The organism is Bradyrhizobium sp. URHD0069 (genome assembly GCF_000701345.1).
In the GTDB taxonomy this organism is placed as follows: domain Bacteria; phylum Pseudomonadota; class Alphaproteobacteria; order Rhizobiales; family Xanthobacteraceae; genus Bradyrhizobium.
The window spans coordinates 1-56153 of sequence record NZ_JNIJ01000024.1; the positions used below are offsets into that span (position 1 = coordinate 1).

A 56153-nucleotide genomic window follows, 5' to 3' on the forward strand; every position below is an offset into this window, starting at 1 on the left:
CGTCTCGGCGCTGATCAAGCAATCGCAGCGATTGCCCAGCGAGCTTTACCGGTCGCTGACCTGGGACAGAGGCAAAGAGCTTGCCGACCATCAGCGCCTGACATTGGCCACCGAGGTTGATGTCTATTTTTGTGACCCTCGGTCTCCCTGGCAGCGCGGCTCAAACGAAAACACCAACAGATTGCTGCGCCAGTATCTTCCGCGCGGCACCGATCTGTCCTTGCACAGCCAGGCCAAGCTCAGTGCCATCGCAAGGCAGCTCAATGAAAGGCCGAGAAAGACCTTGCTCTATCAGACGCCGGCTGAGAAGTTCGCAGAATGTGTTGCAGCGATCGGTTGAACTCGCCGCCATAAGCGGTCGGTCGGGATCGTCCGTTGGGTAAGATCAAGGCGCATCCATCGCTATAATACCGTGCTCGCCGTAGAGCGACGCGGCGGGCGGGTTGGCGGAGGATTCGCCATGCTTGTTCGTCCTGTCGGCCACGACCATCCACGACCTTGGAATAAGGGATTACTCGTCGGGCAGAAAAAGCCCCTCCAACCCAAGAACGTTTGGTCCATTCCCGTTTGGCTAGAAATCGCACGCATGTGGCGCGACCTCGCGCTCTTTAATTTGGCGATCGATAGCAAGCTCCGCGCCTGCGATTTGGTCAAACTTCGCATCGACGAAGTCTGCTCAGATGCAAAGGTCCGGGATCGAGCGGCAGTCGTTCAAAAGAAAACGAGCCGACCGGTGCAATTCGAAATCACGGAGCAGACGAGGACGTCCCTTGAAGTTTGGTTACGAATACTCCGGACGACTGGCTCTCGATATCTCTTCCCGAGTCGAATTCATGGGCGCCCTCACCTATCCACCCGACAATATGCCAGGCTGGTGCATCGCTGGGTCGAAAGTATTGGTTTGGAATCGGTGTCTTATGGTACGCATTCGATGCGGCGGACAAAGGCCACTCAGGTCTATCGCAAGACTGGCAACCTGCGCGCGGTGCAACTCCTTTTAGGCCATACGAAGCTGGAGAGCACCGTCCGATATCTTGGGATTGAGGTGGACGATGCTCTTCAAATCGCCGAGCAGATTGAGCTTTAGTAAGCGACGCCAGCATCACCCCCGCGATAGCTTATACGCCAACTGCGGACGTTCCCTCAAAATAGCTTTTGGCTGCTGCCGGCGCAAAGTCGCGTCAGATCAAGATGCCGACATTCGTATCAAGAAATTGACTCCTTCTGCGCAGCGCCACGAGCAATTTTCGCGCGAGCGCTACGACGGCAGCCTTCTTGAGACGGCCGCGATTGCGCACAGCTCGTTCTTTAAACCACAGGGCAAGCGCAGATTGCGGTTGATGGCGCAGCCATATCCATGCGAGTTGGATGAGGGTGGTTCGCAATCGTGGATTGCCTGCTTTAGACACGTGTGTGTACCGAAAACCTTATCCGCGTTGATGACGTGATGGAATCACCTAAGCTTGCGGAATGATTGGGCTGTTCTGTTTCGCTCTGGCCGTCCTGGCCTCGCCATTCAAGTCGAAGTTGCGGCTTGAGGCTGAGAACACGGTGCTTCGACATCAGTTGATTGTTTTGAGGCGTAGGCTGCATGGTCGCGTCCGGTTCACGAACCATGATCGCTGGTTCCTTATCCAGCTGTATTGCTGGTTTCCATCAATCCTGCAGGTTCTCACAATCATCCGGCCCGAGACGCTTGTGCGTTGGCACAGGGCCGGCTTTCGCTGCTACTGGCGTTGGAAGTCGCGCCCATTGGGAGGGCGACCGCAAGTCGACGAGGAGCTGCGCGCATTGATCCGGCGGATCAGCGTCGACATCCGCTTTGGGGCGCCCCGCGCATCCACGGCGAACTGCTCAAGCTCGGGTTTAAGATCGCGCAGTCGAGCGTCGCCAAGTACATGGTCAAACGGCGGGGGCCACCCAACCAGGGATGGCGAACCTTCTTGCGCAACCACGCGCCGGACATTGCCGCCATGGACCTGTTCGTTGTTCCAACTATCGGTTTCGACCTGCTCTATGCCTTCGTCATCGTCCGGCTCGGCCGCAGAGACCTCGTCTGGATCAACGTCACAGCAAACCCGACGGCAGAATGGGTTGCACGTCAAATAACGGAGGCATTTCCTTGGGATGAGGCCCCACAACACCTCATCCGCGATCGGGATCGCATTTATGGCACCATCGTCACACGGCGATTGCGCGCCATGGGCATCCGGGACAAGCCTACCGCGCCAGCTTCGCCTTGGCAGAATGGCTTTGCCGAACGGCTGATCGGATCGATCCGGCGTGAGTGTGTGGACCACATCATTGTCTTGGGCGAGATGCATTTGCGTCGGGTCCTGAAATCCTACGCCGACTATTACAATAGCGTCAGAACGCATCGATCCTTGAACAAGGATGCGCCGGTTTCTCGCCCGGTTCAGCGAACCGGTGTGATCAGTTCACGCGCCATCCTGGCCGGATTTCATCACCACTACGCCCGTGTTTAAGTTTTCGGTACACACACCTCGGTGAGCTGGCGCGAAATCCATTCAGCCGTTGGGTGCGCGGTCACTCCCAGCAACAGGATTTGGCGGCGATCGTGATGGAGTATCAGCAACCCGTAGAGCAGTCGGAATGAGATGGTCGGAACCACGAACAGGTCCATCGACGCGATGCCGTCGGCGTGATTATGAAGAAACGTCTTCCACCCCTGGGACGGCGGTCGCCTTCCCCTCGCCATATACTTTGCAACGGTGGTTTGTCCGACGTCGATGCCGAGCTTGAGAAGCTCGCCATGGATCCTCGGTGCTCCCCACAACGGATTGGCGACGCTCATCTGGCGGATAAGCTGGCGTATTTCTACCGTCACGGCCGGTCGTCCGCAGCGGTGCTTCGATTTCCATCGCCAATACGATCTAAACCCCGCACGGTGCCAACCGATTACGGTCTCGGGTCGGACGATTGCAAGTGCGCCATACATCTTGGGAAACAGTCGGCAGACGCCTCCCAATATCAACCTGTCAATCGAAACAAATCGAAGTCCTTAGAATTGGCGCGTCGCAGCACATTGATTTGCTGCCTTAGCACCAGAATCTCTGCCTCAAGCGCAACTTGCGACCGCAACAGGTCGCTGGCAATCCCAAAGATCAATCGACACAAATCTAGCATCGGATACCAGCATCGCGCGATTCTCAGTCAACCGCCAGCACGATTGAATTTACGACAGGGACACGTGGCCCAGGGCTTGCCTGGACAATACCGTTTCGCTGTCATCGAGACGATCCTGCGTCTGGGTGTAGCCAACGGTCATGCGCCGAATTGACTCGGCTAGCTGTTCGTCGGCGGTGCTCATGGTTTCTCTTTCGATACGGCCGCAAGCATCTCGGCGATTGCCGCGCTCGCTGCAGGTCCGTCAAAGGGGTTAAGCTCTTCAGGCGCTTCCGAATTCGGTCGCACGAAGTTGGCGGTCATGGCCTTGGCCATGTGACGCGATGCGCCGTGAGCGCGACAAAACGCTTCGAATTCGCGAGGGGTCATGTGTTCGATGGATTTTGTCACGACAGCTTCGCGGTGGCGCCAATTGGCAGCTGGTGATCACGAAGTCTGCGACCAATCCCGCGTCCCGCGGCTGAAGTCATGGAGCTTGTCAGGTTGGGCGTTCGCGTCCCGCGTCGGGCCAAGCTGATTTGCTGCAAACGAATCCATGTGATTTGGAATCATACTGTCAACTCATTTTGATTTATCAGGTTGCGTTTCGATGCGTGCGAGCCGTCGCCACCGTCTCAGGAAGCCTGCCGCGGCAACGCGTGCGAGCGGTTCGAGCCCTCTACTCCCGACGCCCAAGTCGCCGGCAACAGGCCCCATCGCTTCGCGCATCACGGTGAGCAAACCGTCAGTCCTGAACCGGGCTTTCGGAATTTCCGGAAATGATCGGCCGCGATCTCGGCGCCGAAGGCGCGGTGCCGGGCGATCGCTGTGGAATCCGGTGTCATTGGTGCTCCCCCTGGTCGGCTGTCATAGAAAGACCGAGCTCTCGCCCGAGCCGGCGGCTCAGCGCGGTTGTCGCGTCGAGTTGGCGGATCATCATCGCGGCATGGCGCTGATCCGGCGGGTAGCCGTTGGTTCTTCCGCCGGCAAATTTGTCCCGGCATTCTGCGATCGCGCCCTTCACAAGCCCGCGGAGCGACGCGACGCGACTGCGGCAGGACACGTAGTCGCAAACAGCGTCGTATTCTGTCGCCAAAACTGGATTATCGACGCTATTTCTTGCTTCGATGACGCGAGCAAATTCGCGTTTTTCCACCCTCGTCATCCACCGCGGCGGCGGAATTGCTGGGGTTTTTCGGTCGATCCCGTCTCGGATTGTCATGGGTAAATCTCGAAATGATGCGAATTTCGTTCACTTATTCGCGCGGCGGGGTTTTTCGGTCGTCTTGCGATTTCCGGCGAAAATTTCCGGCCGAAAAAAAATTGCGTGAATGCGGATCGGTAAGCGCCTTTTTCATCGGTTTGGGATGGAGGCCCCCTACCCCTCCGTTGGCTGGAGCCCGGCTTAACCCGTCACACGTCACACCCTTTAAGGGGGTGTGACTGTGACGTGACGCTATGCCCGGCGCGTCACAACCGGGGATGTGACGGGAGGGTGACGCTATGTGACGCGCCATACAAAATCCTCGTAGATGCCTATGATTGCAGCGTTCTGGAGCGTCACACGTATTCGCTTGAACTCTTCGCGATGGCTGCCCTTCCGATTGATGAGCGCGGCCTTGAGCAGTTCGTCGCGCCACTGGTCGAGTGTGACGCCTCTTGACGCTTGCGGGGCTCGACTTCCGGCGGGCGGCTGGCTCCCTATTTCGGCTATGCAGTTGTGCAGCGCGCGAAGAGCCGCCACGGTCTTCGGCGAGAGCCTTGGGCGATCTTTCGAATTGTCAGCGTCGTCGTCCTGGTCGGCAGCAACCACGACTCCGGAGGTGATGGCGTCGCCGTCCTCGTCCGTGCCAACCTTGATGAAGTGTAGCTTGCTCGTCAGCGTCGTGCCGGCCGCACTGTCCTTGGCGGCTTCTACTTTCACAACGATATTGTCGTTGCTGTCGAGCCGGACCGCGAGTTGTGCGTCGGCGGCACCGGTGAGCGACGTGTGTCCTCTCGGTCTTGTGCCATCGATACCGCAGTGATGGACGATCGGGACGGCGCATTTAAAAGCATCGCGGACCGCGTCGGCCGCGCCGACATACGCGCTCATGTCTTCGTCGCTGGACTCCGATCCACGCAGGGACCGGTTGAGCGTGTCCAAGGCGACGGCCACGGGGGCGGTCTTGCCGAGGGTCTCCCGGATAACCTTGATCAGCGCGGCATGGTCGCGCACGAGATCGATTGTGACCGGCTGCAGGTAGAATGGGACAGGTTTTAACGGGGTTTCTTTGAAGTGATGCAGCCGGAAAGCTTCTACACGCGCCTCAAAGCCGGATTGTCCTTCAAAGGCGCAATACACCACGGGGCCTTGATGAACTCTGCGGTCGCGATAAGGCCAACCCATCGAGACGTGCATCATGCAATCAAAGAGCCAGAACGACTTGCCGCATTTCGGCGGCCCCCAGATTATCGACAATCCCTCCCGCGGGAAAATTCCCTTGACGAGATCGCGCCGGCGACGGCCCAGTTTGATCTTGTCGAACGGCACTAGGCGGATACGGCTGTTTCTTGCGGGCTGTCCGACCGCCTGCCTCTGATCCCATGCCGATACGATTTCATCGATAAAATCTGTTGGACTGCTGACGTCCCCCGCCTTTTCGATGAGGATCTGAAGCACCGCCTCAACCGAACCAACGCCCTCCCACTCTTCGGGGAGTCGGGATTCCAGAAGCGAGATACTGGGCCCGGCACCCGCCTCGCAGGCGCGCGCAACGGCCGAGAAAATGTCGCGGTGATGCGGCCGCGTGAAATGATCCGCCGTAATCTGGCCAGCTATCGACCAATACGCGCCAGCGTCACCGATGATCTTCCCGATGATCGCCTCTTCAGCGCGGACGTTGGTCAGAGCGCGCGGCGGTGCATGCTCGTTCACCGATCACCTTCCGTAGTCGATCAGTCCGCGTGCTAATGCTTCTCTGCGGGCAGCATTGATACCGTCGCAAAGGGCTCGGAGGTGCTGAAGCAACAAGGTGATCCCGACCCGCCCAGGTCGGAGCGGTTCCTCCTCATCGCCCGCGAAGAAACACCTGGCGTCGATGCAATCGTGGTCGAGCGTGACGCGGATGGTTTCCAGTTCGCTCCGCCGCCACTGCGCAGCGACGATAGGAAGATTTGCCGCCGCAACCTTGAGCGCCGCGGTCATTTCAGGCGACCTCGGTTTGCGCGCGACCGATGGTCGGCATCGATTGCACCCATCGCCGCAGCTCGTCTGCTTCGATGAGGGTCGCCCGACCGTCCTTCCGTGCCGTGAGTTCCTTGTCCTTAATGGCCTTGAATATCCGGCTCCGGCTACGGCCCGTCACAACGGCGGCTTGGACGGGGTCATAGGAGATATTTGCGCCCAGCCCGGCCGGCCCGGTTTGCTGTGGATACTTGTCCAGTTTGCTCACGATGATCATCCCATTGTGTCCTGCTCTGTTGCAGGGGATGATTCGCTTATCAGTTCGGTTTCCTGATTTGCCTAGGTGGTCAACCCACCAAAAAAGACGCTATCAACGGTCGGTGTTGCGAACGCATTTCGCAACTAGCTCGAAGGGCGGCCTAGAATTCGGTTTAGTTCTGCTGCCCAAAGCTCTACGGTTGCACGCTTTTCCTTCGCACGCTCATAGAGATCGTAGTGCTTCGAGCCGACGTCAGTCGGGATATGGTTCATACAGGCATCCCGGTCTTCCTTGGGGACTCCGAGGGAGGACAACCGCGTCGAGAACGTCCGCCGGAGGTCGTGCGGCGTCGGCGGCTCTGCTTTCCAAGTATTGCTCCCCGCCCCTGTCAGCTTGTCGCTTTCCGCGACGCGTCGCATGGCCACGGCGAGCGCGTGGCCATCGATCGCTGAGTCCTTGTTCACGGGCGACGGAAAGAGAAACTTGGCGTCCTCGTCGACCATTTCTAAACCTGATTGAACGGTCTGCAGCGCCAAGCCAGATAACGGAATTAGATGGTCGAGCTTGTTCTTCGTCCGGGCACCCGGGATTAACCAGGCCGCCTTTTCCGGATCTTCAAGGCTGCTAAATTCAGCGAGGGCCGGCTCGGCCGCTTCGCTGGGTCTTGCGCCGGTTACCAACTGCAGCCGGAGCGCCAATCCGGTACCGCGGCTGACAGGTGACAGGACTGATCGCTTCCAAAACAGCCTGATCTCCTGGTCGGTCAGAACTCTGGTTCCGACTCCCTCCTCGCCCCGTTTCTTTAGCCGGGCGCACGGGTTGGCAGCGACGATTTCGTTGTCCAGGGCGAAGCTAAATATGGACGAGATTAGCGCCTGCACCCGGTTGGCCAGGACCGGCTTACCCTCCCGAATAAGCTCCTCGGCCAATGCAATGACGTCGGCGCGCCGGATGTCCTCGATCTGCCTGGATCTCCAACGCGGCAGGATGTGGAGATTTAGATTGCGGTCGTCACCGTCTGATGACCGTTTGTGCCGCCGGCTGTGCTCCGCCATGAAGCGCTCGGCGACAGCGGCAAAGGACCGCTCCGTAGCGCTTGCGCGTTTGACCCGTTTGCGCTCGATGGGATTGGTACCTTCAGCGACCTCGGCCCGCAGCCGATCGGCTGCGGCACGAGCGGCGCTGAGGCCGATGTCCGGAAACGCCCCGATGGTTGCTCGGAGCGCTGCGCCGGTCGCGGGGGACTTGAATCTAAATGCCCAGGACCGCGCGCCGTTGGCGGTGATGCGATAGGTGAGACCGGCGCACCGCAGATCGGTGAATTCCAATCGCCCTTCAGCGGGTGGTTTCTGTGCCTTACAGAAGCTATCCGTCAGGAGCTTGCGCATCTTCTGGGGACCCCGAACCACGGCGCCGCCAGCGTTGGGGACCCTTGAGGGACCCGAATTTGCTAGACGCCTCGGGACGCACTAGAACACGGAGGGATTGATTTGCCAAGTAACATAGGCATTTCATGCGGGACATGGTGTCCCAGAAAGTCCCAGATCGTATCGAAAAGGTGACTTTTAATCATGGGGTCGAGGGTTCGAGTCCCTCCGCGCTCACCATGAATCCCCGTCCGGCCCGGAGACATAGGTAACAGGTCGTACCTAAGACATGGGTGACGACCTGTTACCTATGTCTCCGGTTCGCTCACTCTCTCCTGCAATTGCTTCTTGGATAACGGGAAGTGCTGATGCCGGAGAGCAGCGCTAGAAATAGGAACTAGATTGCAATTAGATCGCACCGGGAGTTCCGGGCCGTGTCGCGACTTCGCGAAACGTGACGGAGGGGCAACCGCCGCCCCTTCCCACCATCTCGGGCGAGCGCCTCGGCGCTGGCGCTTCGGCGTAGCGGCGAGCCCGCCCGATGTCCTAATCGGTGAGCCCGGCGCGGATGCGCGCCCCAAGCCGCCCCTGAACTTTGTCTTGGAGTCGTCGAGGCTGTCGCCCTCCCGCTGTCGTCGCCGATCGACGGCCTGCCGTAGAGGTAACAATTCCACGACCATCGCGTTTTACCGACGACAAGCCGCTGGTCCGCATGATCCGGCCGATCGACATGACGCGCCAAACCACCTGATAGTCGTCGTCGTGGCGCTGGCCGCCGATCACGGTGGACGCATAGCCAAGGGTTTCTGAGTCGGGCATGCGCGGGTTGTTGTCAGGAACTACCGGCACGAGGTGGAATTACCAAGTTTATAATCCAAGAGAGATTCTGATGCGCATTCTGGCTTTGGTGATTTTGACGATTGCGACGCTTTCGGCAGCGCCGTCGGCTCGCGCCCAGACGTATGATCCGAAGTATCCGGTCTGCCTGCAAGTCTACCAAAGCTGGAGGGACTTCTACTTCGAATGCGCCTACACCTCGCTGGCCCAGTGCAATATGTCGGCATGGGGCCGCGCCGCACAGTGCGTCATCAACCCGTATTACGCGGGTGGAAAAGCGTCGCCGGGGCGACGAGACCGGCGGCATCGCCGCGTCTTTTGAGCTAGTCCAGCGCGCCTTCTAGATCGGATTTGCGACCGGGCATCGGGTCATCATGACTTCCCAAGGACGTCCTTGGGCGACTAGCATCCTTACCGTCAGTTGGGGGCACAAAAGATGCGCTACGCGCAAGATCGGCATATGCCTGATGGCAAATGGGTGCACCACGCTCGCCCAAAGCATCCGCGAAAGGGTGAATCCAATTCAGTCGCCACATAACGTATGCGGCTAGGTGCACCGGAGATGAAGTTTCCCAATGGGAGTTCACATAATCGCACAAATCTTCTACGAGTTCCGGCACAAGATGCGCGCCAGGCGGCACATGTCGACTGTGCTTTATTTCGACATCGCCAGGTCGAAAGTTGCCCGCGTAGGCGCTAATTCCCTGAAGCGCCTCACGCTGCAACGAAAGTATTAAGGAGAGCCGGAGCTTGAACGGCTTGCGTTCGATTGCTGTTTGAACTGCCTGAACCGCTAGATCGTATTGCCTGAGGCCGTTCGCGGCCTCAGCTTCCGCTTTTAGCGTGGGGTCTTTGATCAGTTCCGGCTCAAGCGCCTTGCTGTGACGCCTTTCAGCTTCCTTTTCGGTCATGAGCCGTGCGCGCCAGTTTCTCGGCTTGCTGGTTGACCATTTCGCGGGTGATTCGACCGTTCTCGTACGCGGTATTGCCATACGCAAAGCTACGGCGCTGCTCTTCCCTATGCTCCGGCGTGGGCGTTACGCCCTTTGCGATCTCGATAAGCTTCTGGAGTTCTTCACCCATAACACACGCTCCTCTGTGGCTCCTTACGGTGCCTTCTGATTCCTTAACGCCTATATAAGCCCGTCACTCAGGTTTTGGGGCGGCGCGGCCCGCCTCTAGCAAAAATATTTTACGGCATGGTTCCATTGACTTTGTGGATCAACCGCCAAATCCGGCCTCATTTCATCCCAGCTCCAATGCATCACCGCTCTTCATCCGGATGCACCCACGGCTAAGTCGCAATCTCCCGCGTCGCCGTCAGCCTGATCAAATTGCGCGATTGGCGCCGTAAGCAAGACGACTTCGAGGAAGGCTCGAAGCCATCGGCCGGCTGGTCGAGCTAGGGCTGAAGGCGAACAAGCGATATGAACATGCGCAGAGGGCTTTTTAGGGTGTGGGTTGGACCGGCGTTACTTTGGGCCTATCTGGTCGGATTCATCGCCTATGAAGATGGACAGAAATATTTTCGGCCTATCCGATTGACCGTTGAAAAATACGAATTTGAGTTTCCGGGAACAACCTCGCGAGAGACCGTGAGAGCGGCAATGGCTCTCGGTCGGCTTGCGCATGACGAACTGACCAGGTCGATGACCTGCGAAAAGTCCCAGCTAGCGCTTCGGCTTGGGGAGCACCATCCTGCCCTGTGAAGCAATGCCACCCCACCTGGCGGACCAACCGACTTCCGAGGCTGCAGGGTGCTCGGTGCCTTTCTCACCCCGAGCACCCTGGAGCGCGAACAGGGCGCCTTGGGGATCGGCACATCGCACGATCCAGCAACCATCAGGCAATTCGATCGGACCCTGGAGGATCCGGCCTCCGCCAGCATTGACGCGCTTGGCGGCCGCGCCGATGTCGTCGACATTGAAGTAATAGAGCCAACACGGCTGAGATACGCTCGGAAGCTTGGTGAGCATGCCGCCGATCGTCTGCCCGGCCGCCGAAAACAATTGATACAGGTCTGCCGGATCGGTTTCCGCGTAGGCCTTCTGCCAGCCAAAAAGCTCGCCGTAAAAATCAAAGATCCTGTTTCGGTCTTCAGCCAGCAACTCGTGCCAGCCCACGCGCCCGGGCTCGTCCAACCCGCTGGGTTGCCGTTGGCCATATGTCAGTCCAGTGACCAGCGCAAAGGTCGCCTTTTGCGGATCGGCGACCACTGAAATTCGGCCGATATTGCTGTCTGTCGGCGGCAGCAAGATCGTGCCTCCAAGACGCCTGATCCGTGTGGCCGTCGCATCCATGTCATCGACTGCGACGTAGCCGACCCATCTCGGCGTTGCCCCCAATCGCCGCCCCTCTTCCGGGAGATCCATAAGCCCGCCTGCCGGAACGTCGCCGGCAGTAAGCACCGTGTAGGCCAGTTCCGGAGTCGACGCATCCTTCACACCCCAGCCGACGACCTTGCCATAAAAGGCGCCTGCTGCCGCGAGGTCCGTGGTCAGGAGTTCATACCAAGCGAAGTGTCCGAGTTGATTGACCAAGCAAATTTCTCCGTTCAAGCTTGGAGACGATTACGCACTGCATCAAGCCGCACTCGTTGCCATCTGCGCTACGGAAGCGGACCGTCGTTGCCATGGACGAAAATGCGGCGGACGAAAATGCGGCGATGTCGTTCATGAAGATGAATGCTATCTGAACGAGCGTCATTACATTTTCGTGTGTGCATGAATCTTGCCTGCCTTATTTGCTCGGCGTAGGATCACTCTTACGGAGATCCTTCTTTGCAACGTTGGAGGATGCGACCATGCAGCGGGTGAAGCAAGCTTCGAAAAAGAAGCGAATAACCAAAACCGCCGTACCGGCGTTGGGAGCCGCTGGACTAACTTTTTCGCTAGCGGGAGGCGCATCGACATCGGTCGTGCCGGCGGGTGATGTTCAACAGAGGCCGAATTCGGCACCTGCCCTGGCGATCACGCTCGGTGAAGAGGAACTTGCCGACGTCAGCCTCGCCACCTTCCATCTCTTCGACAACGAAAATGTCCTCTTCGACGACGAAAACTTCGGCAGCGGCGTGCAGCTGGCCCAGCGCGGATGCCGCGGATGCGGTGGCGCCCGCGGCTGCGGTGGCTTCCGCGGATGCGGCGGTTGTCGCGGCTGCGGAGGCCGTGGATGCAGAGGCTGTCGATGCGGCATCGGTATCGGATGCGGCGGATGTGGCGGATGTGGAGTTGGCATTGGTTTAGGATGGGGCTTAGGATGCGCAGGTTGCTGTGCATCGTGGGGCCGCTGCCGCTGGTGCTAGGCCGCCGCGCTTTCTGATTGTGTATCGACAAGCCATGATTTTATTGGCCGGGCTGGCGATCGACCCGGCCAGTTTCTTGTTTTCGTTACAACGTTCGCCTGCCAGCGTGGGGCGGCTTTGCCGGTGACAAGCGAGTGTGTTCCAACTCAATCGAAGAATTTCAGTGGGCGAGCCCGGCGCACAAGTCCGGCGGGGCGAACGGTTCGCCGTGCGCTGGCGATCTGAAATGACAGGCAACAATTTCCGCGTGCTGAGCCGATGAAAGCCAATCGCAAGAGCCGCGTTGCGAGGCAGACCCGCAAGGACATTTTGCGATTCGCGCCGAACTTCACGGCCTACGTGCTGTCTCCCAATGCGGTCTGCCTCTATTCCGAGGATCGCAAGTTCTTCCTGCACGGCGAGCTGTATTGTGCGGTGGCCACGGCGATCGGAAAAAATGGAAAGGCTGCGCCAGAGATCGTTCGCCAGCTTTCGAAGAGTTTTCCGGCCGACAAGATCGAGGAATCGATCAATCGGCTGCTCGAGCGCCGATACGTCGTTACCGGAGCATCGCGCGCATTCGCAGGCGCCGTCGCTGGATATTGGGCGAGCCTCGGCCTGCCTCCCGAGGTCGCGGAACAGAATCTCCGCAATTGCGCCGTGCAGGTGGAAGCGATCGATGTCAAAGGCGCCAGGGAACTGAGCGCGGCCTTGAGCAAACTCGGCGTTCAAATCACCAAGCGGTCGCCTAGGCTCATCATCACGCTGGTGAACGACTATCTTGACCGGCGGTTGGCTGAGGTGAACCGGGAGCGCGTGGCCGATAAGACGCCCTGGCTGCTGGTGCAGCCGTCCGGCGTGTTTCCGCTGGTGGGGCCTGTTTTCAAACCGGGCGAGAGCGCCTGCTGGACTTGTCTGTTCGATCGCATGATACGCAATCGGGAGATCAAGGGATTTCTCGACCGCGGACCGGCGCAGGCGGTCGCCGTATCACCCCTGGTCAACGACACCGTTGGACAGACGGCGGTTCACTTCGCCGCCATCGAAATCGCGAAAGCGATTGCCTCAGGCTTTCGCACCGATCTGCGCGATCACATTGCAAGCTTCGACCTGACTGGTGCGGTCATCGCCAAGCACTACGTGGCGAGGCGCCCGCAATGTCCCACTTGCGGCAGCAAGAAGCTGCAGAGTCCTCGCCGCGCGGCAACGCCGATCGAGATTGCCGAGGGCAAAAAGCTCATCATGACCAGCGGCGGATACCGCACCGTGACGTCTGGAGCCACCGTAGCGCGCTTCCGCAAACATGTAAGCCCGTTGACCGGCGTGGTCACGCAGCTCGAGCGGATCGAGGCCGATCTGCCGATGAACACCAATTTTTTCGCCCAGCACAATTTCTCTGCGCCGGCCTGGAGCGTCGACCAGCTCAGATCCGGACTGAGCGGCGGCAGCTTCGGCAAGGGCTCCACAGCCGAACAGGGCGAGGCCAGCGCGCTGATGGAAGCGATCGAACGCTATTCGGGCATTTTCCAGGATGACGAGATCAGGACGGAGCGCCGCTTTACCGATTTCGCTCCCGGCGACGCCCTTCTTGCCAATGACGTCCAGCTTTTCAGCGAAACGCAGTTTCAAAACAGGAATATCCAGCAACCAGAAGGTTCGCATCCGGTTCCTGAGCCGCTGGATCCCTCAACCAAGATCGAGTGGTCGCCGGTCTGGTCGTTGCGCGACAAGCGTTTCAAATATCTTCCTACCGGCCTGCTGTACTTCTTCTATGGCCACTTTCACACGGATTCCAACGGCTGTGCGGCCGGCAACACCCTCGAGGAAGCCATCGTTCAGGGCTTCCTCGAACTCGTCGAACGCGATGCCTATGCTATCTGGTGGTACAACCGGCTGCAGCGTGCCGAGGTCGACCTCAAACAATTCGACGATTCCTATGTGCGGGATCTGCAAGCCCAATTTGCCGAAACCGGGCGCAGGCTCTGGGTGCTCGACATCACCAGCGATCTCGGCATTCCCACCTACGTGGCGATCGTGCACTGGATGCAGAATGGACACGAGAATATCGAGTTCGGTTCCGGCGCGCATTTCGATCGTCGCATAGCCCTGCTGCGTTCCCTCACCGAGCTGACCCAGTTCATGTCAATTGGCATGATGGGCGGCGCTAGCGGTGAGAAGCCGACGCTTGACGGTGTCAAGCCGCTGCGCCTGGAAGATTATCCGTTCCTGATTCCCAGCGACAATCCGATCGTTCCGCCGGCGCCGGATCTTAAGGTTCACGACAATACGCGCGACCAGGTGAATGCCTGCGTCGAGATCGCCACCCATGCGGGTTACGATTTCCTCGTGCTCGACCAGACGCGCCCCGACGTTGAGGTCCCCGTCGTCCGGGTGCTGGTTCCGGGCTTGCGGCATTTCTATCGCCGCTTCGCCCCGGGCCGACTTTACGATGTTCCGGTAAAGCTTGGATTATTGAATCGCCCGCGGCTGGAAAGCGAACTCACTCCGTTCCTTCCACACACCTGAAAGGCTAGCCCCGGTGCGCGCTCCCCGGAAAAAGCCGACGAGGAAGATCGCGCCAGTCATTGCCGCACGATTGAACCGTTATTTCTCCCTTCAAATGCAGGCGGACGGAAACATCGCGGCGTCCGCGGGCGACTATTCGGTCAGCCTTGGACAATTCAGCGCCGCCGCGATGGACCGCGCACGGAAACTGACCACCGGCCTGCCGCTCACGTCCTTTGCCCGCCAGAGCGCCGTCGCCAAAGAAGTCGACGCCCTGGCGCATCGGCTGGCGCGGCACGGGCTACTCGAATATCGCCTGTCCACTCCGCGTGACGAACAGGACCTCGTGGTCATCGAACCCCAAGTCCCTGAGTACTGGCCGCAGCGCGCAAAGCTCGGCGAAGGTGACACCGTCGTGCTTTCGCGCTTTGCCTATCTGCGCCGGCGTGGCAACGAGATGGTGCTGGAATCGCCGCGCGCCGGCGCGCTGTTTCGGATTAGCGATCCAGCCATCGGTGCCACCCTCGCCGCGCTGTCACGACCTCAGAAGATCAGCAGGCTTCGTCGCCACGCGGCCTCCTTCAACCTCGATCTGCTCGAACTGCTGCTGGATAGCCAGATCCTGCTCAACCTCAATGCGCAAGACGGCGACGGCCTTCGGGTGAATGAAGGCGACGGCAATCTCGTTCTCTGGGATTTCCACGATCTCGTGTTTCACACGCGCAGCACCGAGGGCCGGCAATCCAATCCAATTGGTGGCGCCTTCACGTATGCGGACGTCGTTCCACCGCTGCCCGCGGTGCGTCCGCCTTGGCCCGGCAAGAAGATCGACCTGCGCAACTTCTCCACCTCGGACCCGATCTCGCCCTTCGCGAAGCTGTTGCGCGAACGCCATTCAATACGAGATTTCGACGACCAGCATCCGGTCACGCTCGCCGAGCTCGCGCAGTTTCTAGACACCGCAGCCCGAGTCCTGTCGGAATGGAAGAGCGGCGCGAATTTCGAAGGCGGTCCTGAGATCAGCTACAGCACAAGACCCTATCCGTCGGCCGGCAGCGCGTACGAACTGGAATTGTATCTGGCGGTCTCGAACTGCGAGGGGCTTGCACGCGGACTTTACCACTACGACGCGGGCGGCCACGCGCTGGTAGCGATCGGGGTCTCCGGACAGCAACTCCAGGCGCTTTCGGCGGCAGCCGAGTTTGCCATGGACGCACCCGGTCCGCCGCAGGTCCTGATCACGATCGCCGCGCGTTTTGGGCGGATCTCCTGGAAATACAGCTCAATCGCATATTCGCTGATCCTGAAGGATGTCGGCAGCATGATCCAGACGTTCTACCTGGCGGCGACCGATATGGGCCTTGGTGGCTGCGCCATCGGCACCAGCAACATCGCTCTGTTTGCAAAAATGACGGAGCTCGAATTCCATGTAGAGGGCCCGGTCGGTCAATTCGCGCTCGGACGCGGCAAGAAACAGGTGATCCCAAGCTAGAGCACGATATTTCTAGAGCACGATATTTTTCGAAAGCCGGTACCCGCTTTTCCGCGCCAGCGGTCAGGGGCCGCAATCTCGCCAGTTGCAATCGATCCTAGCCACGTCCGGGTATTTGACACGAATATTCTTTTTGAAGAATATCTCGGTCTATGGAATTGATCGTATCAGCCCTCGCAGACGGCGCACGGTGGCGCATCTTGGAACTCCTCGCGGAGCGGCCCCGGTCTGTCGGTGAACTGGCTGAACTGACCAGCTCTCGTCAACCGCAGACCACAAAGCACCTCCAGACCCTCGCCCGCGCCGGCCTCGTCACCGTATTCCCGCTCGGGCAACGTCGTGTCTACGCGGTAGAGACGGCTCCCCTGACAGCTCTCCAACGCCGGTTGTGTGAACTGATCGAGACCGCCGAGGCGCACGAAGGCGAGCGAGACGTCATCGCGCGGTACCGCGCTGCCATCGAAGCGGATTCTGCGGACGCAGACCGGGAACGGTGGGCGGACGGGCGCACCTTTTCGTTCGAACGCGTGCTGGCCGTGCCCCGTGACGTCATCTGGCGCCATTGGGTCGACGCGGACTTGCTCGCTTCCTGGTGGGCCCCGCCGTCGATGCAGGTCACCGAGTGCGCTCTTGAGCCGAACCCCGGTGGCCGCGCCGTTCTTGAGTACCGCGACGCCGAGGGGCGGTATCGCTCCGAGGGGCGGGTTCACGCCGCGAAGGACTCTGAGAGCCTCGTGTTCGACCTTTCGGTCCTGGACAAGGCCGGGGCGATCTCGTTCACCGGCCACTACGATCTGACCCTCACGGAGGTCGAGGATGGCACCAGGCTTGGGCTTGGCCTGCGCATCACCGAAACGACCGTCGAGGCCGTGCCCTACATCGCCGGGATCGAAACCGGCTGGGGGGCAAGTGCTCGACAACCTCGCGGAGGCCGTCGGCGCATTCCAGCGCACTAACAATGCAATTCAGCCTAAGGGTAAGGCACCACGATCATGACCAACTTGACCAGCCGCAGGGTGACGGCGAACATGAGCCTCACCCTCGACGGACGCTACAACGGGCCCGACGGACCCGGTGATCTGGGGGCCATTGTCCCGTACGCGACCACCGAGGTCGCGCGAGACCACCTCAGCCGCATCTGGGAGACGGCGACAACGGCGGTGCTCGGCCGCCGCAATGCCGAGGGGTTTCTGGGGTACTGGCCATCGGTCGCCGGCGACGAGAGTGCCGATCCACGTGATCGCGGGTACGCAAAGTGGCTAGTGGGGGCCGAGAAGGTGGTCTTCTCGAGTACCTTGACCGAGGCGCCGTGGGAGCGCACCCGTCTGGTGAATGCCCCCGCCGCCGATGTTGTTGCCGAGCTTAAAGCAACCGGCGAGGGTGACATCCTCATCAACAGCAGCGCCGGCATCATCAAGGCGCTCCTCTCGGCGGACCTGCTCGACCGGCTGTTTCTCATGATCTGCCCCGAGATTGCCGGGGGTGGGCAACGGCTGTTCGGCGACGGCCTGCCAAGTTCGAAGTGGACGCTTGCGCATCAGGAGACCGGCGAACTGGGCGAGATTGCCCTTGTCTACGACCGCGCACGCTGATCGCCAGCGCGGCTAGGTCGGCGGGTTCAGTGCGGACGAAGTACCAGTTGAAGGGGCGCCTATTGAGGCGCCGCTCCAGCGTCCGGTTAGGGTCACGGTTTCCATTTCATCTCCCGCGCGGCAATGTCTGGAAGGGTCATAAGCCGAAATTCAAATCGACGGCGTCGTCATCGGCTCCCAGCTCGGCACCGCGGAAACCGCGGCCATCGTTACCCCCGTGCGTTCACCACCGCCGTGATGGGCGCTGCGCAGAGCCACGGCGCCGAACTGCGCCGAGGACGGATCACCGGCATCCGGGGGGAGTTTTTGTGCGCTGCGTCGCCTGTTCGCCGTTTGGTCGTGGTGTTAGCGTGCGCCCCTCGGAATCGGGACCGGCATGACTTTTACTTCGTGGCAGTTCGGCATATTCGTCGCGGTCGTATTCGCGCTCTATTATTCGCCCTCCATCCGACCGTTCCAAGTTCACCTGTTGGTGCTGTCGAGCCTGTTTTTCTACGGCTACGGCCAACCAGAAATGTTGCCGATGCTCGCCGTCGCGGTGCTCGGCACTTACGTGTTTCTGATCCTGGCGTTCAAGGAGCGGCGCATCTGGCTGCCGGCCGGCATCGCGTTCAATCTCGGCCTGCTTGCCTTTTTCAAATACAAGTTTTTGTTCGTTGATCCGGGAACAGCCCTAACCGGCTTTGGGGTCGCTGATTTCCTGCTGCGGCTACCACTTCCGATCGGCATTTCGTTTTTCGTTTTCCATAACATCAGCCTCCTGGTCGACCTGACTAAGGGCAACGCAAAAGATCACCCCGATCTAAGCAGTGTCTTCCTCTACATCATCTTTTTTCCGCAGCTCGTATCAGGGCCGATTACGCAGGCCGCGAATTTCATGCCGCAAATCAAGCCGAAGCTCCTCGGCGACGTTCCTCTTGTCGAGGCCGCAAAGTGGGTGCTGACGGGATCCTTTTTCAAGTTGTACGTGGCCAACAATCTCAATGAAATGACGGCCTATATGGACTTTCCGCTTTTCGAGACTGTGCGGACGCAAGACAAATGGCTGCTGGTCTTCCTCTACAGTTATCAGATTTACGCCGACTTTTTCGGCTACACCGCAATCGCGATCGGCCTTGGCCTGTTGTTCGGTTACCGTCTGCCGGTCAACTTCAATCTGCCATATGTCTCGGCGTCGTTCTCCGAATTTTGGACACGCTGGCATATGTCCCTGTCAAGCTGGCTGCGGACCTATCTTTACATCCCGCTCGGCGGCAATAGGCACGGCACCGCTCGGACCTACCTTAACGTCATGATCGTGATGGGCCTAGGCGGTCTCTGGCATGGCGCGGGCCTAAGCTATCTTGCCTGGGGCACCATGCACGGCATACTGCTCGTGCTGGAACGCGCGATCTTCGGCAGTGTCGATCTAAATCCTCGCTGGGAAGCCATCGTTCGACCGGCGCGGATATCGATAGTATTCTTCTGCGTCTCAATGCTCTGGATTTTCTTCAAGCTTCCGAACCTAGATCACGCGCTCGCGTTCTTGTCGGGGATGTTCACGGTTAACATCAATCCGAATCAGGCAAAACTGTTCAACAGTTTGGCGCTTCTCTACTCGCTGCCAATGATTATCCAGCACCTCGCGCCGCGCTCGCTTTTTGAGACCTCGCGGCGAAAAGCGGAACCGTACCTCTACGGTTTGATGACGGCCCTGATGTTCGTCGAAGCGGGGCCGAGCACTTCATTCATCTATTTTCAGTTTTGAAAAAAATGGAACCGATGTCCGCGAGCAGTTGGTTTGTCAAATGCGGGGCCGCGATCGCGCTCCCCTTGCTCGTCTATGCAGCCATTGCCGCTGCCGGACCGAAGGCGCCGCCGCTACCGACAGGTCGTGACGGAGCATTGGAGGTTTTGGACCGCTACAGCCAAGGGCCGGTCCCCGACATTGTTTTGGTCGGAAGCTCCATCACAACGCGCTTGAAAGAAGAATATTTCGACGCCCCGAACTTGAAGACTCTCGGCTTGGCCGGGGGGTCGTCCATCACAGGCCTAAAAGTGCTGATAGGGCGCGAGCGATTGCCGAAAATTGTTCTTATCGAAATGAACATGTTGGAGCGCGGGGAAGATCCGGCTTTGGTGCAAAGATTCACCGCCAACACGTCCACGCTTCCCTACCCGATCAGGGCAGCCGTCGCCTTTTACGAGCGCTGGCTTCATGCGCCGCCCGACCGTCACCAGGCCGACTCGATGGTTGCCGCACTGCTTCAGGCTCGGCCGAGCGATTTCGACAACCGCGTTTACCTTGACCGGGCAATGCGAGAATGGAGCGTTCCGGCGTCAACTGCCGACATGACCAGGAACGCTGCGACACTGGTGAGACTCGTTAAGCAGATCGAGGCGCGCGGCAGCTTGGTCTATTTCTACAGCCTGCCCTATGCCGAGGCCTTGCAAGGATCGGACTACGCAAGGGCGACAGCCAACATTGCCCATGCAACATTCACAAACGAACTTCAGTGGCTGCGCCTAGAATTGCCAATCCATGAATTACGATGGGCGGACGGTGTACACCTAGACGAACGATCCGCGATCGTCGTTGCGAAGGAACTCCAAAAGCAACTGTTACTTAGAAATAGGCCACTCCCGACACAGGATAATTGAAACCGGCGCGCTAAAATGTGGTCGAATAGGAAAAACGCGCTTCAAGGCCGGTTCTCGGACGTCCGCGATGAGCAGCGTCACCGCCGGTGCGGCTCAGGGCTGCGCCCGCAGCCTAATTCACCGGCGACGATGTCATCACTGGGCCGTGCGACGTGCGGGCGCGGTGGCCGGCCGCAGCTCCATGCTGGATACGCCCGCCGCAATGTTCATGCCGGTCTGCATCTGCACGGACACCGGTTGCAAGGCGACCGTGCGGTCCGAGCCTCCGACCAGAACGTTGGCACTCGCTCCCATGCCGACCGTGCCGCCGGCGGTCGCACCCGCATAGGTTCCCGCCAATGCCGCCCGGCGCAGTGTGGTCGGCGCAAAAACCGCCCAAATCAGCTGGCCGCCGGACGTGGCGCCGATATCGAGCCCAAGCGTGCTGACGGTGCCCTGATAAGCCTCGCGCCCCCTGCCTCTCGCCGATGCATAGATGCAGCTCAGTTGCCGCTGTCCCCCGACAATGAGGCCGACCCCGGGCGATATGTTGCAGGTGAGCGTGCCAACCCTCGTTCGCCCGGCTTCCTGCGCCGTGGCCGGAACCATGGCGAGGGCGAGCGCCAGGGCGGCGCATGCGGTTGCGAGACTGTTCAGCTTTGTTCTGTTCAGCGTTGCTTTGTTCATGGGCGGCCCTCCATTGACGCATTCTGATGGTCCCTCAACGCGGACCGACATTCGATGTTCCTGTTCCTCGCACGGGCGAAGCCCAAAAACGGACTGAGCGCCGGAACCTGTCTCGGCAAGAGACGCCACATTTCGTCGTTCCGCCGGCGAGGTATGACGACATCCCCCGCTACAACGATCCGTCTAAGTTTGGCGGCGGCGAAGCGCTACCGATCGACCCATAGCGGCATTGCGTGACCCACCTGCCCTACCTACACTGGCGCGGGAAGCGGCAATGGTGCTCAACGGTTGGAATTCAGTCAGGATGCCCTCCTCGATCGCGCTGATGAGCGTCATTCTCATAGCCACGATCGTCTTCTTGCGGCCAGCCGAAGCTGGGGTGAAGGAAGTGCGCCAGCAGCTTAACTTCGGGAAAGCGAAACCAAACTGGACATGCACATCGCTCACGCAAGTCTGCCTCAGGAGAAATGCTGGCTCAGCGCGGTGCGGGGTTGCTCGGGCCGATTGTATGAGGAACGGCATTTTCATCGGCCCGCAGGGTGCCCGCTTCAAAGATGTGGCTACACGGTAGTCAACGCTGGCGGTTGTATCCGACGCTGAGATCATCCCTTCTGGGCTTGTCGCTGCTTACGCAGGGAATTGCGCCGCATAATTCGCGCTCTCGCGATGCCAACCGCGTCGGTCCTCGCTGACTGTTTTTTCGGGAAGGCCGTATTCGGCTTCTTACCGGTGGTTGGCATCATCGGCTGCGATTGTGTCGGCGTTATCGAGCCGTGCTCCATAGGCTGCACGGTCATCGGGCCGGTCACTGGTGACTTGCGTCGGGGCATTTACCCATAACTCTTTGCTGTCGGGATTGTTCAATCTACCGAGCGGGGCCGCCCCTCAGCGGCGTAGGCAGCCTGATCACTGACCTTCGGCCAGATGCATCCAAAGATAGGGCGTGATCTCTCGCTCCATCGTTAGCTTGATCATGCACGGGCGGAGAGTCCGGCATGCCGCACCACCGGCAACGGATCGCCGCGCCAATTTCCAGATCGGCGCGGCGGGCGGCGGATAGCGTCGAGGAGCAGGCTCGCGCGGCTCGTAAAGGACTAGGCTGCGATGCCCTGCTTGGGTACGACCGAGACGATCCAGCGCGTCGGAGTGCTGGATCTGTCTTCCTTAACCGCACGGACCGTCCCCGTGACAGGCAATCCATTCAAGATCAATCGCGCCCTTTCGCCCCGATATTGGGCATAGCGGCAACGTCGGGCCTCTAGTGGATCGGTAATTTCGATGGTTTGCATGCATCACCAATGGTCGCGGTACGCGAAACAATTCCGCGATGATCCGCACCATATCAGGGAAGCGTTAATCAAAAATTTCCCATGTGAGTTACGTGCGCGGCTGGCGCGGCCTCGATCACGCTAATTGGGCGGCTCCAGCTCTTTCGAGGCGACCCAATTTTCCATTTTAGCATAGGACGCATATTGCCGGGCTTTTTCCATCAGAGCATCTCGCTCCCGGCTTGGCCGCATTGCATCGGCTTGCCGAGAGCATTCTTCCGCCATGCGCGCATAGTCCGCTGGATTCATTTCGTCCCCCTAAATCTACCGTTACGAATTTCTACAGTGGGATTCGGGGCGAAACTTTGCCAAAAATAGAGCGGTCGTGCGCGAATGCTTCGGATGCACTTATTCGGATGCACTTTATCGTATGGCGTTACCGCTCGCTGCTTCGTAAGCCTGATCATATGCAACGAGCGGCATGTAGCGCGGCGCTCCGCGTGAAGCGACATTTCAGCACCGCGATGTGAACCTGCTCACATCTGTTCGCCGCGAGTTAGGCTATTCATTAGAGACGGTGCGTGCTCGGGGTGCGTACGATTCATGGCACCACCGATGGACAATCACACGAGGCCAATGCGTGGGGTGATTTATAGGTGCACCATGCGTGATGAATTTGTTTCCTACAGTTTCCTGTTCGCAGTCACCGTTGCCGGTCTTGGACTGCTCATACTCGGCTTCGGCTAGCGCGTGCCACAACTGTCGCTCACCTCGCTTCGTCCGGATGCACCCAGACGTCAGGCGTAAGCTCGCGCGCCTCGGTCAGCTTGATCATGTGAACTGAAGGCACGTACCGGCCCTTTTCGGCACAATCGGCATATCGGCATATCGGCATTGTGACACCCCACCGGTCAGAGCATCGTTCTCGACATTATCGGGCCGTGTGTTGCAATTCGGATACAGCCAGGGGTCGAGAATCTGCATAGGTAGTGGGCTTCACAACACGTTAAGTAGCAATTTAAGGGGTATTAAATGAAGAAGTTTTTGCTGGCCGCAGGCCTTATTGCACTGGGACCGGCATCCGCAATGGCTGCGGATCTCCCGGCCCGGACCTACAGCAAGGCACCGGCTATCGTTAGCCCCGCCTACAACTGGACCGGCTTCTATGTGGGCGTGATGGGCGGTTATGGCTGGTCGGACAGCATCAACGTCGCGGGTTTCACAGCCGGCACCAATGACATCAAGGGCGGCTTCGTCGGCGGCACGATCGGCTATAACTGGCAGGGCGCCGGTAGCCCGTTCGTTGTCGGTATCGAAGTCGATGGTGCTTGGTCGGATATCAACTTCTCCGAGACTCTCTTGGGCGAGACGTTCGAAGAGCGGATCCGATCCTTTGGCAGTGTCACCGGCCGACTTGGCTACGCCGTCGACGCCGCGCTGTTCTACGTAAAGGGCGGTTATGCCTGGGCCAACAACCGGCTGTCGGTCACTGATGTGGGCACCCTGTTCTCGGAAAGCAGGTTTCACTCTGGCTGGACCATCGGTGGCGGCCTTGAATACGGCTTCGCCCAGAACTGGTCGGCGAAGGCCGAATACATGTTCGCCAGCTACGCCAACGAAGACTACCTGACCGCCTTCGTTCCTGGTGGCATCGGCTTTGGTTTCGACGTCCACACGGTCAAGGGCGGCATTAACTACCGCTTCGGCGGGCCGGTCGCCGCTCGATACTGATCTACTGCGAGACTTCGAGAATCCTAATGCCCGGGCTCAACCCCGGGCATTTTGCTGCGCCGTTGTGCAACGTGACATGGCCTTCCTGTTCGAATCAGGGACCAAAAAGCCGATTCCGAAATCTTTAATAAATTCGGACCAGCATCCGCGGCGGCAGGTGTACCATGCGTAATCATGACTTCGTGTCCGACGGATTCCTGGCGCTGATCGCGACCGGCCTTGTGCTGTTGTGCTCGAGCTTGCTCGTTATCGCATTCATCTAGTCTGGGCCGGACGGGTCCTCACCGCTCCTCGTGCGGATGCACCTAGACGCAAGGCGATATCTCCCGCTCTTGCGTTAGTTTGATCATGTGAACCGGCGGCGAGTATCGCGGCGGCCGGCAGGGTTGAAATGCGTAAGTACTATCTCGCCGGTACGTCAATGCCATGGGGGGTCGGAAGCGGATTTGCGGCGTCATGTTTTTTGGGCGCCATACTGCTCGCGATGCCGTGAAGCTGTTTTGCCGGTGCGGTTCCGAAGAAGCATTTTTTCTTCCGCGCGAAATCGTGCCGAAACAGAGTCCCGATATTGTGACGTGGAAACGCATTTTTCATCGGAGGGTACGTCATGCAATTGCCCGCAGAATGGATGCCCGTTTCAATTGCGCCATTTGACCGAGATCTCGAAGTCTGCGTGCTGGACTATGATGGACTGGTCCACGCGGTCGCTTTCCCATGTCACAAGGACGGGGCCCGATGGGTCGATGCTTCAAATAGGAAGCACGTCGACATTCAGCCGACGCTTTGGCGCAAATGGATCGAGAGCCACTAGATCGAAAGCCTAAGCATTGGGAAGCGCACTGACATCCTCGCCGATCATCGTCGTGGGGATCGACCCAGACGCAAGACGCGATCTCGCGAGTGAACCCGCTGGCTCCCTCATCGAGACCCCGCGATCGGCGGCGGCCCGGAGCTTTCAGGCGGACACTTTGACTTGCGCTGAGCGCGCTTTTGCCGGGCCTGGGCTCGCGCCCATTAATTAAATAGAGGGTACGGAGTTCAATCCGGACTGTCCCGCTTTTCCAGCGAGCGATAGCGGGTGGCATGGCCCGTCGCATGGGCCTCGTCGAGCGAAACCCAATCGAGGGCGAGGCTCGTTCACGCGATTTCGATGCGCCTTATTAACCTGACTTTGACCTCTGGCTGGTACCTTCCGAGGGTGAAGTGTGCCGCCTGGCGTAATTTGTGAGTAAAGCGTATGAAACCCGCACGCCTTATCGTTCTGGCCATCGCTTTAGGCGCTGGCGGCGTCGCCGCCTATCTTGCCAGCGGGTCCTCCGAAAATAAGCCTGCGCCGACCAAAGCCGTCGTGCAAATGCCTACTGTCGATGTCCTCGTGGCTAAAAACGAGATCGGCCTCGGCCAGACAGTTACACTCGAAAATTTACAGTGGCAGACGTGGACCGAGTCGACGGCGAGCAGCAGCTTTATTCGCCGCAAAGAGCGGCCCGAAGCGACAACCGAACTCGCCGGCTCGATTGCGCGCGCGCCCTTCATCGCCGGGGAACCAATCCGCGAGCAGAAATTGGTCAAGGCCAATGGATCAGGTTTCATGGCCGCCATTTTGCCCACCGGGATGCGCGCTGTTTCAACGGAAATCTCGGCGGAGACGGGCGTGGGCGGCTTTATTCTACCCAATGATCGCGTCGACGTCATTCTGTCGAAGCGTGAAAAGGTGACGTCGGACCCTGACTCCCCCGGAGGAGCCCCCGATGTCGTCGTATCTCGGGTCATTCTAGCCAATGTACGCGTGCTTGCCATTGATCAGGCTCCCAAGGAGAAGGACGGCCAGAACGCGGTGCTAGGAAAAACGGCCACGCTGGAAGTGACGCCTACCGACGCAGAAATGCTGGCGAGGTCGCGGCAGAGCGGGACGTTGTCGCTGGCGCTGCGGAGCATCGCGGACGCTAAGAGCAGCGACGTTGTTCAGACAGCCGACAACAAGATGATCACCATTTACCGAGGTGTCGCCGGTCGGGAAATGCTTAGCTGCACGCCTTTGTGCGAGAAGCGATAACTCGACGGCTTTTTACGCCCGCTCAGCATGAGCGCTACGGGATTTTTGGAAGTCGTTCCCGCGAGATTTGAAATGCGATACGTGTCGCTCTGATCTGCGGTTCTATGGCCGTTCCTCATCGTCGGGATGCACCAAGGATCGGCCGCGATTTTCCGTTCTTTCGTCCACTTCATCATGTGCAGGTGCAAGGTTCCGGAACCCTTGGCGAGGAACAACGTTTTCCTTTTCGCTCTTTCCGGAAAGGCCTATCGCATGAAAATCCTGGAGCACACCGAAAGCCATATCGTCAAATTGGATGACGGGTCGACGTGGCGGATTTTCCCCGGCGATATAGACCGCACGCTAATGTGGCTGCCGACGACAGAGCTGAAGCTGTTCGAGATAAACGATGAGGTCGCCTCCCACGCCCTTATCAATTCCGACGACGGAACCTTCGTCCGCGCTCGCCCTCAACACGAGCAATGGCCCGCAGAAGAGGTCAAGGATAGTTTGAAGCAGGGCTGACAAACGGATTCGAAGCGCGCCATGTGGTGCGCAGCACTCATCAGCATTATCCTGCGAGCATTATCCTGAGCCTGCCGTTCAGGTAATTCTCCCCCCGTTGCTGTTTCCCGTGGTCGCTGATAACCGATGTCAGGTGCACAACAGTGCGTGCCGCGTCCTGTTGATAACCAGCCGCCCCCTTCCCCGGCGGCGTGAAAGATGCCTGCGACGTGTTATCGACGGACCAGATGCTCACATAACGGATAGAACGACCATGCGGATCACCCTCGTCGGCTCCCGCCATTTCGGCGTGACGATGCTGAATATGCTGCGGCAACACGGTGTCGAAATCGCCGGCGTCGTGGTAGCCGACGCCGAAGACCGGCTCGCCGCCGCCGCCCGTGCCGCCGGTATCAAAGTTACCGTGCAGGCCGATCCCAAACTTGTCACGGCTTCCGAAATTGCTGGCGGTACCGACCTGATCGTGACGGCGCACAGCCACGCACGCGTCAGCCGAGAGGCGCTGGCGGCGGCCAAATTAGGCGGCATAGGCTATCACCCCTCGCTGCTGCCGCGTCACCGCGGCATTGCGGCGGTGGAATGGACCATCCGGGAAGGCGATCCGATCGCCGGCGGCACCGTGTACCATCTGGCCGACCAGATGGATGCCGGCGCGATCGCAGCCCAGGAGTGGTGTTTCGTCAAAAAGGGCGAGACCGCCCGGGAATTGTGGGAACGCGCGCTGGCGCCGCTCGGGCAGAAACTTCTCGGTGAAGTCATTGACTACGCCAAAACCCACAACAGCCTGCCCGCGAAACCGCAGGACGAGCAATTCGCTACCCTGGCGCCGAAACTTCCGCATTAAGGGTAAACGACTCGGCGGAGGCGGCTCCATTAACCCCTGCCCCGCCCCAATGTGGTTCCAATCTGGAACTAAATCTGGGATCAAATGTTTGATTCACAAGGAACTTTTTGCCCTGTCGCGACGCGGCAAATTTTGAACACATTGTGACGGAATAAGGCCTTGTAGCATTACGCAATTGGGAATTGATTCATGCGCCGCACTCGCATTCGTATGGCATTTTTTACTTCCGCCCTTACCGCCGCCGCCCTCGCCGCGGCTCCCGCAACGGCCCAGACGGCGTATGACGGGCTTTGGAATGTCACGGTTGTGACCAAGACCGGTGGCTGCGAACCGTCGACGCGCTCGACGCTGACCGTCACGGACGGTAAGGTCTCGGCCGCAGGCGCCGATGTTACCGGCAGCATCGGGCGCGAAGGGCTCGTGCGGGTTTCGATCAATGGTGCATATGCAAACGGTCAGCTCAGCGGCAACGCCGGATCGGGCAAATGGAATGGGGCATCTGCAGGCATACCGTGCAGCGGCCGGTGGGAAGCCTCCCGCCAGTAAATCGAGCCGGCCGGCCGGTTCGTTCACGGCCGTTCGACGACTGATATTCGCGCTGGCCACTTTGCTCGTGGCGACTGTGGCCGGCTCCGCCAGTTACGCGCAATCGGGCCCGTTCGCCGGGATGGCCGGCAACTGGGCCGGCGGAGGCAGCGTCACGCTCGATGACGGCTCGTCCGAGCGAATTCGATGCCGCGCATCCTACGCCGTTGGCGCTGGCGGTAACGGCCTCAATCTGAATCTGCTCTGCGCCAGCGCCAGCTACAAATTCGATCTCCAAGGCAATGTCATCGCCGAGCGCGGCGCGCTTTCCGGGACGTGGAGCGAAAGCAGCCGAGGCATCAACGGCACCCTCCAAGGACGCGGCGGCGGCGGCCAGTTTCAGGTGGTGGCGAGCGCAGGCGGATTCACCGCGAACCTTTCATTGACGACGCGCGGCAACAAGCAGTCCATCGTGATCAGAGCCGACAACGGGTTCAGGGGCGCATCCATGTCGCTGTCCCGCAGTTAAGCCCGTTTCGCTGCAAGCCGTTTTGCTTTAGCTCTCGCGCTTTGGCTGGGTCAGGCGCGCCGCGGTCTCTTTCATGGTTTTTGCAATCAACAGCGCCTGTTCCTTGTTGAGCGCAAAATCCTGCACGCCTTTGTGCGTGGTCAACGAAAGCACCATGATATCAGGTTGGTTCTCGGGCCAGCCGGTGGCGAAGGCCGTCACAAAATCCGCGGATGTCGATCGATTTGTCATGGGGTGGATGTCCTATGCAGCTGGTACGAATGCGGTGACTTCAATCTCGACCTTCGCTCGTTCGTCGACCAGGCCTGAAACGTAGAGCAGCGTCGACGGCGGGAGATTTCGCCCGAGCGTCTCGCGCCAGGCCGCCCCGATGCCGGCGCCCGCAGCTTGATATTCGCTGCGGCTGGTCAAGTACCAGGTAAGCCGGACGATATGCCCGGGGCCGGCGCCGGCCTCCGCAAGCAGCTTGATGATCCTTTGTAACGCGATGGCGACCTGCCCGCCCAGATCGGGTTGATACTCCCCTTTCTCGTCGCCTCCGGTCTGCCCGGCAAGGACGATCCACTTCCCGGGACCGTCGACCGCAACGCCGTGCGCGAAGCCGCGTGGCTTCGACCATTCGGCCGGTTGCAAGGTGCGCATCAGCAAATTCTCCAAGTTTACTGTCGTTTCCCTCGCGCCCCCGGAGGGGCCAACTAGCGTGTCCGGCAACGACGGCCAGGGACGACCCTTAGCACCGATCGCGCGGATACTCCCACCTCGAAATTGAGGTCGGCGCATCACTGCATCGGCACATTTGCGCGTTGCAAATCCCTTGGCGGTCGCCGATACCGGCGGGCCCTCCGCTCAATTCCGCGCGCGCCATGTCTGAGACTCCCTGATGGACCGAACTCCTTCCAAACCAATGGCCGCGCTGTGGATGGCGGGCTGGCTCGCCTTGATGCTGATCATGGCGATCGCCGGGCGCGAGACGACGCGCGAACTGAACGTATTTCAAATCATGGAGATGCGCTCGATCTTCGGCCTCCTGATGCTGTACCCGCTGATCCGCCTGAACGGAGGCTTCGCGACAATGAAGACGTCGCGGCCGCTGCAGCATATCGGACGCAATCTCATTCACTATGCAGCCCAGCTCGGCTGGTTCTTCGCGCTTACGCTCATTCCGCTGGGTCAGGTGGTGTCAATCGAATTCACCATGCCGATCTGGACCGCGATTCTTGCCGCGAGTTTTCTCGGTGAGCGAGTGACGGTCTGGAAGATTTCGGCGATCGTGCTCGGCATCATCGGCGTCATCGTCATCGTTCGCCCCGCGGCCGGCGAGATCAATCCGGGCCAACTGATCGCGCTGGGTGCCGCCGTCGGATTAAGCATTTCCCTCGCCATGATGAAGTCTCTGACTCGCACCGAAAAGACCTTGGCGATTATTTTCTGGATGCTGGTGATTCAGGGCGCAGCCGGGTTTTTGCCGTCGCTCTACGTCTGGAGATGGCCCTCGGCCTATGCCTGGGGCTGGATCGTCGTGATCGCATTCTGCGGCACGTTTTCCCATTATTGCATGGCGCGCGCGATGCTGTATGCCGATGCAACCGTGGTGGTGCCGATGGATTTCTTGAGGGTTCCGCTGACCGCCGCCGCCGGCTGGCTGATCTATTCGGAGCGGCTGGACAGGTTCACCGTGCTCGGCGCGGCGCTGATCCTCACCGGCAACCTCTTGAACTTGAAGGCGGCTGATCCGGTGCCCGCGCCTGCGATTGATCGAGCAACGGGGTAACCGCGCAGACACGATCGGGACGATATTGTTTAATTCCAGCTACATCGGCACATGGCTTAGGGATCGCTGATACCACATCAGCGCCCGCGCAGGATCTTTGGCAACTCCGCGACCGGATTCAAGTCCATCAATGAAAACTACGTCCGCCATCGACAGCCATGGAAATCCCGGTGATGAAGCTCGATTCTTCCGCACAGAGAAACATCACGGCCGCAGCGACTTCCGACGAAGTGCCGAACCGTCCCAGCGCGTACAGCGCCTCGGCCTTTTTACGGCTGCTTTTAGTCGGATAGGTATCGCGGATCATAGGCGTTTCGATTGGACCGGGACAAACCGCATTCACGCGGATCGTTGGCGCAAGTTCCTGAGCAATGACCTTCGTAAACGACAACAATCCCGCCTTCGACGCCGCGTATCCTGCATAGTTCGACAAAGGCCTCAAGGCGATTCCCGAAGACACGTTCACAATGGTGGCAAATTCCGCCTTGCGCAGATATTCCACCGCTGCGCGGCACACAAGGAATGGTCCGGTCAGGTTGACCGCGATCAGTTGCTCCCAATCTTCAATCTGGCCTTGGTCGAAGGGTCCTACCGACAACACCCCAGCTGCGTTGATCACGCAGTCCAACCCTCCTAACCTTTCGGCGGCCGTCCGCACCGCTTTGGCGACCTCATCCGACTTCCGCAGATCGGCGATCAACGGCAGCGCCTCGCACGCACGCGCGACTTTCGTGAGTGCCTCGTCCGATCGGTCTATGAGAGCTAGCTTCGCTCCCTCCCGCGCAAAAAGTTCCGTTATGGCCGCTCCAATCCCTGACGCTGCTCCTGTGACCAGGACGCGACGGCCCAGCATCCGGCCCGCTCTTCGTCCTTCAGACAACGCATTCATTCAAATTGCCCCCAAATAGGCTCGCCTGACATCCGGATTCGAATGTAAAAAGCCGCTGTCGCCTTCGATCACCACTCGTCCATTCTCCAGCACGTAGGCGTAGTCAGCCAACGCCAACGCCTGACGTGCATTTTGATCGATCAGCAGGATCGTGATCCCTTCGGAGTGAAGCCGCTTTAGCGCTTCAAAAATTTGCCGAACCAACAGCGGCGCCAAGCCCAGCGTCGGCTCATCGAGCAGAAGCAATTTCGGTCGGGACATCAGCGCCCGCCCGATGGCCACCATCTGCTGTTGACCGCCGCTCAGCGTGCCCGCATACGCTGACTTCCGTTCTGCCAGCACGGGAAAGAGATTGTGGACCCGCTCCATATCCTCGCGGACCTGACTTCGATTCTTGACCGAATATGCGCCCATGGTGAGATTGTCGGCGACGGTCATATCGGGAAACACATCTCGCCGTTCGGGAACCATGGCGATGCCGAGCGTTACGATCTTGTGGGGTGCGGTCGCTCCGATTGGCTTGCCGAGAAATTTGATATCGTTCTTTGTGCTCCGATGGAGTCCGACGATCGTCCGGACAGTCGTGGTTTTGCCGGCGCCATTGGCTCCCAGCAGACAAACAATCTTTCCTTCCGGCACGCTAAGACTAACATCGTGAAGCACCTGAATGCGGCCGTAGGAACTCCGTACTCCGTTGAGCTCAAGCATTGGAGACCTCACCGAGATAGGCGTCGATGACGGCGGCATCTTTCTGAATTGAGGCGGGCGTTCCGTCGGCGATCTTCACGCCGTGATGCAGAACGATCACCCGGTCCGACAAGGCCATCACCAGGTTCATTGTATGCGCGATCAGCAAGACTGAGGCGCCGTAGCGGGTGCGCACCAGCCGAATGATGTCCGCCAGCGCGCCTACCTCCGTTGAATTGAGACCGGCGGCGGGCTCGTCAAGCATTAGCAGCTTCGGCCGCGATGCCAGTGCGCGGGCGATTTCAAGAAGGCGTTGATGCCCGAAGGACAGGCTACCTGCCCGCTCCTCCGCATAATGAAGCAAGCCGACAAACTCCAAAAGCTCGAGCGCCCGCGACCGCTGCTCGGCTTCGCGCCTGCGCTCGCCCGGCAGCCGGAAAGCGCTTTCGATTGGAGAATTGGTGATCTGCCCATGCGCACCGACCAGCACGTTATCAAGGGCGGTCATGTCCTGGAACAATTCGAGATTCTGAAAGGTCCGGCTGATGCCCATTCGCGCACGCTGATGGGCCCGATATCCCATCACCGGTTGCCCCGCGACCTCGATCGCCCCCTTGTTCGGGCTGTACAGGCCGGAGATCGTGTTGAACAGCGAGGTCTTACCCGCCCCATTCGGGCCGATGATGCTGACAATCTCGCCTTCGTTGACTTCGAGGCTGACATTCTTCAGCGCCGCGAGCCCTCCGAACGACAGCGAGACATCCGTGACGCGGAGAAGTTCGCGGCTGGAATCCGGTCTCACGCTTTTGTCGATGGCATCGGTTTTGATCGACTTCACCTCTCGAATCACATCTGGCCGCACCGAAAAGCGGTCCCACAGCAATCCCACCAGACCCCGGGGCAGAAAAATCAGAAGCATCAAGAGAACAAAGCCAGTCAGGAGTTCCTTGTACTCGGCCGCGCCACGAAGAAGTTCTGGAAGAACCGTCAATGTCAGGCCGCCGACGATCGGCCCTGCGAAAAATCCGGAGCCGCCGAGGATCGCCATGGTGACGTAGCTGATTGACACCCCAAACACGAACGAGTCTGGATTGATGAACTGCGTGAGACCGGCAAACAAACCCCCGGCGATGCCCGCGTAGGCAGCGCCCAATCCAAAGGCCAATGTTTTGGTAGCGGCGACATTCACGCCCATGGCGCGGGCTGCGACTTCGCTCTCCCGCAAGGCCACGAATGCTCGTCCGACGCGCGAATTGATGAGGTTGCGGGTCACAACAAATAACGCGACCGCGACCACTACAACAAAGTAGTGGAATTGATGCGGCGTCAGATCATTTCCGAACAGTTGCGGTGGCGCGACCGCCATTCCGTTCGGGCCGTTGGCCAGTTCGTACCAATTCTGCAGGATAAGGACGACGACGAAGCCGAAACCGAATGTCACCATCGACACATACAGCGGGCCTAATCGAAGAGCAGGAAGACCAAGCAGATAGCCGAACACTCCCGCCAACAGCCCGCCCGCAGGCAATGCGGTCCAGAACGCCCAATCTCCATGGGCCATTAACAGTGCTGTCGTATAGGCGCCGATCGCCGCAAATCCAGCGTGTCCCAATGAAATCTGGCCGGCGTAACCCATGGTGACGTTCACACCGAGAACGGCAATGATGTTGACGACGGCGAGACTGAAGACGAAGAGCGGATAGGCCGGGAGCACGGCCGGAGCCGCCAAAGCGATCAGGACAAATCCTGCATATAGCGCGATGGATGCGGACGCGAGTTTGAACTTCATGCGCGTCGCGCCTCCTGGCGTCCGAAAAGCCCCTGAGGACAGGCGATAAGAATCAAAAGCAAAAGCCCGAATGAGACGACATCCTTCATCGCCCCAGAGATGTAGTAGCCAGCCAAATTTTCGATGATGCCGAGCAGGAAGCATCCCGCGATCGCACCGGGAATTGTCAAAAACCCGCCTAAAATCGCGCCGATGAAGCCTTTCAGGCCGATGATGCCCATATCGGGCGTGATAACGATAAGCGGAGCTATCAGGATTCCAGCCGCCGCCGCGAGCGCAGAACTCACCGCCCACGTCAGCAGAAATGTCTGATTGATACTGACGCCGCTTAGCGTCGCCGCATCACGGTTCTGAGCGGCGGCTTCCATGCCGCGGCCAATACGAGTGTAGCGGATGAACAGCACCAGCGCGCCAACGAGGAAGATGGACAGAATGACGGTGCCCACCGTCAGCGCCGTCAACGTCACTCCGCCAACCGTGAACGGCGTTGTCGGAAACAGCGGCGGGAAGTGACTGACTTCCGACCCGCGCACGATGCGCACGGCCGAGCGGATCATCTGGCCGACCGCCACTGTCGCCAGAATCAACGTAATGACCGGAGCGCGTTGAAGTGGCCGAAACGCGACGCGTTCCAGGAAGGCCCCGAGCAGTCCAACCGTCACGCAAGAGCCGACGAATGCCAGGCCATAAGGCAGCTTGAGGTCCTGGTAGAAGTACAATGCCAGGATTGCGCCCAGCATCAACATCTCGCCCTGGGAAAAATTGACCACCCGCGTTGAACGATAAATGAGCACGAATCCCAAACCGACCAGTGCGTACAGACTGCCGAGCATCCCGCCACTGACGAGAATTTGCCAGAATAAGTCCACTTACCCCTCCATTAGCCCCACGCATATTTTCACGCGCTCAAAACCGGTTACCGGTTCTGAGCGAGTGAATAAACAAGGCAGCGATTTAGTTGGCGCTGGACTGGATCATCTTCCAATGGAGATCGTCGCCGACTTGTATGATCGAGGCGCGTCCGGTTGCCTCGTGACTTTCGGCTGTGTAGCTGATGGGGAAAGTCAGTCCGGTATCGAATTTACGAGTCGCTTCGAGTTCTTGCACGAGCTTTTCGCGATCTAGCGTGCGGCCTGCCCTCTCCAGTGCCTGCCCCACGGTTTTGGCGGCGGTGTACGCCAGAAAATCATACTCTGAAGGCCGGCCGGCAGGCATCCCGCCGGGATAGAGCTTCTCAAGCTCCTTGCGATAGGCGAGCACCGCGGGCGCGGTCGACGTTTCCGTCAATTCCGGCAGCGGGTAGACCGCTACGAACCCGCGTGCCGCATCGCCGGCAGCCCGCTGGAAAAGCGGGGTCGCAGTCGCAGCACCGCCAAACAACGGCACGTTGATGCCGAGTTCTTTCGCCTGACGCACGATGATGCCTGCCTCTGCGGCAAACGAGAACACCAGGATCGAGTCGGCCCCCGCCGAGCGAATTCGCAGCAATTGCGCCGAAAAATCCTGATCATTGGGATTGTAGCGCTCCGCCGCGACGAAATCGATGCCATAGCTTTTGCGCATGAAGTCCCGGATCGCATTGTAACCGCCGATCCCGTAGTCGTTGCTCGTGTAGATAATGGCGGGCTTCTTGGACTTCATATCCTTGACGGCCCACTCCACGAGATGCTCGGAAAGAGAAATTTCGTTGGCGTAGATGCGGAACAGGTAGCGCGAAAACGGCTGCATCAGGTTTATGTTTGAGGATATAGATGCCAGGAAGGGAACCTTCGCGCGATCGATGACCTGGCGCACCGGCAGCGTCGATCCGCTGACCGATCCGCCCAGCAACATAAACACGTCGTCCTGGGTCAAGAGCCGCCGCACGGCGGCTTGCGCTTCCTGCGGCGAGCCCGCGTCATCGTAGGCAATGAATTTTATCTTTCGACCGTGGATTCCTCCACGCGCGTTGATGTCGTCAGACCATATTTTAACTGCATCGCGTGTGGACGTTCCGAGCAGTGACAACGGGCCACTGAGCGGGGTCCACATTCCGATCCGGATTTCCGTGTCGCTGATTCCGGACTGCGCGATAGCCCGACCATGCGCAAGCATGCCCAAGGCTATCGCGACGGCTACGGTCGAAACACGCTTAAAGTTAATCCTAACCAAGGCGCCCTCCTGCGATTAATTTTTTTTAAAAGTCGATCGTAGTCGCGATCCATCAAGCCGCTTTTGTGGACTTGACCTTGCTTGTGTCGATTTTCCAAAGCCGGGCCGTGTTACGCCACATGATCTTTTCCATGTCGTCCTTCGCTATGGGGCTCATGTGAAGCTGCGGCGCGAGTTTCTCAAAGCTGCGGAACATGTCCGCCGCCATGTGGGTGTGCGAATTCTCGGAGCCGAAAAGAAGCTTGTGATATCCGCAAATATTTCCGAAGTCCTTTACGGTTCGCAGCACCTTTTCCGCGCCAAACCATCCCCAATACGCCATATCCGCATGGACGTTGTCCCACTTGGCAATGAGGGCCATGCATTCATCGACCCATGGCCAGCCGACATGCGCGACGATTATTTTGAGATCAGGAAATTTCGCCGCAACGTCATCAAGCAGGTAGGGCTGCTGAAATTTCATCGGAGCGTTTTTGCACGGCGTCCATCCCATATGAATTTGCATGGGGATGTCGAGATCGCTGAGCGTTTTATAGATTGGATCCAGACGACTGTCGCGAGGATCGAAATGATCGTAGGACGGATACAGCTTGCAGGCTTGGAAACCATGTTGCTTCACGCAACGCTTGATCTCTTCGACCGATGCAGCAACATCACGAAGGGGATCCACGCTGCAAGTCAATGCGAACCTGTCGGGTGCTGCGCTTTTGACTTCGAGCAAATAATCATTCGGAGTGTAGGGTCCGCCGTCGTTGGGATAGACGCGCCGGTGGTCAGACGTCATGATGCACGCCATGTCCACACCGGTTCGATCCATTTGATACACAAGCCTTTCGCCGACCGTCATAGCGGGCTTGTCGTACGTCCAGTTGTGCATCCCGCCCCAGGCAGCATAGAGCTCTTCAATCCACCATTCCGGGTAGTGTTTTCCCAGTTCGCCCGCGTGAATATGGCAATCGATTATCATTCACTCTCTCCTTGTTTCGTTTGAGCCGGGCCGCGCATGCGGCTACCTTCTATGGCGATGTTGTGGCAACAACTCCCAGTCGTATCGATTCCTGCCTTTCAGTCACCCGAAGCCGATCACGATTTATATCTTTGATATTGCTATATATTAGTACACTGATTAGTGTGATCACAGTGAGGCTATCTGCTGAGTTATGGCTATGTCAATCCCGTCTGCATCAAAAATATCTGCGCGTCCGACTGTCCGAAGAAAGCCTCTCAATCGAGCGACTATCAGCGATCAGATCTATGCGCAGCTGTGCCTATCACTCGCATCGGGTGAGCTTGCGCCAGGCGAAAGGCTTTCAATCCGGAAAGTTGCAGCCACACTTGGCGTCTCGATGATGCCCGTGCGTGAAGCGATCACGCGCTTGATTGTGGACAACGCCTTGGAGATTTTGCCGAACAAGGCCGTTCGCGTTCCAATCATGACGACTGAAATTTTTCGCGAGCTGACGAGCGTTCGAATTCACATCGAAGGGTTCGCCGCGGAACAGGCCGCGATTCATCGCACCGATGAGGAGCTCGATTTAATTAAAGAGCAAGAGGTGGCTTTCCGCGACGCCGTTACGAGTAGCAATCCCAGCAAGATCGAAGCATTGCGAGCCAACAAGAATTTGCACTTCATCATCTATCGCGCGAGTCATTTGCCGACGCTGCTGAGAATTACCGAAATGCTTTGGCTGAGAGTCGGCCCCATCATCAATCTCGATTTGGATTCGTCTGTCGTTCAGGGTGCCAAAACGGCTCTGGCGCAGCACGCTCGTCTGGTTCATGCCATCCAAACCCGAGATGCGGCGACGGCCCGCGACGCGCTCGCAGCCGACCTGCTTGGCACGGCGAATTTCGTTCTTGAATCGACACGATTGCGCGAGAATAATTTGCCTTTGCCATTGAGCGATTTTGGCCATTGAGCGATTTTGCCTAGTCGGCTCGCGGAGCAGCCGAGATTGGCTATCCACCTTTTGCAGGAGCGCTGGCGCAAAATTGTGATCTAAATCACGCAGCCGTGGCCCGATTCAGTATTTGCCTCGTTGCAATATTCTGCCTCGTATTTTGCCTCGTTGACGGCCAGCAAGGATTTGGGTGATAGCTGATTTTAGTGGCGCGAAGTGTGGTTTTTGCGTGTATTCTGTCACGACGCTTTGCAGCAAGATATTCGATTCTGCCAAGGGGCTTTCAGATGCGTTATTTTACCCTCATTATTTCCCTGTTTTGTCTAGTGTTGTCAGCGCAAACGGCCAAGGCCGACCGGCGCGTCGCGTTTGTCGTCGGCAATGGCGCCTACAAGAACGTGGCACCTCTCCCCAATCCTGCGATCGACGCCAAGTCGATGGCCGGCGTACTTCGCAATGTGGGCTTTGAGGTTGTCGAAGGCACCAATCTTACCCGCGATAAGATGACCGAGCGGCTGCTCGAATTCGGCAAGAAGGCGCAAGGCGCCGACGTCGCGGTATTTTTCTACGCCGGCCACGGCATCGCCATCAGCGGCACGAACTACTTGTTGCCTGTTGACGCCGACATCAAATCCGAAATGGACGTCAAGCTGGGCGCCGCGATCAACATCGATCTCACGCTCGACCAGACCATGAGCGACGCCAAGGTCAAACTGGTGTTCCTCGACGCCTGCCGCGACAATCCGTTTGCCGCAAAGATCAAATCGAATTCTGCGACCCGCAGCGTATCGGTACAGTCTGGCCTTGCGGAAATGAAATCCGGTGAAGGCACGCTGATCGCATTCGCGACAGGCCCCGGCCAGACCGCATTGGACGGCCAGGAAGGCACCAACAGTCCATTTACGCGCGCTCTGATACGCCACATCGCGACGCCCGGCGTCGAGATCCAGCAGGCGATGACCGAGGTGCGCGCCCAAGTGAACCAGGAGACCAACAAGGGTCAATTGCCCTGGGGACACACCAACCTGATCGGTTCGGTTTATCTGAACCCGGCTGGGAAGCCTGCCGCCAATGCCGCGCCTTCGGCGCCGCCGGCTGTCGCCTCAAACTCCGGCGGTTCAGATGTCGAGCTCGAGTTTTGGCGCTCGGTCAAGGAATCGAACAAGCCGGAAGAGCTCAATGCTTATCTGAGCAACTATCCCAACGGTCAGTTCAGATCGCTGGCGCTGGCCCGGATCGCCTCCCTGGAGAGCGGCCCGTCGAGCACGACCCGCAATCTGACGACGGGCATCGATCCCGCCACCTTTACCGAGCCATCCAACCAGACCACGGAAGATCAGATCGGTCTCGACAAAGGCCTGCGCCGTGACGTGCAGCGCCGGCTGACCGGCCTTGGTTTCGATACCAAGGTTACCGGTCAGTTCGACGAGCCGACCCGCGCCGTGATCACGCGCTGGCAGGTTGCCCGCGGTTATCCCAAGTCCGGCTATCTCAACAAGCTGCAGCACAAGGCGCTGCTGACCGAAATCATTGCAACGACGCAAACCAGTTCCAGCGACGAGGGCGAGGATCGGCCGGCTCGTCGTGCACGCCGCAGCAGCGGGGGCGGAGAAGGCGGCAGCGGTGGCAGCGCCCGTAGCAGCGCTCCAGCTCAAGCTCCACCTCCAGATCTCGCCGGGCCCGGGCGTTTCATCGGAGGCGTGGTGGGCGGCATTCTCGGACGCTGATCATCCGATCGCCCAGCTACAGAATTTTCAATTAAAAAGCCCGGCTCATGCCGGGCTTTTTCACTTCGAGCCTCAATCTATTTAATGCACTCCGCGTGCCCATCGGTGAGTTTCACCATCTTGTCCCCGCCCGAGGTCAGCTGGCACATCTCCACTTCCTTGCCTGCCGGAACCGGTTTGGTGCAGGTGATCTGTGGATTGTTATTGTATTTGGTCGTTGAAAATTTGCAGGTCACGGTACAGGAGGCGTCGCTCGCCAGCGAATTCGTCATCATGATGCTGGCGAGGTCATTGCCCGGCAAAATGACGCAGTTGAACGGGACCGATTCAGCGGACGCCGGCGTCATTTGCAAGCCGACAAGTAGCGCGAGCCAGAGGCCCTTCAAATGCAAACGCATCAACCGGCCCAGATCATTTCCCGGCCGCCTTTCGCAGCGCCTCATTGATCCGATCCTGCCAACCCGGCCCCTCCTCCTGGAAGTGTTCGAGAACGTCCTGATCGATCCGCAGCGAAACAAGCTGCTTCACGCCGGGAAGCGCGGTTTTTTTAGGCGGCGCCTCCGGCACCTTGGTTGTGGTCCGCTTGAACGCCGCCTCAGCTTCGGTTCGGGCGTCGTTCAGGGTTCTCGGTCGTCGCGGTTGATCTGGCAGATTAGATTCCTTCAAACAGCACCATTGAAAGATAGCGCTCCGAAAACGACGGCACGACCGCGAGAATGGTCTTGCCCGCAGCTTCCGGCCGCTTGCCGATTTTAATTGCGGCTGCGATCGCGGCGCCGGAGGAGATGCCGCCGGCAATACCTTCGTTGCGCGCCAGCGCGCGTGTGATTTCGATCGCGGTAGCGCTGTCGACCTTGACGATCTCGTCGATCACGGAGCGGTCCAGGATGTCCGGAATGAACCCTGCGCCGATGCCCTGGATCTTGTGCGGGGAATGCTGCCCGCCCGAGAGTACCGGACTTTCCTCGGGCTCCACGGCGACAATCCGCAGCGACGGCTTGCGGGGTTTGAGCACCTGCCCCACCCCGGTGATGGTGCCGCCGGTGCCGACGCCCGCGACGAAGTAATCGATGTTGCCGCCGGTGTCGTTCCAGATTTCCTCCGCGGTGGTGCGGCGGTGAATTTCGGGATTGGCGAGATTCTTGAACTGGTTCGGCATGACGGCGTTGGGCGTAGTCCGCACCAGTTCTTCCGCGGTCGCGATCGAGCCCTTCATGCCTTGGGCAGCCGGTGTCAGAATGATTTCAGCGCCGAGAAACGCCAGCATCTTGCGCCGCTCGATCGACATCGATTCCGGCATCACCAGCTTCAGCCGGTAGCCACGAGAAGCGGCGACGAAAGCCAGCGCGATGCCGGTATTCCCCGATGTCGGTTCGATCAGCACGGTATCGGCGTTGATCACGCCCGCTCTTTCCATCGCGATGATCATCGCAGCGCCAATGCGGTCCTTCACGCTCGCTGCCGGATTGAAATACTCCAGCTTGGCGAGAATTGTCGCGCGGACGCCGTGCGCCTCCGGCAATCTGCGCAGGCGGACGATTGGCGTATCGCCGATCGCGTCAACGATGCTGTCGAAGACACGGCCCCGGCCCGGACGGTGCAGTGCACTCGTAGCTGTCGGCGCGTCCATGACGAACTCCTGTGGCGGCAATTTGCACGAAATCAGAGGCTATTCCTTCCTTTAGGGTGGCATGTGTCCGCGTGCAAGCCAGAATTCGGACAAGTTGCTAATGCGCTGCATCACAACCGATAATAATCAAATTACGTAAAACCAACGCATTTGTGTTGCGACATCGTCAAATAAATCGGTTTATGTTAGCATCAGGTCCAGCTCGCAAGAGAGGTCACGATGCCAGCAATTGCTGAAATCCTGTCGACCGCCGCGCCCAGCACCGACCCGCGCGTATGTGATTTGCCAACCTGCCCGGTTTGCGCGGACTCCATGATAGCTGCGGAAGCGTCCGCCTTTGTTTCCGACAACCTCATCAGCTATCTCTGGACCTGCGATACCTGCGGTTACGGTTTCGTGACCAAGCACTCGCTGAAGCGATTTGCCTGCAACTAGGCTTTCTTTCAATTAGGCTGTGATCGCGTTTAGCGCGGTGCGATGTAGCTCTTCGCCCATTCGGTGCGCGTTGCGCTCGGCAAAGCTTTCGAACGTGACGTTCGAAATCGTATCCCTGATGTCGTGCATCAGGCGCTGGTCGTACGCGACGTTGATTTCCGACAACCCATCGCCCCCCGGCAGCGATGAGGAGATCGACCGGACCAAGCAAGAGTTTGATATCCACGAGGTCCGCTTGGTCTTTTCAAGAAGCTGTGATCATTCCGGCAGGATCGCGACCCCAGCGTTCCGGCATTCAATCGCCTCCCCCGGGGCGATGGTGCCGTCATCGACCCGGATCAAGGGTAAAGCGACGTGATAGGCACCGTCATGCTAAGCCAAGGAGACCATGAGGGCACAAGCGAAACCTATCACCAAGATGCCCGCAGTAATTGCCGAGACCAGATCAATTGACCTTGGGTGCTCCCCTCCGCTGATCAAGTCGAAATGTCTAGAGCGGCTTTCGTCCCGATATGTATGAAGGTGCATGGCAACCATCCCCGTGCGTGTTCGCCGCCATTCAACCCACTATTGCCAAGATAGTTCCTCACAATTCGCCGACGCGAGCTTCCGGCTCTTTGCTGGAGCTTCTATGCCGCCGCAGGTCTCCCCTGTCGACACCTCAAGCGACGATCTTGAGCACTTCATCCGGCAAGCGCCTTTGCAGCGCCCTGGCCTCGTCTCAAGGCGCTCGCATCCAGACGTCCCGCTCCTCCTCGGTGGTCAGGATCACCGGCATGGCCTTGGGATGGGTCTCGCGACGAACAGCTTGGCCGCTACTATCGCGCTAAAGAAGAATTTAATGGCGGCGGTGCGGTTCTCTCTTAGTTGCAATGGATAAGAACCATTACTTGCACAGGAAAGGAGAAGAACCATGAAACTTACGAAAATAGCACTAGCCACTGCGTTCGCGCTCTCGGGTACGGTTGCGTTTGCGCACACGCTTCGTCATGAGTCGAGGGTCAGGACCTATCCCATGTATAGGGATGCTGCGCCGTCAGTCGCCTTGCATCCGAACTACGGCAATCCCAACGGCAATCCAGACGGTCCGACCACATTGAGCGGAACCGGCTCCTCGTCGTTCGGCGGCTCGTCGCCTGGCACCAGTGGCTACAACTAAAAGAAAGCCCCGCATTTACGCGGGGCTTTCTTTCGCGCTCTTCGGAGCTAACCCAGCCTTCATCGCCGGCGTGCTTCCGCTTCCGTTTGAGCGCGATGATCGTGGCTTGGTTCGTGGTAATCGAATAGAGATTGCACATCGTGTTACCATTTAGCGCGGCGCGATGTCGCCCTTCGCCCATTCGGCGCGCGTGTGCTCGGCAAAGCTCTCGAACGTGCCTTTCGAAATCGCATCCCTGATGTCGTGCATCAGGCGCTGGTAATACGCGACGTTGATTTCCGACAACAACATCGCCCCGAGCGTCTCGCCCGACTTCACAAGATGGTGCAAATAGGCGCGCGCGTAAGTGCGGGCGGATGGCCAAAGGCTCTCCTCGTCGAGTGGCCGTGGATCATCGGCGTGGCGAGCGTTGCGCAGATTGATCTGGCCAAAGCGCGTGTACGCCACCCCGTGCCGTCCGTTGCGCGTCGGCATCACGCAATCGAACATATCGATGCCGCGCGCGACCGCCTTCAACATGTCTTCAGGCGTGCCGACGCCCATCAAATATCTCGGACGATCCAGCGGCAGGATCGGCACCACCTCTTCGATCATCGCAAGCATCACCGATTGCGGTTCGCCGACCGCGAGGCCGCCGATCGCGTAGCCGTGAAAACCGATTTCGACCAGGGCCCGCGCGCTGGCCTGGCGGAGTTTGGGTACGTCACCGCCCTGCGCGATACCGAACAACATATATCCGGAAGGCGCGGTCTCGAAGGCGCGCTTGCAGCGCTCCGCCCAGCGCAACGAGAGTTGCATCGCACGCTCGATGTCGTTGCGCTCCGCCGGCAGCCGCACGCATTCGTCGAGCTGCATGGCAATGTCGGAGCCGAGCAGCCGCTGCACCTCGATCGCGCGCTCCGGCGACAGCTCAGCGCTGGCGCCATCGATATGCGAACGAAAGGTCACCGCGCGCTCGCTGACCTTGCGCAGCTGCGCCAGCGACATCACCTGGAAGCCGCCGGAGTCGGTCAGCATCGGGCCCTGCCAGCCGGTAAAGCTCTGCAGGCCGCCGAGGGCGGCAATGCGCTCGGCGCCGGGCCGCAGCATCAGGTGATAGGTGTTGCCGAGCACGATATCCGCGCCGGCATCGCGCACCTCGCGCCAATGCAAGCCCTTCATCGCGCCGGCGGTGCCTACCGGCATGAAGGCGGGGGTTCGCACCGGGCCATGCGGCGTGGTCAAGCGGCCGGTGCGCGCTTTGCCGTCCCGGCCAAGCAGCTCGAAATGGTTGGCAGATGTCATCAGGTGGACTTATCACGAAACAGCAGACAGGCGTCGCCGTAGGAATAGAACCGGTAGCCGCTTTGGATCGCGTGGGCGTAGGCGTGTTTCATGGTGTCGAGACCGCAGAATGCCGAGACCAGCATGAACAGCGTCGAACGCGGCAGGTGAAAATTGCTCAGGAGAATATCGACTGCGCGAAAGCGGTAGCCCGGCGTAATGAAGATCGCGGTTTCAGCCGTGAACGGCACGATCATGCCATCTTCCGCGGTGGCGCTTTCCAGGAGCCGCAGCGAGGTGGTGCCGACCGCGACAATGCGACCGCCCTTCGCCTTCGCCGCATTCAGCGCGTTAGCCGTATGGCGGGAGATGCAGCCCCATTCGGCGTGCATCTTGTGCCCCGTCGTGTCATCCACCTTGACCGGCAGGAAGGTCCCTGCCCCGACATGCAGCGTGACGCGGTGAATCTCGATACCGCGCTCACGCAAAGCCGTTTCCAGCCCCGAGGTAAAATGCAATCCTGCAGTCGGCGCCGCGACCGCGCCTTCGTTGGCCGCGAACATGGTCTGGTAGTCGCTGGCATCGCGATCATCGGCGGCGCGCTTGCCGGCGATGTAGGGCGGTAGCGGCGGGCTGCCGAGATCGGCGATGGCCTGTTCGAGCGCCGGCCCGTGAAATGAAAACGACAGCGTGATCTCGCCGTCCTCGCCCTTGTGTTCGACTTGCGCATCGAGGTGACCGAGAAGGCATACCTTGCCCTCATTGCCGAAGCGAACCACATCGCCCGGCGACAGCTTTTTGGCAGGCTTGACCAGCGCCTGCCAGCGAGAGCCGTCGAGCCGCTTGATCAGTGTCGCCTCGATCTTCGGTTCGGTGTCGCGGCCGATGCGTCGGCCTTTGAGCTGGGCCGCGATCACTTTGGTGTCGTTCACCACCAGTTGGTCGCCGGGCTCGAGCCATTGCGGAAGATCGGCAATCAGGCGGTCGCGCAAGACGCCGTCGGGCTGCACAATCAGCATCCGAGCGGAATCGCGCGGGCTCGCCGGGCGCAGCGCGATGCTGCCGGAGGGGAGTTCGAAATCGAAGAGGTCGGTGCGCATGGAAATCGGGACTCGATCGTCCTGGCGCGAGCCGGGACTGTGAAGCACGGTCCTTCACCTCTCCCGGGGGAGAGGTCGGAGACTGATTGCAGCGAAGACTTCGGGTGAGGGCGTACGGATCCTGTGGGAACAAGACCCCTCACCCGCTCCCCCAGGCGCGCACGTGCGCCGCCGGGTTCGCGACCTCTCCCCAACGGGGAGAGGTGAAGAAATTCAGCTGCCGGCTTAGGCCGCGTCGGCGGCCATGCGTGCCTTGATGATCTTGTCCGGGTCCTGCACCGGCTCACCGCGCTTGATCTTGTCGACGTTCTCCATGCCCGACGTCACCTTGCCCCAGACCGTGTACTGGTTGTTGAGGAACGATGCGTCATCGAAGCAGATGAAGAACTGGCTGTCGCCGGAATCCGGGCTGGCGGCGCGCGCCATCGAGGTGGTGCCGCGCACATGCGGCTCCTTGTTGAACTCGGCTTTGAGCTTCTTGCCGGATCCGCCGGTGCCGGTGCCCTCCGGGCAGCCGGTCTGCGCCATGAAGCCTTCGATCACGCGATGGAACACGATGCCGTCGTAAAATCCCTCGCGCACCAGTTCCTTGATCCGCGCGACGTGGCCGGGTGCAAGATCGGGCCGCATTTCGATCGTGACCGGTCCCTGCGTGGTTTCAAGGATCAAAGTATTTTCGGTGTCAGCCATGCTCTCTTCTCTACAGGTTTGGGTGGAGGTTTCCGGTTGTGGAACTGGACCGCGAACGGCCGGCCGGCCACGGCACCAGCCATTGCTTCGGTAAATGGCATCGGCGTGCAGCGTTGCAACGCCTCCATCACGGCGATGCGATACATCAGCCGATCGCTGTCGGTTGCCTGTTCCGATTCGTAGGTGACCTTCGGTTGGCCCAGGATCTCGCCGTTGCGGTTAAAACTCACGATCACGGTGATGTCGATCCCGGGACGGGCGCGCGACGCCGGCGGCGGCTTCCAGCAGGTGCTCAACCTCACGAATACGTCGCGAATGGTGTTGACCTGCGCCGGCTCTGCCTGTCCGGCCGACGCGAGCGGGCCGAACAGCAGTACCGCGGAAAACCAACTGAGTGCGTTACGACGCCGCGCCACCGGCGCTCACTTGATGTCGGATGCGACTTGCACCTTCACCATCTTGTCGGGATCGCTTACCTCGCCGCCGCGCGACCCGGGCGGTGCTTTCTTGAGTTTGTCGACCACGTCCATGCCCGACACCACCTCACCGATCACGGTGTACTGGCCATTCAGGCTCGGCGCATCGGCGAACATGAAGAAGAACTGTGAGTTCGCGGTATCGACGCTGTCGCCGCGCCGCGCCATGCCGACAATGCCGCGCGTGAACGGCACGCTGGAAAATTCAGCCTTCAGGTTGGGATATTTCGAACCGCCGGTGCCGTTAAAATTCTGGCCGTCGCCGGTCTGCGCCATGAAGCCATCCATCACCCGATGGAACGGCACGTTGTTGTAGTAGCCTTCGCGCGCCAGCTGCTTGATCCGCTCGGCGTGTTTCGACGCGAGGTCGGTTCGCAACTTGAAGACGATGCGACCCTTGGTGGTGTCGATAACGATCGCGTTCTGCTTGTCGAGATTTGCAGGAAGCGGCTGGGCGAGAGCTGGGGCCGCGCAAACCAGCGCGACTAGCACGGCTAGAATTCGGATCATGAAAACTCCGGATCAAATGAAGGAAAGGTCTTTTGGTTTGCCGCGTGTCGCAAAACCGGTTCCCACTTTTGCGGCATATGCGGATGTTTTGGTTAGGGGGCGAATTTGGCCTTGAGGCTGGCCGCGACGAGCGGTGGCACGAACGCCGAAACGTCGCCGCCCATGCCGGCGATTTGGCGCACCAGTGTGGCGGTGATCGGGCGGACGGCGGCCGACGCCGGAACGAACACCGTTTGCACGTCAGGCGCCATGGTTTCGTTCATGCCGGCGATCTGCATCTCGAAATCGAGGTCAGTGCCGTCGCGCAAGCCCCTGACCATGATTGCGGCGCCATGTTTTTGCGCCGCGGTAACGGTGAGATTGTCATAGGTCGTGCAGTCGAAGGCGCAGCCGGCCTTGGCGGCCACCGGCGCGAACACCGCCCGCGCCATGTCCAGCCGCTCCTCCGTCGAAAAAAGCGGCTTTTTGCTGGAATGTACCCCGATGGCGATAATCAGCCGGTCGCAGAGGCCCACGGCGCGCCGGACCACGTCCAGATGGCCGTTGGTGACGGGATCGAATGAGCCGGGATACAGCGCGATGCGGGGCATGAACCCCTCTAGCGCGCCCCGAGCGGCCCGGCAAGCCGCGCCGGTTCCGCAGAACCCGGCGTTTTCCTAGGTCGGCCATAGAAACGCTTTCGGGCTCGCAGCGTCTCCCAAGGCAAGCCGGCCATGTTTCGTCCTTGGCCGGCCACGAAACAAAACTCGAGCCGGACGAAACCATTTTGTCAGGGGGCGAAGACATCCGGAAACGGGTGCTGGGTACCAATTAACCAACGAAACGACGGGCCGCAAAGGCCCAACGACAGGGGACCGTCATGATCAAGGCTCTTTCAGCCATCACCATCGCTGCATTTATCGCCGCTGCCCTTACCGTCCTGCCCGGCTTTGCCCCGGAGGTTGAAGCGAGCGTTCCGCAAGCCCTCGCCAAGGCCGACCGGCTCGATATCCGCACCGTCGGCCCTGACTGCTCGCAGCAGGCCTGGCCGAATTTCGAAGCTTCCTGCCTGCGCGTCGCCGGCTCCAAGACCATGATCCGGCAAGCCCGGCTCGTGACCGCCGACCGCACGCCATAAGCGCGCCGCCGACACAACCATTTCCGGATCGGACGAGAACGGAGGCCAGGCGGGCGCCCTAGCCTCCGTTTCCATTTCCATTGCCGTTTTCGGTGTCCTCGCCGATGTGCTCGACGGACACCACATGCTCGTCTTCGGCGGTGTCGAACACGATCACGCCCTGGGTCGAGCGGCCCGCAATCCGGATGCCCTCGACCGGGCAGCGGATCAATTGACCCTTGTCGGTCACCAGCATGATCTGATCGCTGTCCTCGACCGGGAAGGACGCCACCAGCTTGCCGTTGCGGCTGTTCACGGACATCGCGACGATGCCTTTGCCGCCGCGCCCCGTCGTCCGGTATTCGAACGACGAGGAGCGTTTGCCGTAGCCGTTTTCGCTGATGGTCAGCACGAATTGCTCGCCGGCGGACATTTCGACATAGCGCTGCTCGCCAAGCTCGATGGCGCCCGACGCTTCCTCGTTGTCGATCCCCGCCTCCTCCTCGACGCCACCACGCCGCACCGCATTGGCGCGACGCAGATAGGCGGCGCGCTCCTCGGCATCGACATCCAAGTGGCGCAGGATGGTGAGCGAGATCACCTTGTCGTTTTCGGGCAACGCGATGCCGCGCACGCCCATTGAGGTGCGGCCCTGGAACACCCGCACGTCGGTGACGGGGAAACGGATGCACTGGCCTCCGGCGGCGGTCAGCAGCACGTCGTCGCGCTCAGTGCATATCTGCACGTCGACGATCGCTTCGTCGTCATCAAGCTTCATGGCGATGATGCCGGAACGACGGACATCGACGAAATCAGACAGCTTGTTGCGGCGGACATTGCCGCCGGTGGTCGCGAACATCACGTCGAGATTGGCCCATGAGGATTCATCCTCGGGCAGCGGCATGATGGTGGTGATGCGCTCGCCCTGCTCCAGCGGCAGGATGTTGATCAGAGCCTTGCCGCGGGCGTTCGGCGCCGCCACCGGCAGCCGCCAGACCTTCTCCTTGTAGACCTTGCCGCGCGAGGAGAAGAACAGCACCGGCGTGTGGGTCGAGGCCACGAACAAGCGGCTGACGAAATCCTCGTCGCGGGTCTGCATTCCCGAACGGCCCTTGCCGCCGCGGCGTTGCGCCCGATAGGCCGACAGCGGCACCCGCTTGACGTAGCCGGCATGCGAGACCGTCACCACCATGTCCTCGCGCTGGATCAGGTCCTCGTCCTCGACCTCGCCTTCATGCTCGATGATGACGGTTTTGCGCGGGGTCGCGAATTCCGACTTCACGTCCGCAAGTTCGGTCTTGATGATCGCCTGCACGCGGGCGCGCGAACGCAGGATCTCGAGGTAGTCGGCGATTTCCACCGCCAGTTTGTCGAGTTCTTCGGAAATCTCATCGCGCCCCAGCGCGGTAAGGCGCTGCAGCCGCAGATCGAGAATCGCCTTGGCCTGCTCCAATGACAGCCGCGCGGTGCCGTCCTCGGCGAGCCGATGGCGCGGATCGTCGATCAGCGTGATCATCGCCGCCACGTCTTGCGCCGCCCAGACACGCGACATCAGGGTTTCACGCGCGGTGTTGGGATCGGGCGAGGTCCGGATCACGCGAATGATCTCGTCGATATTCGCCACCGCAATGGCGAGACCGACCAGGATATGGGCGCGATCGCGGGCCTTGTTGAGCAAAAATTTAGTACGGCGCGTCACCACCTGTTCGCGGAAGGCGATGAACAGCGTCAGCAGATCCTTCAGGTTCATCACCTGCGGGCGGCCGGCGTCGAGCGCGACCATGTTGGCGCCGAAATTGGTCTGCAGCGGCGTGAACCTGTAGAGCTGGTTCAGCACGACCTCAGGGACCGCGTCGCGCTTCAGCTCGACGACGACGCGGAAACCATCGCGGTCGGATTCGTCGCGCAGGTCGGAAATGCCCTCGATCTTCTTCTCGCGCACCAGTTCGGCGATGCGCTCGACCATGGTGGCCTTGTTCACCTGGTAGGGGATTTCCGAGATGATGATCGCTTCGCGGTCCTTGCGGATGGTGTCGATCGACAGCTTGCCGCGCATCACGATCGAGCCGCGGCCGAGGTGATAGGCCGAGCGGATGCCCTGGCGTCCGAGGATGATGCCGCCGGTCGGAAAATCCGGTCCCGGAATGATGTTGATGAGTTCGTCGATGCCAAGCGCGGGATTGTCGATCAGCGCCACGCAGGCGTCGATCACCTCGCCCAGATTGTGCGGGGGGATATTGGTCGCCATGCCGACAGCGATGCCGCCGGCGCCGTTGACCAGCAGGTTTGGAAACTTCGCCGGCAGAACCGAGGGTTCTTTCTCGGAGCTGTCGTAATTGGGCTGGAAATCGACGGTGTCCTTGTCGATATCGTCGAGCAGCGACTGCGCGATCTTGGTCAGGCGGGATTCCGTGTACCGCATCGCGGCGGCCATATCGCCGTCCACCGAGCCGAAATTGCCCTGCCCGTCGATCAGCGGCACGCGCATGGAGAAATCCTGCGCCATGCGGACCAGCGCGTCGTAGACCGACTGGTCGCCGTGCGGATGGTACTTACCGATGACGTCGCCGACGGTGCGCGCGGACTTGCGGTACTGCTTGTTCCATTCGAACCCGTTCTCATACATCGCGTAGAGAATGCGGCGATGCACCGGCTTGAGACCGTCGCGCGCATCGGGCAGCGCCCGCGCCACGATCACGCTCATCGCGTAATCGAGGTAGGAGCGCTTCATCTCGTCGAGGATCGATACGGGACGAATATCGGAGGGCGCCGGCGGCTCTCCGGCCGTCGTATCTTCAGGGTCAGACAAAGGGGGAATCCAGTCAGTTCTTGTTGAGAATCATATAGCGTATCGAGGCCGTTCAAACCACCCCTTAGCGGGTCGGCGCCACCGGTTTTTCCCCTCGTTTTTCCAGAGACTTACGCTGCCTGCGGCGCTCTTAGCGGCGGCCGCGAAACCGACCCCAAAAGGTCTTCCGCGGGACCCTCCTGCCGGAGGCGAAAATGCCTCGGCCCGGGCAGCATAGCGAGGTTGCTCGTACCCCCGCGCGCGGCCGGTCGGCCAACCGGTCGCGCGAAAACGCGCGTCCGATGGCAGGCGCCGCTCCGCCCGGTGAGGCGGCCACTGGATCGCGTTGCTCGTCGCGCTCAGAACGGAATATCGTCGTCCATGTCGCCGTTGCGGGCCCCGGCCGCGACCGCGCGGCGCGGCGCGCTGGACGGACCGCCGGACCCGAAATCGCCACTGGAATCGTCCGATCCGAAATTGCCGCCACCGCCGCTGCGGCCGTCAAGCATGGTCAGCGTCGAGTTGAAGTTCTGCAGCACCACTTCGGTCGAATATTTCTCGACGCCGGCCTGATCGGTCCATTTGCGGGTCTGCAACTGACCTTCGATGTAAACCTTGGCGCCCTTCTTCAGATATTGCTCGGCGATCTTGCACAAGCCTTCGCTGAAAATCACCACGCGATGCCACTCGGTCTTTTCCTTGCGCTCGCCGGTCGCCTTGTCGCGCCAGGTATCGGACGTAGCGATACGCAGATTGGCGATAGGCCGCCCATCCTGAGTCCGTTTGATTTCCGGATCGGCCCCGAGATTGCCAATCAGGATCACCTTGTTCACGCTTCCCGCCATCGCCGTTCTCCACTCTCGAAAATCACTGATCTGGGCCAGACGCACGGCGCGAGCGCCCGTGTTGTCTTAAGATATCCCTCTCGGGACCGACCCTATACGCTGCCCGCTCCCCGCAAGCCTGACGATCCCCTGGTTATCCACATATAGCACTCCTTGCCGGAATGTTCCAGTTTTGTTCCCGTCGGGCAGTTGTGCGTGCAAGCGACGCCGGGGCATTTGTTTTTGGAACCCCAAAGTTCCATCTTTGGAACCAAAGAGTTCCATCGGGTTCCGGAAAAGCCCTAACAAATCACTAAATTGCGGCGGTTTCACTTCGCTCGCAAGTGTTGCATTTCGGCGACGGCATTTCCGGTTGAATCGGGCTATGTTGCCCCCACGAATTCCATCACGGGGCGTTACGCCTGAATTGAAACCCTTCATTCCGCACAGCGAACAAAAGTCGGAGAGATTAAGATGAAGAAGTTTTTATTGGGTACCGTTGGTTTTGTTGCTTTGGGCATGGCGGCTCCCGCCTCGGCGGCTGATCTGCCTGCTCGTCCAATCACCAAGGCGCCGCCGCCGGTGATTGCTCCGATATACGATTGGACCGGCTTCTACATCGGCGTCAATGGCGGTTGGGGAAGGAGCCGCAAATGCTGGGAAGACGCGACAGACTCGGCCGGCGTTTTCTTCGGTTTCGAGGGCTGCCATGACGCAGAGGGCGGCACGGCCGGTGGTCAGATCGGCTATCGCTGGCAGAACGCCGGATTCGTGGTCGGTGTCGAAGGCCAGGGCAACTGGGCAGACTTCCATGGCTCCAACCAGAGCTTGGCCTTCGCGAACACCACCAACCAGTCGCGCATTGACTCCTTCGCACTGATCACCGGCCAGGTCGGCTATGCCTGGAACAATGTCCTGCTCTATGTGAAGGGCGGCGGGGCAGTGACCAATGATCGTCACCGGATTTTTGACACACCCACTGGTGTTCTCCTTGCAAGCAGCGGCGACCAAACCCGCTGGGGCGGCACGGTCGGTGTGGGCGTCGAAGTTGGCTTCGCGCAGAACTGGTCGGCTGGCGTCGCATACGATCACTTGTTTATGGGCTCGCAGACCGTCGGCTTCGTCGACCCGGCCGGCGTATTCTTCGGAACCGACCGCATCCGCTCGGACGTGGATATCGTCACCGTCCGCGTGAACTATCGCTTTGGTGGCCCGGTCATCGGGCGGTACTGATCTCAGCCTGAACTGAGTATCTCGATTGAGAAAAGGCCGGCCTTGCGCCGGCCTTTTTTTGCTTGCGCCGGCATTCGATATGCCTCCACTGCATTGCACCCCGCAACAAAACGTTGATGGCTCGCAACAGGCACTGGAAATGCGCGCGCGTTCTTTCTATGTTCCGAGCTCACCCAATTGGCGTTCGCTCCCCGGTTTCCGGAAGATGCGCGCCTGAATGCGGCGCAGTCAGCGCGCCTGGAATGCCGATATGGATGAAGTGATCAGGGCGAAGCGCCAACAGACCGCCGCGGGTACCCGCGCGATAACGATACGCGGCGCGCGCGAGCACAATCTCAAGAACGTCGATCTGGAAATTCCGCGCGACAAGCTCGTCGTCTTCACCGGGCTGTCCGGTTCCGGCAAATCATCGCTCGCCTTCGATACCATCTACGCCGAGGGACAGCGGCGCTACGTCGAATCGCTGTCGGCCTATGCGCGCCAGTTCCTGGAAATGATGCAGAAGCCGGACGTCGACCAGATCGACGGCCTGTCTCCGGCGATTTCCATCGAGCAAAAGACCACCTCGAAGAACCCTCGCTCCACCGTCGGCACGGTCACCGAGATCTACGATTACATGCGGCTATTGTGGGCGCGCGTCGGCGTGCCCTATTCGCCTGCGACGGGCTTGCCTATCGAAAGCCAGATCGTCTCGCAGATGGTTGACCGGGTGCTGGCGTTGCCGGAAGGCACGCGGCTCTATCTGCTGGCACCGGTGGTGCGCGGCCGCAAGGGCGAGTACCGCAAGGAACTCGCCGAATACCTCAAGAAGGGATTTCAGCGGGTCAAGATCGACGGCACGTTCTACGAGCTCGCGGAAGCACCGGTTCTCGACAAGAAATTCCCGCATGACATCGACGTGGTGGTGGACCGCATCGTGGTGCGCTCGGACATCGGTCAGCGGCTGGCGGAGAGCTTTGAGACTGCGCTGAAACTCGCGGACGGGCTGGCGGTGATCGAATACGCGGATGCGCCGGCTGCCCAGCCATCATCGTTCGAGACGCGCCCCGCGGGCGCTCCTCAGGATGAGGACGGAGCGCGGCGATCGAAGCCAGCCAAGCGGGGCCTCTCCCCTCGTCCTGAGGAGGCGCAAAGCGCCGTCTCGAAGGATGAGGCCGTGACAAAGAAAGTCGCCAAGATCCATGACAAGAGCGGGCCGGAACGGATTCTATTTTCGGAAAAGTTCGCCTGCCCGGTTTCCGGCTTTACGATTCCGGAAATCGAGCCGCGGCTGTTCTCGTTCAATAACCCTTACGGCGCCTGCCCAGCCTGCGGCGGTCTCGGCATCGAGCAGCACATCGACGAAGACCTCGTTATTCCCGACAAGGAGCTGACGCTGCGCAAGGGCGCGATCGCGCCGTGGGCGAAATCATCCTCGCCCTACTACATCCAGACCCTGACGGCGCTCGGCAAGTTCTACAAGTTCACGCTCGACACCAAGTGGAAGGACCTGCCGAAGAAGACGCAAAACGCCATCCTGCACGGCTCCGGCGAGGACGAGATCAAGTTCTCCTATGAAGACGGCGTGCGCTCCTACGACACCAAGAAGCCGTTCGAAGGCGTCATCACCAATATCGACCGCCGCTACCGCGAGACCGAGAGCGAATGGGCGCGCGAGGAGCTCGCCAAATACTTTTCGGACATTCCGTGCGAAGCCTGCCACGGCCATCGCCTCAAGCCGGAGGCGCTGTGCGTCAAGATCGGCGGCAAACATATCGGCGAAATCTCGGAAATGTCGGTGCGCCGCGCCGGCGAATGGTTCGAGACCGTGCCGAAGGCGCTCAATGCGCAGCAGAACGAGATCGCCGCGCGGGTCTTGAAGGAGATCCGCGAGCGGCTGTCGTTCCTGCTCGATGTCGGCCTGAACTACCTGACGCTGGCGCGCGCCTCGGGCACCCTGTCCGGCGGCGAAAGCCAGCGCATCCGTCTGGCGTCGCAGATCGGCTCGGGATTGACCGGTGTGCTCTATGTGCTGGACGAGCCATCGATCGGCTTGCACCAGCGCGACAACGCGCGGCTATTGGAAACCTTGAAGCGGCTGCGCGATCTCGGCAATACCGTGATCGTGGTCGAGCATGACGAGGACGCCATCCGGCTCGCCGATCATGTGCTCGATATCGGGCCCGGCGCCGGCATGCATGGCGGCCATATCGTCGCGCAGGGCACGCCGGCCGACATCATGAACAATCCGAACTCGCTGACCGGAAAATATCTCACCGGCGAAATGTCGGTAGCTATTCCCGAACGGAAACCGCCGAACCATCGCCGCACCATCAAAGTGATCAACGCCCGCGGCAACAATTTGAAAAACATCTCGGCGGAAATTCCGCTGGGGCTGTTCACCTGCGTCACCGGTGTCTCCGGCGGCGGCAAGTCGACGCTGCTGATCGACACCCTTTACAAAGCCATCGCGCGCAAGCTCAACAACGCCAGCGAGGGCGCGGCGCCGCACGACCGCATCGAAGGGCTCGAGCATATCGACAAGATCATCGACATCGACCAGTCGCCGATCGGCCGCACGCCCCGCTCCAATCCCGCGACCTATACCGGCGCGTTCACGCCGATCCGCGAATGGTTCGCCGGGCTGCCGGAGGCAAAGGCGCGCGGCTACGAACCGGGACGATTTTCGTTCAACGTCAAGGGCGGCCGCTGCGAGGCCTGCCAGGGCGACGGCGTCATCAAGATCGAGATGCACTTTCTCCCCGATGTCTACGTCACCTGCGACGTCTGCAAGGGCAAGCGCTACAACCGCGAGACGCTGGAGGTGCTGTTCAAGGGCAAGTCGATCGCGGACGTGCTGGACATGACGGTCGAGGAAGCCGCCGAGTTTTTCAAGGCGGTGCCGCGGGTGCGCGAGACCTTCAAGACTCTGCATCGCGTCGGGCTCGACTACATCCATGTCGGCCAACAGGCGACGACGTTGTCGGGCGGTGAAGCCCAGCGCGTCAAACTGGCAAAGGAATTGTCAAAGCGCGCTACCGGCCGCACGCTCTATATTCTGGATGAACCGACCACCGGGCTGCATTTCCATGACGTCGCAAAACTTCTGGAGGTGCTGCACGAGCTGGTATCGCAGGGCAACACCGTCGTGGTCATCGAGCACAATCTCGAAGTGATAAAAACCGCGGATTGGGTGATCGACCTCGGCCCTGAAGGCGGCGACGGCGGCGGCGAAATCGTCGCCTGGGGCCCGCCGGAAGACATCGTGAAAGCCCCGCGCAGCTACACCGGCAAATTCCTGGCGCCGGTGCTGGCGAAGGCGGAGGGAAAGCCGCGGAAAAGCGGGGCGAGTGAGGCGGCGGAGTAGCCGGGCTTCGAGAAACCTCCGGCAACAGCGCGCAAGGTGGTTAGCGAATTGTCTCCGCATCGCTACTTCCTGAACGAGCGAGCGCGGCGCAGCAAAAGTAGTGCTGTAAAGACTGGTCGGCTTCTCTCGTAGGGCGGAATAGCGAAGCGTATTCCGCCTCTTCCATCGCTTGAACATGCCGCGCAATACGCTTCGCTATTGCCGCCCTACTCACTGCCACTCACCCAAAGCGTGCAGCTACGCCGCGTTCAAAGCCTGCGCAATATCGGCGATCAAATCCGCCGGGTGTTCGATACCGATC

At 59.9% G+C, this 56153-nt stretch carries 60 protein-coding genes and 2 pseudogenes (1 of these 62 running past the window's edge); 25 read left to right on the plus strand and 37 right to left on the minus strand.

Translation table 11 applies throughout. The annotated features are described in order from the left end of the window. Positions 1-340, plus strand: a 340-nt coding sequence (locus N554_RS0115755; protein WP_036053333.1) for an IS30 family transposase, incomplete at its 5' end; no start/stop codon positions are given. A gap of 120 nt (positions 341-460) precedes the next feature. Further along, positions 461-1087 carry a tyrosine-type recombinase/integrase gene (locus tag N554_RS0115760; RefSeq protein ID WP_029584348.1) on the plus strand — a complete coding sequence of 209 codons (627 nt, stop codon included), beginning with the start codon at positions 461-463 and terminating at the stop codon, positions 1085-1087. A gap of 94 nt (positions 1088-1181) precedes the next feature. On the opposite strand, the pseudogene N554_RS38350 reads toward N554_RS0115760, so the two are convergent. Then, positions 1182-1409: pseudogene (locus tag N554_RS38350) on the minus strand (IS110 family transposase); the annotation flags it as partial. A 294-nt stretch (positions 1410-1703) separates the two neighbouring features. On the opposite strand from N554_RS38350, the gene N554_RS42050 reads away from it, so the two are divergent. Continuing rightward, positions 1704-2486 carry an integrase core domain-containing protein gene (locus N554_RS42050; protein ID WP_245283621.1) on the plus strand — a complete coding sequence of 261 codons (783 nt, stop codon included), beginning with the start codon at positions 1704-1706 and terminating at the stop codon, positions 2484-2486. Here N554_RS42050 and N554_RS37370 read toward each other — a convergent pair. From N554_RS37370 to N554_RS0115820, 10 genes and pseudogenes are all read right to left on the minus strand, one after another. Continuing rightward, entirely contained in the window at positions 2483-2848 is a 366-nt protein-coding gene (locus tag N554_RS37370) for a hypothetical protein (protein ID WP_051677516.1), read from the minus strand. The two genes, N554_RS42050 and N554_RS37370, sit on opposite strands and share 4 nt — an antisense overlap. A gap of 348 nt (positions 2849-3196) precedes the next feature. After that, a complete protein-coding gene (locus tag N554_RS42705; RefSeq protein WP_256378740.1) occupies positions 3197-3331 on the minus strand; it encodes a hypothetical protein in 135 nt (44 codons plus the stop codon). Next, positions 3328-3462, minus strand: a complete 135-nt coding sequence (locus tag N554_RS42710; protein WP_256378741.1) for a hypothetical protein — start codon at positions 3460-3462, stop codon at positions 3328-3330. The genes N554_RS42705 and N554_RS42710 overlap by 4 nt, the downstream gene beginning before the upstream one ends. Positions 3463-3967: 505 nt before the next feature. Beyond that, the gene (locus tag N554_RS0115790) at positions 3968-4282 is read right to left on the minus strand and encodes a hypothetical protein (RefSeq protein WP_156041946.1); all 315 of its coding nucleotides are present in this window, start codon (positions 4280-4282) and stop codon (positions 3968-3970) included. Between the two features lie 345 nt (positions 4283-4627). Further along, positions 4628-5659, minus strand: coding sequence for an AAA family ATPase (locus tag N554_RS0115800; protein ID WP_245283622.1), 1032 nt, complete (start codon positions 5657-5659; stop codon positions 4628-4630). Positions 5660-5785: 126 nt separating this feature from the next. After that, positions 5786-6043: pseudogene (locus tag N554_RS43030) on the minus strand (DnaB-like helicase N-terminal domain-containing protein); the annotation flags it as partial. A gap of 3 nt (positions 6044-6046) precedes the next feature. After that, complete coding sequence (locus N554_RS0115805) at positions 6047-6313, minus strand: hypothetical protein (RefSeq protein WP_029584353.1); 267 nt, start codon at positions 6311-6313, stop codon at positions 6047-6049. Position 6314: 1 nt separating this feature from the next. After that, positions 6315-6569: a helix-turn-helix domain-containing protein gene (locus N554_RS0115810; RefSeq protein WP_029584354.1), complete on the minus strand. Its 255-nt coding sequence runs from the start codon at positions 6567-6569 to the stop codon at positions 6315-6317. Between the two features lie 125 nt (positions 6570-6694). Next, a complete protein-coding gene (locus N554_RS0115815; protein ID WP_156041947.1) occupies positions 6695-7939 on the minus strand; it encodes a tyrosine-type recombinase/integrase in 1245 nt (414 codons plus the stop codon). A gap of 525 nt (positions 7940-8464) precedes the next feature. Next, complete coding sequence (locus N554_RS0115820; RefSeq protein ID WP_029584356.1) at positions 8465-8737, minus strand: hypothetical protein; 273 nt, start codon at positions 8735-8737, stop codon at positions 8465-8467. A 70-nt stretch (positions 8738-8807) separates the two neighbouring features. Between N554_RS0115820 and N554_RS0115825 the strand changes: the two genes are divergently transcribed. Next, positions 8808-9077, plus strand: a complete 270-nt coding sequence (locus tag N554_RS0115825; protein ID WP_029584357.1) for a DUF3551 domain-containing protein — start codon at positions 8808-8810, stop codon at positions 9075-9077. 1 nt (position 9078) lies between these two features. Here N554_RS0115825 and N554_RS35915 read toward each other — a convergent pair whose 3' ends face one another. From N554_RS35915 to N554_RS0115840, 3 genes are all read right to left on the minus strand, one after another. Further along, a complete protein-coding gene (locus N554_RS35915; RefSeq protein ID WP_081851282.1) occupies positions 9079-9666 on the minus strand; it encodes a Fic family protein in 588 nt (195 codons plus the stop codon). After that, positions 9647-9838, minus strand: a complete 192-nt coding sequence (locus tag N554_RS38355; RefSeq protein WP_029584358.1) for a hypothetical protein — start codon at positions 9836-9838, stop codon at positions 9647-9649. Before N554_RS38355 ends, N554_RS35915 begins: the two co-directional genes overlap by 20 nt. A gap of 587 nt (positions 9839-10425) precedes the next feature. After that, positions 10426-11295, minus strand: coding sequence for a VOC family protein (locus tag N554_RS0115840; protein ID WP_245283623.1), 870 nt, complete (start codon positions 11293-11295; stop codon positions 10426-10428). A 495-nt stretch (positions 11296-11790) separates the two neighbouring features. On the opposite strand from N554_RS0115840, the gene N554_RS39990 reads away from it, so the two are divergent. The 7 genes from N554_RS39990 (at position 11791) to N554_RS0115880 (ending at position 20264) form a co-directional block, all read left to right on the plus strand. Then, positions 11791-11997 carry a hypothetical protein gene (locus tag N554_RS39990; RefSeq protein WP_029584360.1) on the plus strand — a complete coding sequence of 69 codons (207 nt, stop codon included), beginning with the start codon at positions 11791-11793 and terminating at the stop codon, positions 11995-11997. Between the two features lie 317 nt (positions 11998-12314). Beyond that, on the plus strand, positions 12315-14561 hold the full coding sequence (locus N554_RS0115855; RefSeq protein WP_029584361.1) for a TOMM precursor leader peptide-binding protein: 2247 nt from the start codon (positions 12315-12317) through the stop codon (positions 14559-14561). Between the two features lie 94 nt (positions 14562-14655). Further along, positions 14656-16032: a SagB/ThcOx family dehydrogenase gene (locus tag N554_RS0115860; protein ID WP_036053346.1), complete on the plus strand. Its 1377-nt coding sequence runs from the start codon at positions 14656-14658 to the stop codon at positions 16030-16032. A gap of 200 nt (positions 16033-16232) precedes the next feature. Continuing rightward, positions 16233-16988 (plus strand): SRPBCC domain-containing protein, encoded by a 756-nt coding sequence (locus N554_RS35925; RefSeq protein WP_197033597.1) that lies wholly within the window; start codon positions 16233-16235, stop codon positions 16986-16988. 36 nt (positions 16989-17024) lie between these two features. Then, positions 17025-17624, plus strand: a complete 600-nt coding sequence (locus N554_RS0115870; RefSeq protein WP_029584363.1) for a dihydrofolate reductase family protein — start codon at positions 17025-17027, stop codon at positions 17622-17624. A gap of 376 nt (positions 17625-18000) precedes the next feature. Further along, positions 18001-19371, plus strand: coding sequence for an MBOAT family O-acyltransferase (locus N554_RS0115875; protein ID WP_029584364.1), 1371 nt, complete (start codon positions 18001-18003; stop codon positions 19369-19371). Between the two features lie 5 nt (positions 19372-19376). Next, on the plus strand, positions 19377-20264 hold the full coding sequence (locus tag N554_RS0115880; RefSeq protein WP_036053349.1) for a hypothetical protein: 888 nt from the start codon (positions 19377-19379) through the stop codon (positions 20262-20264). Positions 20265-20399: 135 nt separating this feature from the next. On the opposite strand, the gene N554_RS0115885 is transcribed toward N554_RS0115880, so the two are convergent. Next, positions 20400-20930, minus strand: a complete 531-nt coding sequence (locus N554_RS0115885) for a DUF992 domain-containing protein (protein WP_029584366.1) — start codon at positions 20928-20930, stop codon at positions 20400-20402. Between the two features lie 1409 nt (positions 20931-22339). Beyond that, a complete protein-coding gene (locus tag N554_RS39995) occupies positions 22340-22507 on the minus strand; it encodes a hypothetical protein (protein WP_156041948.1) in 168 nt (55 codons plus the stop codon). 723 nt (positions 22508-23230) lie between these two features. On the opposite strand from N554_RS39995, the gene N554_RS0115915 reads away from it, so the two are divergent. From N554_RS0115915 to N554_RS0115965, 6 genes are all read left to right on the plus strand, one after another. Further along, on the plus strand, positions 23231-23929 hold the full coding sequence (locus N554_RS0115915) for an outer membrane protein (RefSeq protein WP_029584368.1): 699 nt from the start codon (positions 23231-23233) through the stop codon (positions 23927-23929). A gap of 1237 nt (positions 23930-25166) precedes the next feature. After that, the gene (cpaB, locus tag N554_RS0115940; protein WP_029584371.1) at positions 25167-25985 is read left to right on the plus strand and encodes a Flp pilus assembly protein CpaB; all 819 of its coding nucleotides are present in this window, start codon (positions 25167-25169) and stop codon (positions 25983-25985) included. Between the two features lie 252 nt (positions 25986-26237). Continuing rightward, entirely contained in the window at positions 26238-26489 is a 252-nt protein-coding gene (locus N554_RS0115945; RefSeq protein ID WP_029584372.1) for a hypothetical protein, read from the plus strand. Between the two features lie 253 nt (positions 26490-26742). After that, on the plus strand, positions 26743-27333 hold the full coding sequence (locus N554_RS0115955; protein WP_029584374.1) for a formyltransferase family protein: 591 nt from the start codon (positions 26743-26745) through the stop codon (positions 27331-27333). A 189-nt stretch (positions 27334-27522) separates the two neighbouring features. Then, complete coding sequence (locus tag N554_RS0115960) at positions 27523-27879, plus strand: hypothetical protein (RefSeq protein WP_029584375.1); 357 nt, start codon at positions 27523-27525, stop codon at positions 27877-27879. Further along, positions 27824-28387 carry a hypothetical protein gene (locus tag N554_RS0115965; protein ID WP_036053357.1) on the plus strand — a complete coding sequence of 188 codons (564 nt, stop codon included), beginning with the start codon at positions 27824-27826 and terminating at the stop codon, positions 28385-28387. The genes N554_RS0115960 and N554_RS0115965 overlap by 56 nt, the downstream gene beginning before the upstream one ends. A 27-nt stretch (positions 28388-28414) precedes the next feature. On the opposite strand, the gene N554_RS0115970 is transcribed toward N554_RS0115965, so the two are convergent. Together N554_RS0115970 and N554_RS0115975 are read right to left on the minus strand one after the other, a co-directional pair. Next, the gene (locus N554_RS0115970) at positions 28415-28618 is read right to left on the minus strand and encodes a hypothetical protein (protein ID WP_029584377.1); all 204 of its coding nucleotides are present in this window, start codon (positions 28616-28618) and stop codon (positions 28415-28417) included. A 12-nt stretch (positions 28619-28630) separates the two neighbouring features. Next, the gene (locus N554_RS0115975) at positions 28631-29029 is read right to left on the minus strand and encodes a RidA family protein (RefSeq protein WP_029584378.1); all 399 of its coding nucleotides are present in this window, start codon (positions 29027-29029) and stop codon (positions 28631-28633) included. Between the two features lie 238 nt (positions 29030-29267). Between N554_RS0115975 and N554_RS0115980 the strand changes: the two genes are divergently transcribed. Beyond that, on the plus strand, positions 29268-30158 hold the full coding sequence (locus N554_RS0115980) for a DMT family transporter (RefSeq protein ID WP_029584379.1): 891 nt from the start codon (positions 29268-29270) through the stop codon (positions 30156-30158). Between the two features lie 127 nt (positions 30159-30285). Here N554_RS0115980 and N554_RS0115985 read toward each other — a convergent pair whose 3' ends face one another. The 6 genes from N554_RS0115985 to N554_RS0116010 form a co-directional block, all read right to left on the minus strand. Next, positions 30286-31047, minus strand: a complete 762-nt coding sequence (locus N554_RS0115985) for an SDR family NAD(P)-dependent oxidoreductase (RefSeq protein ID WP_029584380.1) — start codon at positions 31045-31047, stop codon at positions 30286-30288. Then, entirely contained in the window at positions 31048-31755 is a 708-nt protein-coding gene (locus N554_RS0115990; RefSeq protein WP_029584381.1) for an ABC transporter ATP-binding protein, read from the minus strand. Next, a complete protein-coding gene (locus N554_RS0115995; protein ID WP_029584382.1) occupies positions 31748-33523 on the minus strand; it encodes a branched-chain amino acid ABC transporter ATP-binding protein/permease in 1776 nt (591 codons plus the stop codon). Before N554_RS0115995 ends, N554_RS0115990 begins: the two co-directional genes overlap by 8 nt. Beyond that, complete coding sequence (locus N554_RS0116000; RefSeq protein ID WP_036053359.1) at positions 33520-34392, minus strand: branched-chain amino acid ABC transporter permease; 873 nt, start codon at positions 34390-34392, stop codon at positions 33520-33522. The genes N554_RS0115995 and N554_RS0116000 overlap by 4 nt, the downstream gene beginning before the upstream one ends. Positions 34393-34477: 85 nt before the next feature. Further along, entirely contained in the window at positions 34478-35674 is a 1197-nt protein-coding gene (locus N554_RS0116005) for an ABC transporter substrate-binding protein (protein ID WP_156041949.1), read from the minus strand. A gap of 52 nt (positions 35675-35726) precedes the next feature. After that, positions 35727-36641 (minus strand): amidohydrolase family protein, encoded by a 915-nt coding sequence (locus N554_RS0116010; protein WP_029584385.1) that lies wholly within the window; start codon positions 36639-36641, stop codon positions 35727-35729. Positions 36642-36840: 199 nt separating this feature from the next. Here N554_RS0116010 and N554_RS0116015 point away from each other — a divergent pair, with 199 nt between their 5' ends. Together N554_RS0116015 and N554_RS0116020 are read left to right on the plus strand one after the other, a co-directional pair. After that, positions 36841-37593 (plus strand): GntR family transcriptional regulator, encoded by a 753-nt coding sequence (locus N554_RS0116015; RefSeq protein WP_051677518.1) that lies wholly within the window; start codon positions 36841-36843, stop codon positions 37591-37593. 269 nt (positions 37594-37862) lie between these two features. Beyond that, complete coding sequence (locus tag N554_RS0116020) at positions 37863-39302, plus strand: caspase family protein (RefSeq protein WP_029584387.1); 1440 nt, start codon at positions 37863-37865, stop codon at positions 39300-39302. A 77-nt stretch (positions 39303-39379) separates the two neighbouring features. Here the strand turns inward: N554_RS0116020 and N554_RS0116025 are convergent, their stop codons facing one another. The 3 genes from N554_RS0116025 to cysK form a co-directional block, all read right to left on the minus strand. Further along, positions 39380-39649: a hypothetical protein gene (locus tag N554_RS0116025; protein WP_245283624.1), complete on the minus strand. Its 270-nt coding sequence runs from the start codon at positions 39647-39649 to the stop codon at positions 39380-39382. A gap of 64 nt (positions 39650-39713) precedes the next feature. Beyond that, on the minus strand, positions 39714-39953 hold the full coding sequence (locus tag N554_RS0116030; RefSeq protein WP_029584389.1) for a BrnA antitoxin family protein: 240 nt from the start codon (positions 39951-39953) through the stop codon (positions 39714-39716). 1 nt (position 39954) lies between these two features. After that, the gene (cysK, locus tag N554_RS0116035; RefSeq protein ID WP_029584390.1) at positions 39955-40932 is read right to left on the minus strand and encodes a cysteine synthase A; all 978 of its coding nucleotides are present in this window, start codon (positions 40930-40932) and stop codon (positions 39955-39957) included. Positions 40933-41151: 219 nt separating this feature from the next. Between cysK and N554_RS0116040 the strand changes: the two genes are divergently transcribed. Then, positions 41152-41367, plus strand: a complete 216-nt coding sequence (locus tag N554_RS0116040) for a hypothetical protein (protein ID WP_029584391.1) — start codon at positions 41152-41154, stop codon at positions 41365-41367. Positions 41368-41379: 12 nt separating this feature from the next. On the opposite strand, the gene N554_RS40000 is transcribed toward N554_RS0116040, so the two are convergent. Beyond that, positions 41380-41532 (minus strand): hypothetical protein, encoded by a 153-nt coding sequence (locus N554_RS40000; RefSeq protein WP_156041950.1) that lies wholly within the window; start codon positions 41530-41532, stop codon positions 41380-41382. A 748-nt stretch (positions 41533-42280) separates the two neighbouring features. Between N554_RS40000 and N554_RS40005 the strand changes: the two genes are divergently transcribed. Then, on the plus strand, positions 42281-42526 hold the full coding sequence (locus N554_RS40005) for a hypothetical protein (RefSeq protein ID WP_156041951.1): 246 nt from the start codon (positions 42281-42283) through the stop codon (positions 42524-42526). A 150-nt stretch (positions 42527-42676) separates the two neighbouring features. Here the strand turns inward: N554_RS40005 and tgt are convergent, their stop codons facing one another. The 6 genes from tgt to coaD form a co-directional block, all read right to left on the minus strand. After that, complete coding sequence (gene tgt, locus N554_RS0116055; protein WP_029584393.1) at positions 42677-43810, minus strand: tRNA guanosine(34) transglycosylase Tgt; 1134 nt, start codon at positions 43808-43810, stop codon at positions 42677-42679. Beyond that, positions 43810-44889, minus strand: a complete 1080-nt coding sequence (gene queA, locus N554_RS0116060; protein ID WP_029584394.1) for a tRNA preQ1(34) S-adenosylmethionine ribosyltransferase-isomerase QueA — start codon at positions 44887-44889, stop codon at positions 43810-43812. The genes tgt and queA overlap by 1 nt, the downstream gene beginning before the upstream one ends. 225 nt (positions 44890-45114) lie before the next feature. After that, positions 45115-45579 carry a peptidylprolyl isomerase gene (locus N554_RS0116065; protein WP_029584395.1) on the minus strand — a complete coding sequence of 155 codons (465 nt, stop codon included), beginning with the start codon at positions 45577-45579 and terminating at the stop codon, positions 45115-45117. Next, a complete protein-coding gene (locus N554_RS0116070) occupies positions 45555-45995 on the minus strand; it encodes a hypothetical protein (protein WP_029584396.1) in 441 nt (146 codons plus the stop codon). Before N554_RS0116070 ends, N554_RS0116065 begins: the two co-directional genes overlap by 25 nt. A 6-nt stretch (positions 45996-46001) precedes the next feature. Next, a complete protein-coding gene (locus N554_RS0116075) occupies positions 46002-46565 on the minus strand; it encodes a peptidylprolyl isomerase (RefSeq protein ID WP_029584397.1) in 564 nt (187 codons plus the stop codon). 92 nt (positions 46566-46657) lie between these two features. After that, the gene (gene coaD / locus N554_RS0116080; protein ID WP_029584398.1) at positions 46658-47155 is read right to left on the minus strand and encodes a pantetheine-phosphate adenylyltransferase; all 498 of its coding nucleotides are present in this window, start codon (positions 47153-47155) and stop codon (positions 46658-46660) included. Between the two features lie 269 nt (positions 47156-47424). On the opposite strand from coaD, the gene N554_RS0116085 reads away from it, so the two are divergent. Next, positions 47425-47682 (plus strand): hypothetical protein, encoded by a 258-nt coding sequence (locus N554_RS0116085; protein WP_029584399.1) that lies wholly within the window; start codon positions 47425-47427, stop codon positions 47680-47682. A 58-nt stretch (positions 47683-47740) separates the two neighbouring features. On the opposite strand, the gene gyrA is transcribed toward N554_RS0116085, so the two are convergent. Together gyrA and N554_RS0116095 are read right to left on the minus strand one after the other, a co-directional pair. Next, on the minus strand, positions 47741-50470 hold the full coding sequence (gene gyrA / locus N554_RS0116090; protein ID WP_029584400.1) for a DNA gyrase subunit A: 2730 nt from the start codon (positions 50468-50470) through the stop codon (positions 47741-47743). A gap of 338 nt (positions 50471-50808) precedes the next feature. Beyond that, entirely contained in the window at positions 50809-51294 is a 486-nt protein-coding gene (locus N554_RS0116095) for a single-stranded DNA-binding protein (RefSeq protein ID WP_029584401.1), read from the minus strand. A gap of 453 nt (positions 51295-51747) precedes the next feature. Here N554_RS0116095 and N554_RS0116100 point away from each other — a divergent pair, with 453 nt between their 5' ends. Beyond that, positions 51748-52506 (plus strand): outer membrane protein, encoded by a 759-nt coding sequence (locus N554_RS0116100; protein WP_029584402.1) that lies wholly within the window; start codon positions 51748-51750, stop codon positions 52504-52506. A gap of 250 nt (positions 52507-52756) precedes the next feature. Further along, positions 52757-55852, plus strand: a complete 3096-nt coding sequence (uvrA, locus tag N554_RS0116105) for an excinuclease ABC subunit UvrA (RefSeq protein WP_029584403.1) — start codon at positions 52757-52759, stop codon at positions 55850-55852. 237 nt (positions 55853-56089) lie between these two features. Here the strand turns inward: uvrA and N554_RS0116110 are convergent, their stop codons facing one another. Further along, positions 56090-56153, minus strand: partial view of a cystathionine gamma-synthase family protein gene (locus tag N554_RS0116110; RefSeq protein WP_029584404.1) — the final stretch only. The gene runs 1220 nt beyond the window's last position; only the last 64 of its 1284 coding nucleotides appear in the window; the start codon falls outside the window, past its right edge — the gene reads right to left on this strand; it ends in the stop codon at positions 56090-56092.

Bases quoted from the DNA above. Each gene is read 5' to 3' on its own strand.
- N554_RS0115855 (WP_029584361.1), top strand. From the start codon at position 12,315: ATGAAAGCCAATCGCAAGAGCCGCGTTGCGAGGCAGACCCGCAAGGAC.
- N554_RS42710 (WP_256378741.1), bottom strand. From the start codon at position 3,462: ATGGCCAAGGCCATGACCGCCAACTTCGTGCGACCGAATTCGGAAGCG.
- N554_RS0115875 (WP_029584364.1), top strand. From the start codon at position 18,001: ATGACTTTTACTTCGTGGCAGTTCGGCATATTCGTCGCGGTCGTATTC.
- N554_RS0115945 (WP_029584372.1), top strand. From the start codon at position 26,238: ATGAAAATCCTGGAGCACACCGAAAGCCATATCGTCAAATTGGATGAC.
- N554_RS0116040 (WP_029584391.1), top strand. From the start codon at position 41,152: ATGCCAGCAATTGCTGAAATCCTGTCGACCGCCGCGCCCAGCACCGAC.
- N554_RS0115970 (WP_029584377.1), bottom strand. From the start codon at position 28,618: ATGACAAATCGATCGACATCCGCGGATTTTGTGACGGCCTTCGCCACC.
- N554_RS0115805 (WP_029584353.1), bottom strand. From the start codon at position 6,313: ATGACCGCGGCGCTCAAGGTTGCGGCGGCAAATCTTCCTATCGTCGCT.
- N554_RS40005 (WP_156041951.1), top strand. From the start codon at position 42,281: ATGAAACTTACGAAAATAGCACTAGCCACTGCGTTCGCGCTCTCGGGT.
- N554_RS0116010 (WP_029584385.1), bottom strand. From the start codon at position 36,641: ATGATAATCGATTGCCATATTCACGCGGGCGAACTGGGAAAACACTAC.
- N554_RS0115990 (WP_029584381.1), bottom strand. From the start codon at position 31,755: ATGCTTGAGCTCAACGGAGTACGGAGTTCCTACGGCCGCATTCAGGTG.
- cpaB (WP_029584371.1), top strand. From the start codon at position 25,167: ATGAAACCCGCACGCCTTATCGTTCTGGCCATCGCTTTAGGCGCTGGC.
- N554_RS0116020 (WP_029584387.1), top strand. From the start codon at position 37,863: ATGCGTTATTTTACCCTCATTATTTCCCTGTTTTGTCTAGTGTTGTCA.
- N554_RS0115975 (WP_029584378.1), bottom strand. From the start codon at position 29,029: ATGCGCACCTTGCAACCGGCCGAATGGTCGAAGCCACGCGGCTTCGCG.
- cysK (WP_029584390.1), bottom strand. From the start codon at position 40,932: ATGGACGCGCCGACAGCTACGAGTGCACTGCACCGTCCGGGCCGGGGC.
- N554_RS0115915 (WP_029584368.1), top strand. From the start codon at position 23,231: ATGAAGAAGTTTTTGCTGGCCGCAGGCCTTATTGCACTGGGACCGGCA.
- N554_RS39995 (WP_156041948.1), bottom strand. From the start codon at position 22,507: ATGAATCCAGCGGACTATGCGCGCATGGCGGAAGAATGCTCTCGGCAA.
- N554_RS0115885 (WP_029584366.1), bottom strand. From the start codon at position 20,930: ATGAACAAAGCAACGCTGAACAGAACAAAGCTGAACAGTCTCGCAACC.
- N554_RS0116075 (WP_029584397.1), bottom strand. From the start codon at position 46,565: ATGATCCGAATTCTAGCCGTGCTAGTCGCGCTGGTTTGCGCGGCCCCA.
- N554_RS0115980 (WP_029584379.1), top strand. From the start codon at position 29,268: ATGGACCGAACTCCTTCCAAACCAATGGCCGCGCTGTGGATGGCGGGC.
- tgt (WP_029584393.1), bottom strand. From the start codon at position 43,810: ATGACATCTGCCAACCATTTCGAGCTGCTTGGCCGGGACGGCAAAGCG.
- coaD (WP_029584398.1), bottom strand. From the start codon at position 47,155: ATGCCCCGCATCGCGCTGTATCCCGGCTCATTCGATCCCGTCACCAAC.
- N554_RS0115820 (WP_029584356.1), bottom strand. From the start codon at position 8,737: ATGCCCGACTCAGAAACCCTTGGCTATGCGTCCACCGTGATCGGCGGC.
- N554_RS0115880 (WP_036053349.1), top strand. From the start codon at position 19,377: ATGGAACCGATGTCCGCGAGCAGTTGGTTTGTCAAATGCGGGGCCGCG.
- N554_RS0115810 (WP_029584354.1), bottom strand. From the start codon at position 6,569: ATGATCATCGTGAGCAAACTGGACAAGTATCCACAGCAAACCGGGCCG.
- N554_RS0115815 (WP_156041947.1), bottom strand. From the start codon at position 7,939: ATGCGCAAGCTCCTGACGGATAGCTTCTGTAAGGCACAGAAACCACCC.
- N554_RS0115860 (WP_036053346.1), top strand. From the start codon at position 14,656: ATGCAGGCGGACGGAAACATCGCGGCGTCCGCGGGCGACTATTCGGTC.
- N554_RS0115760 (WP_029584348.1), top strand. From the start codon at position 461: ATGCTTGTTCGTCCTGTCGGCCACGACCATCCACGACCTTGGAATAAG.
- uvrA (WP_029584403.1), top strand. From the start codon at position 52,757: ATGGATGAAGTGATCAGGGCGAAGCGCCAACAGACCGCCGCGGGTACC.
- queA (WP_029584394.1), bottom strand. From the start codon at position 44,889: ATGCGCACCGACCTCTTCGATTTCGAACTCCCCTCCGGCAGCATCGCG.
- N554_RS0116015 (WP_051677518.1), top strand. From the start codon at position 36,841: ATGTCAATCCCGTCTGCATCAAAAATATCTGCGCGTCCGACTGTCCGA.
- N554_RS0116095 (WP_029584401.1), bottom strand. From the start codon at position 51,294: ATGGCGGGAAGCGTGAACAAGGTGATCCTGATTGGCAATCTCGGGGCC.
- N554_RS35915 (WP_081851282.1), bottom strand. From the start codon at position 9,666: ATGACCGAAAAGGAAGCTGAAAGGCGTCACAGCAAGGCGCTTGAGCCG.
- N554_RS0116085 (WP_029584399.1), top strand. From the start codon at position 47,425: ATGATCAAGGCTCTTTCAGCCATCACCATCGCTGCATTTATCGCCGCT.
- N554_RS0115960 (WP_029584375.1), top strand. From the start codon at position 27,523: ATGCGCCGCACTCGCATTCGTATGGCATTTTTTACTTCCGCCCTTACC.
- N554_RS0115965 (WP_036053357.1), top strand. From the start codon at position 27,824: ATGGGGCATCTGCAGGCATACCGTGCAGCGGCCGGTGGGAAGCCTCCC.
- N554_RS38355 (WP_029584358.1), bottom strand. From the start codon at position 9,838: ATGGGTGAAGAACTCCAGAAGCTTATCGAGATCGCAAAGGGCGTAACG.
- N554_RS39990 (WP_029584360.1), top strand. From the start codon at position 11,791: ATGTCCTCTTCGACGACGAAAACTTCGGCAGCGGCGTGCAGCTGGCCC.
- N554_RS0115825 (WP_029584357.1), top strand. From the start codon at position 8,808: ATGCGCATTCTGGCTTTGGTGATTTTGACGATTGCGACGCTTTCGGCA.
- N554_RS0116100 (WP_029584402.1), top strand. From the start codon at position 51,748: ATGAAGAAGTTTTTATTGGGTACCGTTGGTTTTGTTGCTTTGGGCATG.
- N554_RS42705 (WP_256378740.1), bottom strand. From the start codon at position 3,331: ATGAGCACCGCCGACGAACAGCTAGCCGAGTCAATTCGGCGCATGACC.
- N554_RS0115985 (WP_029584380.1), bottom strand. From the start codon at position 31,047: ATGAATGCGTTGTCTGAAGGACGAAGAGCGGGCCGGATGCTGGGCCGT.
- N554_RS0115955 (WP_029584374.1), top strand. From the start codon at position 26,743: ATGCGGATCACCCTCGTCGGCTCCCGCCATTTCGGCGTGACGATGCTG.
- N554_RS0115995 (WP_029584382.1), bottom strand. From the start codon at position 33,523: ATGAAGTTCAAACTCGCGTCCGCATCCATCGCGCTATATGCAGGATTT.
- N554_RS0116065 (WP_029584395.1), bottom strand. From the start codon at position 45,579: ATGGCTGACACCGAAAATACTTTGATCCTTGAAACCACGCAGGGACCG.
- N554_RS0115870 (WP_029584363.1), top strand. From the start codon at position 17,025: ATGACCAACTTGACCAGCCGCAGGGTGACGGCGAACATGAGCCTCACC.
- N554_RS0116025 (WP_245283624.1), bottom strand. From the start codon at position 39,649: ATGACGCCGGCGTCCGCTGAATCGGTCCCGTTCAACTGCGTCATTTTG.